The following is a 57,671-nucleotide window of genomic DNA, read 5'->3' as shown; positions in this document are numbered from 1 at the left end:
GACGATTTATCGATATAACTTTGATAGTGAGGGATTTGAGCTTTTTGACAAGACTGCCGGCTACTATATCTCACATCGCGTCGTGGAGCCGAAGGCGGTTGATACATACGGGAATTTGATAGAGAGATTAATCGGCAGAGGTGTGGAATTAAGATTCACAACGAATCTGTATCCGCTTAGAGAAGCAATATTAGCATCCGGTTTCAAAGGATTCGGCATCCATCGATTTAATAATGCGAAGAGGCTGTAACCGCATATGTGTCCAATAAAAAATAAAACCGTCCAGAGCGATTGCTCCGGACGGTTTTTTAGCTATGCAAGGCCGCTATCCCTTAAAGCTGTCCTGCCAGCGCAGCAGGCGCTGCTCCAGCACGCGGACGATCGAGTCGGAAAGCTTGCCGACGATCGCGAAGATCGTAATGCCGACGAAGACGACGTCGGTCTGCACGAATGAGCGCGCATCCTGAATCATGTAGCCGACGCCGCTCTCCGCACCGAGCAGCTCGGCAACGACCAAGCAGAGCCAAGAGGTGCTGAGCGATAGCCGTATGCCAAGCAATACGTTCGGCAGAGAGGCAGGCAGGACGAGGCGGGCCAGCTGGCGCAGCTGGCTGAATTCGAGCACGCGAGCGACCTCGAACAGCTTCCGGTCCACGTTGCGGACGCCAAGGAACGTATTGACGTAGAGCGGGAAGAACGCGCCGAGCGAGATGAGCAGCACTTTGGACAACTCGCCGAAGCCGAACCACATAATGAACAGCGGCGTAATCGCAAGCAACGGGACGGTTCGAAGCATTTGGACCGTCGGATTGACATGCTCCTCGAACCGCTTGGACATGCCGACGAACAAGCCGGTCAGCAGGCCGAGGCTGCCGCCGAGCAGGAAGCCGAACGCTGCACGAACGACGCTGATGCGCAGATGATGCGGCAGCTCGCCCGTACGAGTCAAATCGATATATTCGTTAAATATGTTCCAAGGGGAGGAGTACAGTGTTTCGGAAATCGATCCAGTCGAGCTGAGCGTCTGCCACAAGGCGATGATCAACGCGGGGATGATAATTCCTCTTCGCAGCGGCCGCCAAGACCGGGGGCGCTTGCGTTTATGTACTTGCGGACGAACGGCCTGTTCGCTGTGCGCCGCAATGGTAGTTGTCGTCATGGTGGACCAGTCCTTTCGTATTCCAGCCCTGTGTGAGGGAAGGATTAGATCGTGTAGCTCGGTTCTTCACTTTCGTGGTGCTCCAGGCTCCGCAGCAGATGGGTGCGGATGTCTTGAAAAGCGGTCCCGGTCCGTCTGCGCGGATAAGGTAGATCGACCGGAATTACCGCTTTAATTCTGCCGGGCCTTGCATCCATCACGATGACACGGTTGGACAAGAACACAGCTTCGTCGATATCGTGCGTGACGAGCACCATCGTCGTCCGGTTCGTCTGCCAGATGTCGAGCAGCGCGTCCTGCAGATGGGCACGGGTGAAAGCATCAAGCGCGCCGAAAGGCTCGTCAAGCAGCAGCACCTTCGGATTCCGGAGCAGCGCACGCGCAATGGCGACCCGCTGGGACATGCCGCCGGACAGCTGGCGCGGATAGGCTTTCTCGAAGCCTTCCAGCTTGACGAGCCGGATCAGTTCGTCGACGCGCTTCCGCACTTCCGGCTTGCGAAGCGGCAGATCGGCGGCGATGTTGCCTTCCACGTTCAGCCACGGAAACAAGCGGTGCTCTTGAAAAATAAAGCCTTTATCCTGAGAAGGCCGTTCGACCTTCTTGCCTTCGATATTGACGGCTCCCGTGTAGTCGGTGTCGAGGCCGGCGATAAGTTTGAGGAGCGTGCTTTTGCCGCAGCCGCTCGGTCCGATGACGGTTACGAAGTCGCCCTCGTTCACGGTTAAGTTCAGTCTGCTTAATACATGGGTCGAGCTCGTCTCGTTATGGAACGTCTTACTGACGTCCGTTATGCTCAAGATTGCTGACATAGGCTGCACATCCTTCTCTTTTTTATATTCCCAACAAAAAAGAGACTCGAGGCAGCGGCAATCCGAAGGGAAGACGATCTTCTCCAACAGTTCCGTGCGTCGAATCTCCAGTGGTCTGGTTGATTCTATATAGCCGGGTGCGGTTACGGATGCCCCGGTTGATGTGGTTAATGTTAACACCGCCATTTCGCGGCTGTCAATAACATATTATTCCGACAAGAAAACTTTGTATTAAAAACGTGAACAATACAGCTCATGGGACCCATCTGACGGAATATAGCGGGATTTTTTTATATAACTATTAGATGTAGCGGAGCTTCAAGCACCGTGGCTGGTCCGAAAAATCGGGAAAATAAGGGTTGACAATCCGATTCGCGGATTGCTAAGATTTAGCCACAAGGTTGCCGACACGGTTAAGGCCGCAGGGCAGCAAGCGCAACACCGCAACACCGAAATATCGAAATATCGAAATCTACTGGATCGCCAGAGATTTGCGAAATCACAGTCTAGCTGGAAAGCGGGCTGTCATGGAGCAAATCTTTTTTTTAAACCAAATTCCGATTAAACAGGTATGTTAACTAGATAAATAGTTAATGGCCCACAACTAAAGGGAGTGTATACCATGACGAACCAAACACAAACTCAAACGCAAACACAACCGCAATCGCAGGACTACCTATCCCGGAGTTATTATCCGAAACGTTATAACCGCGGCGGCAAGCGCATCCTTAACCGCCTGCCGGAAGGCGCACAAGAGCAGCCGTACACGCTGTTCACGGTGAAGCCGCTTGGTCCGGTCATCGGCGCGGAAATCGAAGGCGTCGATCTGAGCCAGCCGGTAAGCCCGGAGCTTCAAAAGGAAATCCGCCGCGCGTTCCTCGAGTTCAAAGTATTGTTCTTCCGCAATCAGAACATTACGAGCGAACAGCATCTCGCCTTCGCGAAGCTGTGGGGCGAGCTGGAGAAGCATCCGTTCCTTCCGCAAGGCAATACAGATGAGGTGACGCGCTTCGCGAAGGATGCCAACGTAACGGGCATGGAGAACGTTTGGCACACAGACGTTACGTGGCGTGTGAATCCGGCTTTCGGTTCCGTTCTTCGTCTGTCCGAAGTGCCTCCGCTCGGCGGCGATACGCTGTGGTCGGATCAGGCGGCAGCCTACGACAACCTTCCGGATGAAGTGAAGGAGCGCATCGACGGCTTGAAGGCGATTCACGATTTTACGCCATCGTTCGGACGGGCCTTAACGCCGGAGCGTCTGGCAGAGAAGCAGATCGAATTCCCCGCGGCGGAGCATCCAATCGTACGCATCCATCCGGAGACGGGACGCAAGACGCTGTTCGTCAACGCGGCATTCACGATTCGCATTGTCGGCTTGGAGCCGGAAGAGAGCGAGGAGCTGCTGCAATATTTGTTCGATCAAGCGAAAATTCCGGAATATCAAGTCCGCTTCCATTGGGAGAAAGATTCGATCGCGTTCTGGGACAACCGTGCGACGCAGCATTATGCGGCGTCCGACTACTTCCCGAACCGCCGCGTAGCGGAGCGGGTGTCGATCATCGGCGATATTCCATTCTAAGAGATAGAAGCAGAAACCAAGCATCGCGGAATCATTCTTAGCTCATTCGCAGCACATAAAGAGGGGGCAACATCATGGTGAGATGGAAACGTGCAGGACTTGCAATCGCATTAACGGCAATTTTGACGCTTGTTTTATCCGCTTGCGGAGATAAAGAGAAAGGAAGCGGAGAGACGGCAAAGGCAGACGCTCCGGCAACTGCGCAAACGGAGACGGCGGCAGGCTCGTCCGATCCGGCGCCAAGCGGGGACAAAGTGAAGGTGCAGATCGCGATTAACTCGACGATCAACCCGCTGACGATCGCAAGAGCGAAGGGGCTCTATGAGGAAGCGTTCAGCAAGCTGAATGCGGAAGTCGAATGGAGCAAGTTCCCGAGCGGACCGCCGCTTCTCGAAGCGCTCGTCGCAGGGCGGGTCGACTTGTCCTTCCTCGGAGACGGCGCGGCGATTGCCGGCATATCCAACAAGCTGCCTTTCGAAGTTATCGGTTTAAGTTCCGAAGGCAAGAAAACGTCCAGCATTCTCGTACCCCAAGATTCCAAGATTCAAACGCTCGCCGATCTGAAGGGCAAATCGATCGGCTTGGCCAAGGGAACAGTCGCGAACGTCTATCTGATCAAAGTGCTGCCAGAAGCGGGGCTGACGATCAAAGACGTTAACATCATCAATCTGCAGCCGGATGACGCGCAGGCGGCGTTCGAGAGCGGCAAGCTCGACGCTTGGGTCGCGTGGGATCCTTACGTCACGCAGAACATTACGACCGGCAAAGCGCGCAAAATCGAAGTGAACACACCGGTATTGTCGCCGGGTTCCTTGATTGCAAGCACGGCATTCGCCAAGAAGCATCCGGAACTCGTCGTTGAATATTTGAAAGTGTACAAACAAGCGGTTGATTTCCAGCTGGCGAACGAGGAAGAGGCGGCGAGCATTTTCGCCGAGCAGACGAAGCTGCCTGTCGATACGATTAAGCAGATTCTGGGTAATACGACTCCGATCGTAAAGCCTTATACGCAGACTGCTCTCGATGCGATGCAGGCTTCTAGCGACATCCTGTACGAGAACAAGTACATCAAGAACAAATTCACGTTCAAAGACGCTGTGAACGACACGTTCGTCACGGAAGCTTTGAAATAAATCGCACCCGGTACCGGCACATTCCGCACTTTCCGCACATGCCACATAGCGGCGGTGGGCCTATCCCTGGATCATGCATCCAAAATAAAATTGTGGGAGGAATTGAAGATGAGCGAATTGACGAAGAGCAAACAAGTGGTGGAAATTACGCCGGTGGCAGGCCGTATTGGCGCAGAGGTGAAAGGGATCCGGTTGTCTGGCGATTTAGACGCCGATCAAGTAGAAGTCATCCAGCAGGCGCTTCTCGTACACAAAGTGTTGTTCTTCCGCGGCCAGCAGCATTTGGACGACGAGGAGCAAGAAAATTTCGCTAAGCTGCTCGGCGAACTGTACGCTCATCCGACGGTACCGGTAAAGGAAGGCTCCAGCTCGATTCTCGAGTTGAACTCCTATCACGGCGGCCGCGCGAACTCCTGGCATACGGACGTGACGTTCGTCGACGCTTATCCGAAAGCTTCGATCCTGCGCGGCGTCGTTATTCCGGCGGCAGGCGGCGATACGGTATGGGCGAACACGGCCTCGGCATACGAGGACCTGGCTCCCGAGCTGAGAGAACTGGCCGACAAGCTACGCGCCGTTCACTCGAACGCTTATGACTATGCGACGAACATCCGTAAGGAAGTATCCGAGGATCTGGCGAAGAAGAAGCGCGACCAATTCACATCGACGGTGTATGAGACGGAGCATCCGGTCGTACACGTCCATCCGGAGACAGGCGAGCGCCATCTGCTGCTGGGCCACTTCGTGAAACGGATCGTCGGCTTCCGTTCGCCGGACTCCGAGCGTATCTTCAACGTTCTGCAGGAGCATGTAACGCGTCTGGAAAATACGGTGCGCTGGCGCTGGCAAGAAGGCGACGTTGCGATCTGGGACAACCGCGCGACGCAGCATTATGCGGTTAACGATTACGGGCACCAACACCGCGTTGTCCGCCGCGTGACGCTCGCCGGCAGCGTGCCGGTCGGCATCGACGGCCGCAAGAGCCGCGTGATCAAGCCGGAGCAAGAGCAACAACAGCAGCAGCAGCAGGATCAGCAACAGGCTTAACAACAACAGGATCAACAGCAGCAGTAACAACATAACAGTTATAAGATCAACAGCAGCAATAGACAGAAGGTAAGAACAATGCAGTAACAGTAGCGTCAATGAGATGAGAACAGTAACAGCAGTAATAAAGACAGGAATAATACCCTTAATAGCAATAGAGAACAGAGCCATTTCCCAGACTGGGGAATGGCTCGTTGTTGAGGGAGGGGAGGGCATGGCATGGCATGGCATGGTGTGCAGACGCTATCCGTACGCTCTTCGTTGTATAATGTACAATGGAATCAGCTAGGAAGATACCTTTAGAGTAGTTTCGTTGTATTTCGTACAATGGACAAATCGTCTAAAACGCCGAATAATCTTATTTTAGCCGATAGCTGTGTTTTCTCGTTGTATGAACTGCAATGAGCTGCTGTTTTGGGACATCAACGGTCGTTTTCATTGTACGGAATACAATGAAGCATCCATTTACGAGCTGGAATGGAGCCCAGGCGACACACATCTCCTTATAGAAATGGACAAAAGGCATCCCATTGGGATGCCTTTTGTTTATATTCCAGTCAGTATAGGAGGCAAATCTCTCTCGTTCGAGGGCCGGACGGTCATCGCGAGGGAGTCCGTGGCTATTATGGAGATTCGAAGAAATGAGTGGATCCCAGCCTGTGAAGACGAATCAACTCGGATGCCATATATTTCGGAGAATAGTGCATATCGTTCTCTAGCCAGTACATCAGTACGCCCATGTGGGCCGATGTGACGTATCGAACGATAATGTCCCGCGGCATCGCCACTTGACGGTCATCCGGCTGTGCAATCGTGGAACGGCGGTAGAGAGAGTTGCGGATGATGGCTTCCATGCGAGAGGCGAACCCAGGTAATCCGCTCGGACCCAGCATGACTTTATAGAAGGCTGCATGGGCCGCAATATGCTCGAACTGGCGAATGAACGAGTCCGGAGGCGTGTCGTCTGTGACGAAGTCGGCTGCCGTGAATCCGTCAGGCAATCGAAAGGCGGCCTCGAACTCGCTAAGCATTTCGTTCACAATAGAGTCCAGAAGATCATACTTGTCCCGGTAATGGAGATAGAAAGTTGCCCGGTTAATCTCAGCTCTGCCTGTAATGTCGCGGACGGTTATATGCTCAAAGCCTTTCTCCTCCATTAATGAAATGAGAGCGTCCCTAATCAAATGAAGAGTTCGTTTAATTCGTGGATCCAGTTCCTTTTTATCGGTCGACATCGCATGCCTCCTTTGTCTATATTGTTGGACTTGATCGGCATTGCCGAGTCTTGTGTCGCGAAAGCGGCATTGGCGCTTGTTCTGTCGGTTGACGCTAGGTGCTGCTGATCTTATCATAATCGACACGGTGTTGCATATGCAAACCTGTGTCGATTCGAATAAAGGGTGAAGGGAAGCGTGAACGTATGGGAATGAACGAACAATCCCGTGCAAGATGGATTACGGCGGGACTGCTGCTCGGACTGCTATTGGCATCACTTGATCAGACAATTGTGTCGACGGCTATGCCTACCATCATCGAGGAGCTTGGCGGCATGTCGATGTACAGTTGGGTGTTCGCGATTTATATGCTGGCTTCTACGGCGGCCATGCCGATCTACGGCAAGTTGGCCGACTTGTATGGGAGAAGAAAGACGTACATGATCGGACTTTCTCTATTTCTAGCCGGGTCGTTGTTGTGCGGAATAGCCCAATCGATTGGGCAGTTGGTCGTGTACAGGGGGATACAAGGCTTAGGCGCAGGCGCACTGTTGCCGATTTCGATGACGATCGTGGCAGAGTTGTATCCTCCTGAGAAACGCGGGAAATTTATGGGTTTATTCAGCGCCGTCTTTGCTCTGTCGAGCATCGTTGGACCGGCGCTTGGAGGCGTGATCGTCGATCATGCGGCATGGGGATGGATCTTTTTATTGAACCTTCCGCTTGGCATTCCGGCACTGTTTCTTATTGCGGCGGCGATGAAGGAAAGCAGCTCCCGGGGCCGGGCTGTAATCGATTGGGCCGGGGCGTTCACGTTAACGGCGGCGATTATATCTCTGCTGCTTGCACTCGTTCTAGGCGGCGGGGATTCAGGGGCAAGGGGGCATTACGAGTGGACGTCAGCCCCGATAATTACGCTGTTCGGCACTTTTGTTATATGTACAGTTTTGTTCATATGGGCGGAGAAGAAGGCGAAAGAGCCAATCATTCCTCTGCACCTGTTGGCGCTTCGGCCTATTGCTGCCGGGAACGCGGTCGGTTTCTTTATGAGTGCCGGGATGTTCGGCGCCATCGTCTATATTCCTTTGTTCATTCAAGGCGTGATCGGGGTAAGCGCATCTGTGGCAGGCTATTCGCTAGTGCCTCTTATGTTGTCTGTCATCGTGGCTTCGATCACTGGCGGCAAGCTTATGAGCCGGGTATCGTACCGGACGATTCTCGTTCCAAGCATGATGCTGATGGTTACAGGATTCGTCCTTCTTAGCCAGGTGTCGGTTAATACATCTAAGCTGACTATTGTGCTTGATATGATCGTAACTGGTCTCGGCATGGGGGCGATATATCCGACCGTTGGAACGGCAGCACAGAGCGCGGTGGATCAACGTGACCGGGGAGCGGCTACCTCAGTGTCGCAATTTTTTCGTTCCATTGGCGGAACGATCGGCGTCAGTGTATTCGGCAGTTTGTTATCGAGCGGGATCGTTCAGGGGGCCGGGCAGATGAATCAGATAACGGACGGAAGCAAAAGCATGGAATCGCTGCAGGGGCTAGCCGATCCGCAGCTCTTGCTGGATCCCGGTGCTCGAGCGGCTATGCCTGCCGAACAACTCGCAATGCTGCAGAAGCTGTTCAGCCACTCGTTGCAGCATGTTTTTATCGGAGGATTGATTGCTGTGTCGGTCGGGCTTGCCGCCTGCTTCTTCATGGGAGGTGCCCGATTGGTGCCTAAGCCAAGTCTGCTGAACGAAACCAATGGGACAGAGGTTACAGGATCGAATAGAGGGTAATAAAATGGACAACGGCATCCCAATGGGATGCCGTTTAATAGTTGCTATATTTAACCGGTGCGCTAGACGAGTGCGCTTGATTCCCCGGTTCGCGTGTGCGTTAATCTTGTTGTCGTGATGCCAGTTCTCCGCGTTATACTTGCGAAGCTATAACTAAAACAACGAAAGCCCTACCTCTCTTTCGTCCTTGCGGCTCCGATGACCGCGCCAGTGTGAATCAGCGAATGGTGTTAGGCGAGTGAACAACCAACCTACGCATGTGCGGCGGAAACGGGCATGAACGAGAAGCTATTTGCCAGGAAAAATATCTTCTTAAGAGGAATCCTACAGGGTTAAATATAGACATGCAAGGCCTATTATACATGGACAGTCGCTCATATGCAATAGCTTGTTTGGAATTGACTGTGCAGGGTGCATATTCCAAAATAATAATGAGGCCTCTTCTTGACCTGGACTTCTTGAACTGGAGATGATCGCTCTAATGCTTACATGGAATAAAATCGTGCTCGTCCTCGTATTGCTGAATGTGCTGCTTGCCGGTTGCGCCAATTCTAATTCCGCTCCGGAAAGTTCGCGTGCAAGCAGCGAATTGCCGGCTGCATCGCAATCTCCTGCTATGGCTCCCGAAAGTGAGACAGCAGCCAGCGTAGTGCCATCAGCGCCTATAAGTTTTACATGCCGAATCATAGCTCCATTGAACGAGAAGAGGCGATCGATCTCCCGATCGGCAAGTGCCAGTTGATCACATTGGATGCCGATAACGGACCTGCCGCTTCAGGGTTGACGGGAACGCATAACGTTTATTATGCCATCATCTCGGTCAATGAAGAGGTTATCTATATGTTCAATCTCACGTGGAATGATAAAGCTGAGGAGACGAAGGATTTGTTTATCGGATTGCTGAACAAGCTGAGCTTGAAAGTGGCATCGAAGTGACGGTATGCTTCCAGCGCAAAAAGGACCGCCCCAACGATGGACGGCATCTCGACTGATTAGATAGCTTCAGTCGGAGGTGCTGTTCGTACGAGAGGCGGTCTTTTTAAGAACCGTGTATCGATTAGTTCAGTTTGTGGCTCGGCCGTTAATGCCCGCCGCCCGATGCGCCGAGACCGATCCGGTCGATCAGCGATTGGCTCTCGGTGTTGAGGCCGATGCAGCGGACGGACGCGCCGCGTTCGGCGTATTTGGCCGTTACTTTGCTAATTGCGGCAACAGCCGACTGATCCCATACATGCGACCGGCTGAAGTCGATATGCACATTCGCCGAATCTTGTTCGTAATTGAACAAGTTATTGAACTGAGTCGTCGTAGCGAAAAATAGCGGACCTTGAATAACGTATATGACAGAATCACCAGCAGCGCTTATCTTACGCTCCGCGCGAATTTGGGCTGCCCGCCATGCGAATACGACAGCGCTGATGATGACGCCTGCAAGCACACCTTTGGACAAATCATGCGTCGCAACGACGATCGCGACGGTGACAAGCATGACGAGCGCATCCGAGCGCGGCACCCGGTGCAAGCTGCGGAGTGCCTTCCAGTCGAACGTGCCGAAGCACACCATGAACATGACTCCGACGAGCGCGGCCATTGGAATCTGTTCGACAACGCCGCTGAGTGCCATGATTAGGATGATCAGAAACACGCCCGCGATGAGCGTCGACAGCCGTTTACGTCCACCCGATTTGGTGTTGATGACCGACTGTCCAATCATGGCGCAGCCCGCCATGCCGCCGAACAGGCCGGTGACGATGTTGGCGATGCCTTGGCCGCGGATTTCGCGGTTCTTATCGCTTCCCGTCGCCGTCATTTCATCGAGCAGCGAAGCGGTCAGCAGCGATTCGGTAATGCCGACGATCGCAAGCGACAGCGAGTAAGGGAATATCGTTTTGAGCATGTCCCACGACACTGGAACATCCGGCAGGTGGAAGGAAGGCAGTGTGCTGACGATATGTCCCATATCGCCTACCGTCCGTACGTCGATGCCGAAAGCGAAAGTGATGATCGACACGATGACGATGGCGGCAAGCGCCGAAGGGATCGCTTTGGTCAGCCGGGGCAAGCCGTAGATGATGACCAGCGTAACGCCGACGAGCACGTACATCATCCAACCGGCATCCGTGAAATGAACGAGCTGCGTCATGAAAATCAGAATGGCAAGCGCATTGACGAATCCGGTCATGACAGACTGCGGGATGAAGGTGACGAGCCGTCCGAACTTCAGCAGTCCGAGTATGAATTGCAGAATGCCGGTCAGAATGGTCGCCGCGAACAAATATTCGAGGCCATAGTCCTTCACGAGCGTCACCATGAGCAGCGCCATGGCGCCGGTCGCAGCGGATATCATGCCCGGACGGCCGCCTGCGAATGCGATAACGATAGCGATTGTGAACGATGCGTACAGCCCGACCATCGGATTGACGCCTGCGATGATCGAGAAAGCAATGGCTTCGGGTATAAGGGCAAGCGCGACCGTCATGCCCGACAGCACATCTGCGCGTGTATTGCCGAGCCATGAGGATTTGATTGCATTTAGCATGAAGTGAAAGCTCCTTTAGGCGATAAATGTAATGTAGTCCGTTGGACATTATACCCCATACCGGGCATGGACGGGTACCGCTTTACAAAAATAAGAAGACTGCCGGATCATCGATCTGGCAGTCTTGAGTAATGAAGTCAGCCGAGCTCCCACCACTTGAGGAACAAGAACGGATCGACCGAGGCGTACGGGCTTGTTTTGTAGATGCCGAAGTGAAGATGCGGGTCGAACATGCCTTTCGTCCCTTCCGGACCGTAGCCGGTGCTGCCGACGTAGCCGATCAACTGGCCCTTGCTGACGACGGTCCCTTTCTTCATGTTCGGTGCGTAGCGGGACATATGGGCGTAGTAGAACTCGGTCGTCGAATCGGTTTTGATCGTCAGGCGCCAGCCGCCGAGCTCGCTCCATCCGGATTGGACAATCGTTCCGCCGAGCGCGCTGTAGATTGGCGTGCCTTCGGCCGCCATGATGTCGACGCCTTCATGCGACCGGACGGTCTCGCCGTCCGGCGACCAAGAGCGGGAATCCGCATACGTGTTGCCGTAAGGCGAGTAGGTTCCTGCTTTCAGAGGGAAAATGCCATCGCGAAAGCCGGCCGGACGCTTCGGAATGTTGACCGTAAGACCTTGCCAGACGACATTCGGGTTTGCGAGTTGTTTGTTGGCGGCAATCATTTTGTTCAGTGGAATGCTGTAACGGTTCGCAATAATCCACATCGTGTCGCCTGCTTGCACGTTATAGGAAGTAAAGTAGGACGGAGTCGGCACCTGAAGCGTTTGCCCGTCCAGCAGCATGTCCGATTTCAACCCGTTCAACTGCTTTAATTTATCGGCCGTTGTGCCGTATTGGACAGCGATGGACCAGAGGGAATCCGTCGGTTTCACAGTATAGGAGGCTGCATAAGCCCCGGCAGGTGCGGACAACAAACCGAGCACAGCTGCGCCGAACAAGTATGTACGTAATTTTCTTCTTATCCGCTTGCGGATGAGTCTGAACATAGATGAAACCCCTCGTTTCGCATCAGATAGAGTATTGTAAGCCCTTACACTTAATTAAAAGGGGATTGGCGAGTAATGTGAAGCTGTAAATGATGGTAATTGCGCTGCTCGTATTTTTGACATCGTTTCACGATATGGCCGATAATGGATTCAGGAAGATCGACGGGGAGGCTGTTATTGCAGGATGAAATCGCTCGTATTAGCAGAAAAGCCAAGCGTAGCGCGGGAAATCGCACGCGTGCTAGGCTGTACGAATAAAAACAAAAGCTATATTGAAGGACCCGCATACGTGGTCACATGGGCGCTCGGCCATCTGGTTGGGCTATCCGAGCCGGAGGATTACGATCCGAAGTACAAAACATGGAATCTGGAAGATCTGCCGATCATGCCGGAGACGATGACGCTGAAGCCGCTGAAGGAGACGTCGGGCCAGTTCAAAGCAGTTATTGCGCTGTGCCGCCGCCCAGACATCGGCGAGCTTATTATCGCGACCGACGCCGGACGCGAGGGCGAGCTTGTAGCGCGCTGGATTATGGAGCTGGCGCGTTGGAAGAAGCCGTTCAAACGGCTGTGGATTTCGTCGCAGACGGACAAAGCGATCAAGGACGGCTTCGCGTCGCTGAAGCCGGGCCGCGAATACGACCGGCTGTATGCTTCAGCCGTCTGCCGCGCAGAGGCGGACTGGCTGATCGGACTGAACGTGACGCGCGCGCTCACGAGCAAATACAACGCGCAGCTGTCGGCGGGCCGTGTGCAGACGCCGACGCTCGGTATGTTGATGGACCGCGAGCGGGAGATCAACGGCTTCCAGCCGAAGCCGTATTGGACGGTGGGGGTTGACTTCGGCGGGTTCCAAGCGAATTGGCGCGGCACCGAGGATCATGACGGCCGTATATGGGAGCGCACGGAGGCTGAAGCGGTCGTCGCCCGTTTGGGCGGCAAGCAAGCATCCGTAGAGAAGCTCCGCACGACGGAGCGGAGCGAGCTGCACCCGCTTGCCTATGATTTGACCGAATTGCAGCGGGATGCGAATACGCGTCTAGGCTTCTCGGCGAAGCAGACGTCGAACGTGCTGCAGCGGTTGTATGAACAGCATAAGCTTGTGACGTATCCGCGGACGGATTCGCGTTACTTGTCGTCTGATATGGTGCCCACGCTGAAAGGACGCCTCGAAAGCGTGGCGGTTGGCCCGTATGCGGCGCTGGCGAGGAAGCTGCTGAAGTCGGCGCTCCCCGTGACGAAGCGGATCGTCGACGACAGCAAGGTAAGCGATCACCATGCGATCATTCCGACGGAGCAGTGCGTCAATCTGTCGGCGCTTAGCCCGGAAGAGCGCAAGCTGCATGAGCTGATCGTCCGCCGGTTCCTTGCGCTGTTCAGCCCGCCTTGCCGTTATGACGAGACAAGCGTCGTGATTCGGATCGGAGACGACCGGCTGTATGCGCGCGGCAACGTGCTGAAGGACGCGGGCTGGAAGGAAGCTTACGGCGGTGTTCAAGCAGCCGATCTTGCGGGAGAAGACGACGGCTCGGAGGATGCTGCCGATGAGAAACGCAGCAGCGGCGGTGGCGGACAGCTGCTGCCTCCGCTTTCCTCCGGCGAGAAGCTCTCCGTGAAGCAGACCCGTCTTCGTGAGCTGAAAACGCAGCCGCCAGCCCGTTACACGGAAGCGGGATTGCTGGGTAAGATGGAGAAGTACGGCCTCGGCACGCCTGCCACGCGTGCGGACATCATCGAGAAGCTGCTCGCGTCGCAGACGATTGATCGACAAGGTAACCGACTGGTGCCAACAGGCAAAGGCAAGCAGCTTATCGAGCTGGCTACGCCGGAGCTGCGCAGTCCGGAGCTGACCGCCGACTGGGAGCGGGAACTGGAGCGGATCGCTAAGGGTCAAGGCGACGCGAAGCGGTTCATGGGAGGTATTCGCAGCAAGGCTGCGGCTTGGGTGCAGGAAGTGAAGCAGGAGACGAAGGAATACAAGCCGCACAACTTATCGCATGCGCGCTGTCCGGATTGCGGCAAGCCGATGGTCGAGATTAACGGCAAGCGCGGCAAGACGCTCGTCTGCCAGGACCGCGAGTGCGGTTACCGCCGCGCCGCAGAGCCGGCGCTGTCGAACAAGCGCTGTCCGCAATGCCGCAAGAAGATGGAGATTCATACGGGCAAGGCAGGCAAATATGCGCAGTGCCGCCGATGCAACGTCATCGAGATGCTCGAAGACAAAGCCGGCGGCCGCGCCAACAAACACCAGCAGAAGCGGCTGGTCGAGCAGTTCAGCGACAAGGTGTCGCTGTCCGGCGGCTTGGCGGATGCGCTTAAGGCTGCGCTCGAAGGGCAAGGCGACGGAAAGAAGTAACTTCGCGACGAGGAAACCGGTCTGTTGTGACACAGAAAGTGATGCAGCAGCGCCCATGAGCGGAGTAACTGTGCTGTTGTGACACAGAAAGTGATGCAAGAGCCGTCAGTGAGTACGGTACCGTCCGTTAGGAGCGCCCGCAGCGCAGGCAAGGGTAACTTAAGCCGGAGATTAAGCATTCGGCGGCGGATATTGGAGCAAGCTAGATGTATTGGCACCGAAGGGCCGGACCGGGTGGTTCGGCTTCTTTTTATGTAACGCGAATCGGGCGATCCATAAGCTGGGGGGAACGGGCATGACGACATATTTTGACGGGACGGAAGGCCGGGAATACGGGCATTTGGCGCTTCATACCGACAAGTATCAGATTAATATGATGTATGCGCACTGGAAGAACGGCACGCACAATCGGAAAGCCGTATTCGAGGCTTACTTCCGCAAGCTTCCGTTCGGGAACGGTTACGCCGTGTTCGCCGGATTAGAGCGGATTGTAGACTACATCCGGTCGCTTCGCTTCCACGAGCATGAGATTTCGTTCCTGCAGGAACAGGAAGAGCGGTACGACGAGGCGTTTCTGGCCGAGCTTCGCCAATTCCGGTTCACCGGGAACATCATGGCGGTGCCGGAAGGGACGCTCGTCTTCCCGAACGAGCCGCTCGTTCGCGTAGAAGCGCGTGTATTCGAGGCGCAGCTAGTTGAGACGGCGCTGCTTAATTTTATGAACTATCAGACGCTTATCGCAACGAAGGCGGCGCGCATACGGCGGGCGGCGGAGAAGGACGTGCTGATGGAATTCGGCACCCGGCGGGCGCAAGAGGCGGAGGCAGCGGTATGGGGAGCGAGAGCTTCGTACATTGCCGGATTCGACGCGACGTCGAACATGAGGGCGGCGATGCTGTTCGGCGTCCCGGCCAAAGGAACGCATGCGCACGCGTGGGTGCAGGCGCACGACAGCGAGCAAGAGGCGTTCGACCGTTATGCCGAGGCGCTGCCCGACAGTGTGACGCTGCTCGTCGATACATACGATACGTTGGGCAGCGGCGTTCCGCATGCCATAAATACTGCCCGGATGCTAGCAGCACGAGGGAAGCGAATGAGCGCGATACGGATCGACAGCGGCGATCTGGCGCTGACATCCAAGGAAGCGCGGCGCCAACTGGATGAAGCGGGTTTCACGGACGTAGCCATCGTCGCTTCTAACGATCTGGACGAGTCGATCATTGCAGAACTGAAAGCGCAGGGAGCGAGGATCGATTCATGGGGCGTCGGGACGCAGCTGATTACGGCAGCCGATCAGCCGGCGCTCGGCGGCGTGTATAAGCTGGTCGCGCGGGAAACGGTTCAAGGAGGCGAGCTGCAGCCCGTTATTAAGCTGTCCGGGAATCCGGAGAAAGTGTCGACACCGGGAAGCAAGGATGTGTACCGGATTGTCAATCGGCGCACCGGCAAGGCGGAAGCAGACTATTTGGCTTTTCCGTGGGAGAAGAATGTACGGGAAGGGCAGCGGCTGAGACTGTTCGATCCGACGCAGCCTTACCGGAACAAGTTCGTCTCGGATTACGAAGCGGTCCCGCTTTTGAGGCCCGTTATTGTCGAAGGGAAGCTAGTGGAGAAGCTGCCGACGTTGTCCGTTATTCGGGACTATCACCGCCGGCAGCTGGCTTTGTTCTCTCCGGAAGTGCTGCGCAAAGTGAATCCGCAGACGTACCCGGTTGATCTTAGCGTCGAAGTGTGGGAGCAGAAAATGAAGCTCATCGAGCATTACAGCCCGAAGAACGATTAACCGATTAATTGTTCTGAATAAAGTCATCCGCCCGATTGCGGATAAACGAAGCGATCAAGCTGTAGGTGTAAGGAAGTGCGTAATGCAGTCGCGCTTCCAGCTGCGTAACGGCGAAAGCATAGTCGGGGTTACCCCTAAGAAGCTGCTGGGCTTCTGGCGCTGTGAGCATCGTGCCTTCTTCGAAGTTCAAGGGTTCGATTAATGCCGCAATGTCATCGAGAATTTCGGTCATAGCCGTGTCGCCGAACAACCGGATGCCGCTTTTGATGCCTTGGAGCCGGAGCGGAAACGTGCGGAAGAGCATGCACTGCCAATGGAATTCCTCGGTACCTCTAACCGCGTGCATCATGAAGGTCTGGACAGCGATAAGCGCTTTCTGGCCGTCCGTGAATGAGGCGTAGAGCGCGGGTACGTCTCCGTCTTGTGACGTGACGTCTTTGTAAGCGTGAATGACAGGTGCGAAGCATTCCATGATCAGCGCTTCATCCGACAGCTGATTCGCTGCATGGTGGTCCATTACAGCACGGTAATCGATAATATTAACGATATGAATACCCTCCTTGGGGCCGCCAGCCCGTACTGGTGATTATAGCAACTTTTATATCATTTTACAAAATTGGAAGATCTGCTGCAGCTTGCTGTTCGCGCTCTTGTTGCGCTGGCGGTTTTGCGTCACAATAAGAGGTAGAATAGGCGATAAGATGGAGAATGGAGGTGCTTTACCCGATGAGACTGAGAGTTTCTGCTGTGCAGTATCACCTGCATACGATTGATTCGTTCGAGGCGTTCGCTGCGCAAGTCGAGCATTATATAAGGACCGCCGACGAATTCGGTTCGGAGTACATCCTGTTTCCCGAGTTTATGACGACGCAGCTGATGTCGATTCCGGATGAGAACGGCAAGGCTCGCAGCATCGAAGCGCTGCCTGATTTCACGGACGCTTACATTGAGTTGTTTCAAGGGCTGGCCGCCCGATATAACATGATCATCATCGGAGGAACGCATGTTATCCGGAACGATGAAGGGAAGCTGCTGAACGCGGCGCACTTGTTCATGCCGGACGGTACGGTTGGCGTTCAGCCGAAGCTGCACATCACGCCGACGGAAGTGACGGAATGGAATATGGGTGCCGGCGACGGGCTGGCTGTATTCGATACGCCGAAAGGCCGAATCGCTATGCTGACTTGTTACGACATAGAGTTTCCGGAGATCGTGCGGATGGCGCGGGCGAAGGGCGCGGACATTATTTTCTGCCCGTCGTGCACCGATGACCGTCAAGGCTTCTACCGCGTTCGTTACTGCGCGCATGCACGTACGATTGAGAACCAAATCTATATCGTCACGACGGGCACGGTCGGCTCGCTGCCGACAGTCGATTTCATGCGGCTGAATTATGGGCAGGCGGCTGTATTAACGCCTAACGATATTCCTTTTCCTCCGCGCGGTATTATGGTGGAAGGGGAAATTAACGGCGACATGATCGTGACGGCCGATCTCGATCTATCGCTTCTGCATGAAGTAAGGGAGCGGGGATCGGTGACGACGTGGCGGGACCGCCGGACCGATCTGTATACGGATTGGAAGTGATGCGGTGTGCCTAACCCTAACCTGTACCGCAAATCGCTGTATGTCATGAATGAGGGCCAGCCGGTGCCGGCGACGGTTCGCAGCTATACAGAGGCTGACTTCGATGAATTGATTCAGATTCAAACCGAATGCTTTCCGCCGCCGTATCCGTCTGAGCTATGGTGGAACCGTGAACAGTTGGCGAGCCATATTGAACGGTTCCAAGACGGTGCTCTGTGCATTGAAGTCGACGGCAGAATGGCCGGCTCGATGACGGGGCTGATCGTCCAATTCGATCCCGCGCATCCCGATCACAGCTGGGAACAGATCACCGACAGCGGCTACATCCGCAATCATAATCCGTCCGGCGATACGCTATATGTCGTTGACCTGTGCGTTCGGCCGCAGTTCCGCAAGCTTCGGCTTGGACAGTGGCTTATGTTCTCCATGTACGACGTCGTCGTACATCATCGTCTGACCCGTCTGCTCGGCGGGGGCAGACTGTCGGGCTATCATCATGTGGCGGAACGGCTGACACCGGAGCAATATCTTGAAGCGGTTATCCGCGGCGAGCTGAACGATCCTGTCATTAGCTTTATGCTGCGCGTCGGCCGTACGCCGATCGGTGTGGCGCGCAACTATTTGGACGATGCAGAGTCCGGCAACAACGCGGCGCTGATGGAGTGGCGCAATCCTTTTATTCCTATTTAGCATGATTGACTGCATTGAACAATTGGATCCGAAGGAGCTGACCGTTACGATGGAATTTATCCGGATTACGAATATCGCTGACCCGCTGTTCGCGGCGATGCATAAACTGATGGGCGAAGTGTTTCCTCCTGAGGAAGTGCTCGCTTTCGACTTATGGAAGGAACCGTTGGAGGATCCCGGCATACGTGTGTTCGTCGCCGTACATGAAGGTGAAGTAGTCGGGACGACGGAATACCGCTATTATCCTGATTTTAACGTTGCGATGACTGATTTCACGATTGTCGGCCGCCCAGGGCTTGGCATCGGGCCATTCCTCTGGCGCGAGCGCCAACGCGATCTGGATGCGCTGGCCTATTCGTTCGGCCAGAAGCTGGACGGCATGTTCGCCGAAATTTATGATCCTTACAAGGCAGGCGACCACGACTTCGGCGGCTTAATGACGATGAATCCGTACGTGCGCCGGGAAGTGCTGTCGCATATGGGCTACAAGCGGATCGATATGGCGTACGTCCATCCATCCTGGCAGAATGACGGAGAAGCGGTAGAAGAGCTGGATCTAGGGTTCCTGCCTTATAACGGGCGGGATGAGGTAGATGCTGCGCTCGTTGCGAAGTTTCTGCGCCGTTATTATGCGGTGCTTCCCAATAAGCCTGGTGCTTGGGAGGAAATGGTCGCTTCTCTGGATCAAAAGGACAAGGTCGCGCTGCTTCCTTTGTAGGAAGATGGCCGCCATAGCAATTACGCATAAAGAAATCACAAGAGGAACGGGGTTACCCGTTCTTTTTATTATTGTATAATCATGGTGTCGAAAGGTTCTGGAGCCTTACAAGGTAACCATTTCGATATTTTTTACATAATCACAACGTTTTCATTTTGTGGTATCTTCTTTCGGCTTACGGTTCCATCAACATGATTAATCTTTTCATTAGGGGGCAAACAAGATGACACTGCAGAAGAAATCGTGGAATGAGCCAGCTGTCCGGGTTAACCAGCTTGGCTTTACGGTTGGTCAATCGAAAACGTTTTCCAGTCAACTGGTAAAAGGGGAATTCGAGGTTGTAAATGTCGATACGAACGAAACCGTATATAAAGGACAAACAGGTCCATTAACAGATGACGCTTCCGCCGGCATTGCGGTCAGCCGTGCAAGCTTGGACGCATTAGACCAACCAGGACGTTACCGGATCGTGATGGAGGGCGGAATCGAATCGGAGACGTTCGCCGTTTCGGAGCGTCCTTATCAGGAAATTAAACGGGCGCTGCTCAAAAACTTCTATTATATGCGCTGCGGCATGGAGTTAACCGAGGAATTCGCAGGTCCTTGGAAGCATGGCGCATGCCATCTGGCACACGGCGGAGTGCATGGCGATACGGCAACGAAGCTGCCATCGGCAGGAGGCTGGCACGATGCCGGCGATTACGGCAAGTATATGGTCGCTGCAGCAAAGGCGGTTGCCGATCTGATGCTCGCTTTCGAGCGGTATCCGGCCGCTTTCGCGGAGCCGACCATCATTCCAGAGAGCGGCAACGGCATTCCAGATATTTTGAATGAGACGCGTTATGAACTGGATTGGATGCTGCTGAATCAACGCGAGGACGGAGCCGTCTACCATAAGCTGACAACCTACGGGTTCCCCGGCTTGCATGTCATGCCGGAGGATGATCTGGGAACTCTCGTCTACTCGCCGGTTTCGTTCACGGCAGCTGGCACGTTCGCGGCCTCGATGGCGATGGCATCCCGTATCTATGCGCCATTCGACGCATCGTTCGCACGTATATGCCAAGAAACAGCTGAGCGTTCGTGGCAGTGGCTTGAGCGGGCGGAGGGGCAAGAGCTAGCGGGCTTTAAGAATCCGATGGACGTCACGACGGGCGAGTATGGTGACCGCACGGTCGTTGACGAGCATTATTGGGCGGCGGCAGAGCTGTATCGTTTGACAGGGGATGCGGTCTATCTGACAAGAGCGGAGCAACTGGCGAAGAGCGGCAGCTTCCCGCTATGTTCGCTCGGATGGGCCGATGTCGGCGGCTACGGAACGGTGGCGTTGCTTGCGGCATTGCAACAACGCGGAGAGAATGCAGCACTGCTGGCGGATCTGCAAGAAGCTTGGCTGCTTCGGGCCGATGAACTGCTGGCATCTTCGTTGTCCGACGGATTCGGCGTCGCGCTGCCATCTAACCGTTATGTTTGGGGAAGCAATATGACGGTCATGAATGACGGCATGCATCTGCTCATTGCAGCTGATCTGACGAAAGATGCCGGCAAGCGCGAAGCATACTGCACTGCGGCCCAGTATCAATGGGACTATTTGCTCGGAAACAATGTGCTCGGCATCTGCTACGTTACGGGCTTTGGCTCGTATTCCGTTATGCACCCGCACCATCGTCCGTCCGTTGCCGACGGCGTACCGGACCCGGTGCCGGGCATCGTTGCCGGCGGTCCGAACGCGGGGCGGCAGGATACAGTTGCAGTAGCGATGCTGAAGGAGCTTCCGCCTGCCGCGTGTTATATTGATCACGAGGATAGTTATTCGACGAACGAGAACACGATTTATTGGAACTCGCCAGCCGTTTATGTTGCGGCAGCGCTCGACATCCAGCACCAGGCATAAATCATGTAAGGCAGCGGCATCCTAACTCGAGAGGGAAGGGGTGGCTGCTGTGCCAACATGGTTAGAAGTAGCGCTTCGCACGCTATCGGCTGTTTCGATTTTGTTCCTTATGACTAAATTGTTAGGCAAAAGGCAAATATCTCAGCTGTCGTTATTCGAATATATTACGGGGCTTTCCATTGGCAATATCGCTGCGTATATATCGCTCGATACTGACAGCAAGTGGTATTTGGGATTGTTGGCGTTATCGGTCTGGGTGCTTGTCTCCGTTGGGATGGAATTTGCGACGATGAAGAGCAGGAGGATCCGCAATTTTGTCGACGGCAAGGGGCGCGTTCTCATCGACAAAGGGACGCTGATCGAGAAGAACTTGTTCAAAGAACGGGTTACGCTCGATGAATTTATGGAAAAAATGCGGAGCAAGAGCATTTACCAAGTAGCCGATGTCGAATTCGCAGTCATGGAATCGAACGGAGATATTACGTTTATGCTCAAGAAGGATTTGCAGCCGTTAACGGCACAATCGCTTGGCTGGGCGATGAAGCCGGAGAGGCAGCCGGAAAGTATCGTCATGGACGGGATCGTGATTGAGGAAGCGCTTCGCAAATCGGGGTACAATCAGGCATGGCTGAACCAGCAGCTCTCGGTCAAAGGTGTTAAGCTGGAGGAAGTGTTTCTGGCGCAAGTAGACGATGCAGGCAATGTGACGATACAAACAGGGGAGCGCTCTATTCCGTAGAGCCGCTCCCTTGCTGTGTTGATTCGAATGCCGGGCCTAAGTCCATTTGGCAGCCCAAAGCTTCATTTCTTTAATAATTTTATGGAGATCCTCGCCTTTCGGGGTAAGCGTGTATTCAACCGTAACGGGAACGGTGGCATACACATGTCTCTCCAGTACGCCCTTCTCTTCGAGATGGCGCAGCGTACTCGTAAGCGCGCGCGGACTGACGGCCGGAATGCAGCGCTGCAGCTCGCCGAACCGCTTCGTGCCGTTGAACAGCTCGCGGAGCACCAGAAACGCCCATTTGCCGCCAAGAACGTCGACCGTTTTCTCAATATTGCATTCTATATATACAGGTTCCTTCGGAATGTAATTGCTATTGGTCGTCACAAAAGTGCCTCGCTTTCGGGTAATCAGTTCATAACGCTTCAATACTTATAGTATAGTCTGGATTCAATTATAAATGAAGCGCTGCTTCATGAGAGCAAACAATAAGAAAGAGGCGCATAGGTGCGCCCCTTTCTTATCCGGTTTGCTTCATTAAATTGTCTGACAAAAATCTAGAACGTCTTCCGCCTCTAATTGGTTGTTCTCACATGCATATATAATAGTAGAAAAAATTTTCAGAAATTATTGGGATTAACGGGTATCTCCTTTGTCGGCGCCGCTTTTCGGCTCTCCGTTAGGCCCGTCCTTGTCGCCTGTGTTGCGGTCTATGCCGGTCGTCTTCGGGTTGATGTGCCGAATGCTTGCCGGACGCTTATCGCTGCCGGCGAATTGATGGGCGACGAGCGCATTAAAATCTTCGAGGTAAGGTTCCAGCGACTCGTTCATCCACGATTTCTTCGCGTATTCGAGAAGCCGGTTCACGAATTCCCGGTTCGCCGAAATATGAACTTCCTTCACGCGAGGTGCAAGCTTGCGGACGCGAAGGGCAACGGCTTGCTTCAAGCCGTCGGGAATCTCATTATGATCGTTCACCGTGAAGGCCGAGCCATATGGCGTTGCCAGCTCGCGGCCATCCCAATAAGGACTGCCAGTCGTATGGTTATATACGCCTTCATTAGCGCCGCCGACGTTTTGCTCCTGCTTATCGCGTCCTCCGGATTTCGTTCTTATAGCCGTGCCATGGAAGACGAGCCCCACGTAGGCATTCCGGTCTGTAAGCATGACGTTCGCATACGAGATACCGTCGATCTTGCTTATTTCCTTGGAAATCTGAGAGCTGTATTCGAAATATTGATTATCATGATTGCCCTGTCCCACGGACAAGGTGCCGAATTGGCGCTTGTCCAGCTCTCTTGGCTGGCCAGCGTTGCGCGTACTGTACGTATTCGATTTGTAGCCGTGCGGCTCATATTTGTAGCTGCTGCAACCGCTGGATACGACCGAAATGCCTAGGAGCAGAACAAGCCCGCGGGCCAGCCTTGAATAGTTGGTCCTCATCCAAAAGTACCTCCTTTAGAATAGCTTGCGTTTAGCGTCTGCCGAGCAGTCGGAAATATACGTCTGAAGTTCGATACATAATTGACCATTCATTAGGTGCACAATGTACATAAGAACAGCTTTCGCAAGCAGTGGAAATCGATGTCGAGAGAGGTGTCGGATACGGTCGGAAGAGGCGTTGAACCATCGGTTGAACACGATGTGCAAAATCGCTTAAAAAGCCCGCTGTAATCGCGTTTTTGACGGTTTTGAGAACAATTTGTGAACTCTTTCGGAATCATTGACAAATACAACCTTCAACTTTATATTTAATAAAGTGATTTAATGCAGAAGTTGTAAAACATCTCTAGAACACGCAGTTTGCAGCCTTTCCTCGCCATCAGAAGCAACTGCGAAAACGTAAAAAGTGGGGTTGATGAATGATGAATCGGTGGAACGTAGGAAAGCGCCTTCTGCCGCTCTTTGCCGGAATTATGCTATTGCTGTCGGCGTGCGGGCGAGCAGACCTTTCGACACTGAACCCGCAAGGGCCAGTAGCGGAAGAGCAATACGGACTGATGAAATTGGCGATCAGCATTATGATTTTCGTGGTGATCGTAGTATTCGCGATTTCCTTGTATGTAATTGTTCGTTTCCGCAGACGTCCGGGAGACAACAAAATTCCAGTACAGGTTGAAGGCAACCACAAGCTGGAGATCATTTGGACGGTTATTCCGTTGATCTTGCTTGTTATCCTTGCAGTGCCAACGGTCAATTCCGTATTCGGACTCGCTAAGGATTATTCCAAAGATAAAGACGCTATTAAAGTAGAAGTAACGTCGCACCAGTTCTGGTGGGAGTTCTACTATCCGGAGTACGACATCCGTACGGCTCAGGAACTCGTAATTCCAACGGGTAAGAAAATTGCCATCTCGGCGAAGTCCGGCGACGTCATGCACGCCTTCTGGATTCCGTCCCTTGCCGGCAAGATCGATACGAACCCGGGTGCAGCGGATGCTAACGGTACCGCGAACACGAACAAAATGTACTTCGAAGCGCCGAAGGCTGGCGTATACCTCGGTAAGTGCGCCGAGCTGTGCGGACCTTCCCACGCGCTTATGGACTTTAAGGTAAAAGCAGTGGACGAGGCTTCCTTCGAGAACTGGAAAACTGCGCAGAAAGCGCCTGTCGCACTGCCAAGCGATCCTGCCATTAAAGATGCGATCGTATCGAACTGCTTGTCCTGCCACGCGATTGGCGATCAAGGCGGTCTGTCATTCCCGAACTTGTCCGACATCGGCAGCCGTTCGACGGTTGGCGGCATCCTGGTCAATACAAACGATGCGAAGTATAAGAATGAAGGCACAACCGAAGAGAACTTGAAACGTTGGATCGAAGATCCAAATGCGGTTAAGCCTGGCGCATTGATGCCTGCATTCAAGGATGAATTGTCCGAACAAGAGATTGACGGTATCGCGAAGTACTTGGCTGGACTCAAAATCGACTACGAGAAATAATCATCGGGGACTTAAAGGGGGGCATTAACCTTGGCACATGCGCATGCGCACACGGTCAAACGTAGAACAGGCCTGATGGACTGGCTAACGACCGTTGACCATAAGAAAATCGGTATTCTTTATTTGCTCGCCGGCGGATTGTTCTTCCTCGTCGGCGGCTTGGAAGCGATCATGATTCGTATTCAGCTGTGGAAGCCGCTTAACGACTTCGTTAGCGCGGATACATATAATGAGCTTCTCACGATGCACGGTACGACGATGATCTTCCTTGCGGCAATGCCAATGCTGTTCGCGCTTATGAATGCGGTTATTCCGCTTCAAATCGGCGCGCGCGACGTTGCGTTTCCGTTCCTGAACTCGCTTGGCTTCTGGACGTTCTTCTTCGGCGGCGTTCTGCTGAACGTGAGCTGGTTTACCGGCGGCGCTCCAGACGCAGGTTGGACGTCTTACGTACCGCTGGCAAGCCCGGCTTACAACACGGACTATGGTGTTGACTATTATGTCATTGGTCTTCAGATCGCCGGTATCGGTACGCTGATCGGCGGTATCAACTTCTTGGTTACGATTATTAACATGCGCGCACCAGGCATGACGTTCATGCGGATGCCAATGTTTACGTGGGCAATCTTCGTTACGTCGGCACTGATCCTGTTCGCATTCCCTGCATTGACGGTCGGTCTCGTTGCCCTTATGTTCGACCGGTTGTTCGAAGCTAACTTCTTTAATGTAGCCAATGGCGGTAATACCGTACTCTGGGAGCATATCTTCTGGATATTCGGACACCCTGAGGTTTACATTCTGATTCTGCCGGCATTCGGCGTTATTTCTGAAGTTATCAGTACGTTCTCGCGCAAGCGTCTGTTCGGATACAGCTCGATGGTATTCGCAACCGTATTGATCGGCTTCCTCGGCTTCATGGTATGGGCGCACCACATGTTCACGGCAGGTCTTGGACCAGTTGCGAACGCGTTGTTCTCCATCGCTACGATGCTGATCGCCGTTCCGACAGGTATTAAGATCTTCAACTGGCTGTTCACGATGTGGGGCGGCTCGATTAAGTTCACGTCGGCGAATCTGTTCGCAGTAGGCTTCGTACCGACATTCGTAATGGGCGGCGTAACGGGCGTAATGCTCGCAGCAGCGCCAGCCGACTTCCAGTACCATGACTCGTACTTCGTCGTCGCGCACTTCCACTACGTAATCGTCGGCGGTTTGATTCTCGGTATCTTCTCCGGTCTCCACTACTGGTGGCCGAAGATGTTCGGCAAGATGCTGAACGAATTCCTTGGCAAGCTGACGTTCTGGACGTTCTTCATCGGCTTCCACATGACGTTCTTGATTCAGCACTTCCTCGGTCTGATGGGTATGCCGCGTCGTATTTATACGTACCTGGACGGACTCGGCTTTAACGAAATGAACTTGATCAGTACGATCGGCGCATTCTTGATGGGCCTTGGTACGATCTTCTTCATTATTAATATTATCGTAACGGCAGTAAGCGGCCAGAAAGCTTCGAACGATCCGTGGGAAGATGGCCGTACGCTGGAGTGGACGATTCCGTCCCCTGCACCGGAGTACAACTTTAAACAAACGCCGCTCGTTCGCGGATACGATGCTTTCTGGAAAGAAAAAATGGACGGCAACAAAGAGATGACGCCGGCAGAACCGATCGGTCCGATCCATATGCCATCGCCATCGATCCTGCCGCTGTTCATGGCAATCGGATTGTTTATTGCAGGTCTTGGCTTCATGTATCACAAGTACTATATTGGCGGCGCTGGTCTTGCCATTCTGTTCTTGTGCATGTTGATCCGCTCGCTCAAAGACGATCATGGTTTCCATATCGAGCCTGAAGAGCTGCAAGACAAGGGGGTAAAAGCATAGCATGAGCGCACATACACACGCAGACGGCCATCTGCCGCACGAGCCTGAGAAGGCGACGCTGGAAGGCCGCAATAAAGTGCTTGGCTTCTGGCTGTTCCTTGGCGGGGAAACCGTATTGTTCGGTACGCTGTTCTCCGCGTTTCTCGCCCTTCGCGATAAAGTAGGCGAGGGCAACCCGACAGCGAACGAATTGTTCAACCTGTCGACTGTTGCTATTGCAACGTTTATCCTGCTTACGTCCAGCTTGACGAGCGTATTCGCGATTCAAGCGATGCATGCCGGCAAGAAGGCAGCTATGCTTTGGTGGCTGGCCATTACGGTACTGTTCGGTCTCGGCTTCTTGGGTCTTGAGATTTACGAGTTCTACGAGTATGTTCATGAAGGACACGGCTTCACAACAAGCGCCTTCAGTTCATCGTTCTATACGCTTGTCGGTTTCCACGGCGGTCACGTTGCGTTCGGTGTTATCTGGATCAGCCTCTTGATCGGTCAGGTATTGAAAAAAGGGCTAAACGTCGTCACGGCTCCGAAGATATATGTAGCCGGTATGTATTGGCACTTTATCGACGTCGTGTGGGTATTCATCTTCACGGTCGTTTATCTGATGGGAAAGGTGGGCTAAGTCAATGGCTGCAAACCATTCCGCAACGGAAGAGACGAAGAAACGCCATAAGCACGAAGGTCCGCGCAAGCACATCGTTGCTTACATCTTGTCGATGTTTCTGACGTTGATCGCGTTCGCTTCCGTAATGGGCGGCGAGATCAACACAACGTTCATCATTTTCATTCTTCTTATGATGGCGGGCATTCAAGTATTCGTTCAGATGGGCTTCTGGATGCATATGAAAGACCGCGGTCATGCTTTCCCTTTAATCGGCATTCTGACAGGCGTAGTCGTCGTGTTCACGATGGTTATCATGGCGGAATACTGGGCTTGGTGGTAAATCCGAAGCACGGTCTATAAAGAGAAGGAGGGTCCTTGGGATCCTCCTTTTTTGATTGTCCAGAGGCTGTTCCTATGACAAATTGATGAACTCCCTGTCGGTACCGGGCGACAGGATGGCTGTCTGGGTAGGAGTTGGGAAATGCTTATGCTATACTAGGCTTGACCCGGCATATCGGGATCGAAGTTGTAAGAATGGCTGAACAATTGAGAGGGGTTTATGATGCTCGGCTTGCAGTATTTCACGTTCAGAGAAGTATGGAGTCCGTTGTTTCTGTTCGGAATGGCAGCGGTTGTCATTCTCTATTTGTATGTGGACGGGCCATATCGGCGCAAGCATGCGCCGAATGAACAGGCGACGAACGGCTGGCAGAAGTTCTCGTTCCTGACCGCTGCGCTTATGTTCTACTTGGCGCAAGCAGGGCCGCTTAGCCTGCTTGGACATATGATGTTTTCGTTCCACATGTTTAATATGTCGATATCGTATTTGATCGTACCACCGCTTGTGCTAGCAGGGTCGACAGCCTATATGTGGCGGTTGCTGTTCCAATGGAGCTTCTGGCGCAAACTTAAATTTCTTATGCATCCGATTTTTTGTCTGGTGTTCTTCAATATGGTGTTCTCCATCTACCATATTCCGCTTGTGCATGATTACGTCATGACGCATTTTACGATTCACCGGATGTTCTATGTCATGCTGTGCATAACATCATTCATGATGTGGATACAAGTGTTTACGCCTGTACCCGAATGGAACCGTCTAACCGATCTGCGGAAAATGGCATACGTGTTCGCGAATGGTGCGTTGCTGACGCCAGCTTGTGCGCTCATCATCTTCGCAGAAACGCCAGTGTACAATGCCTATAACGATCCGACTACTTGGATACAGATGATGGGCTATTGCGTCGCCGGGGATCCGTCGTATCTGCTCGATAAACTAGGCGGTCCGGAGTTTTTCAATTTGCTGAGTCCGCTTGAGGACCAGCAGACGGGCGGCATTGTCATGAAGCTGATCCAGGAAGTCATGTACGGCGCGATACTTGCTTATATCTTTTTCCATTGGTACAAGCGTGAACACGCGGATGATGATGCGCCAACGGCGGAACCGAATCCGGCGAGCGGCGTTTAACCATTACCAATGGATCGAAGGGCATGCGGCGGGCGAACAGCCGCTGCCCTCTACATAACCCAGTGAGGTGGAAGCAGCATGGATCTGTATAATATTTTTCCAACGATAAGTACGTCCTTCATCGTGATTAGTGCGATTCTCGTCGCCATCGGATGGCGGCTTGCGATTAAGCGCAATTTGGAGTCGCATAAGAAAGTGATGCTGTGGGCGGCTATAGCTGCAACGGCGTTCTTCATCGTCTATGTCAGCAGAACGATTTTCGTCGGTAATACGGAATGGGGCGGACCGGATAATCTGAAACCGTACTATTTTGTTTTCTTAATCTTCCATATTACTTTGGCGACCGTCGCAGCTGTATTCGGCATCACGACGCTGACGCTCGGTTACAAGGCGAAGTATGCCAAGCATCGCAAGTGGGGACGTGTTACGTCCGTCATCTGGTTCATTACAGCGATTACCGGCGTTGCCGTGTACATTTTGCTGTATGTCATGTACCCAGGCGGTCATACGAAGCCGGTACTGGACGCGATTTTCGGCTAGGACTCATATAGGCAGCAACGAACGAATAGGATCTTTCTTCGGAAAGCGCAAGCAATGGCGCTTTCCCGAGAGAGGTCCTTTTTTGCTTGGCGTGGAAAAAACTTGAATGGGTGCTATTGACAGTGATCGTAGGTGTGATTATACTGTGTATAAAGATATACACACTAAGCACACAATATATACACAGCTTAATCAATATAGACACTCCGCGGTGTCACGGGAGGATTGGACCGATATGACGTTACAAATTAAACATCTTCACAAAGAGTATAAAGATATTACCGCTGTGAACGACATGAATCTGGAATTGCCGAAGGGTCAAGTGTTAGGGATGCTTGGACGCAATGGAGCCGGCAAAACGACGACGCTTAAGATGCTGCTCGGGCTTGTACAGCCGACGAGCGGTGAGATTCGGTGGGACGGCAAGCCGATCGACCGGCGCGAGATCAGCTTTGGCTATTTGCCGGAGGAACGCGGATTGTACCCGAAAATAAAAGTGATGGATCAGCTCCGCTATTTCGGGCAACTGGAGGGGATGAGCAAGAAAGCGATCGAATCAGGCATCAATTACTGGTTCGACCGTCTTGAGATGAACGAGTATCGGGATAAGATGGCTGGTGAACTGTCGAAAGGCAATTCTCAGAAAATGCAATTGATCGGCACGCTGCTGCACGATCCGGATTTTATTATTCTCGATGAGCCGTTCAGCGGTTTAGACCCGGTCAATGCAGAGATGCTGAGCAGCGTTATCGAGCAGTTAATCGCGGATAACAAGACCATTGTTCTGTCGAGCCACCGAATGGAGCAGATCGAGCTGTTCTGCGAGAACGTCGTCATGATGAAGCAAGGCCGAATCGTTCTATCCGGCAAGCTGAACGAGATCAAAGAAAATTATGGCTATAAGAACGTGAGGATCGAGAGCGATCAAGATCTGACTCCTTGGCTGAATCGCCTGCAGGTAGCCTTCGAACAGAAGAACAACGTCTATACGGCTCAGGTGAGGAGTGCAGAACGTGCGCTTGCCGTCATCAGCCATCTGGAACAGCAAAACATTGCTTTAAGAGGCTTCTCCGTTCAGGAACCGTCGCTGCATCAAATTTTTATCGAAAGGGTTGGGTGATCTTACGATGAATCCATTCTTCACCGTATTGCAGTTTCATCTCAAGGAAAGCTACCGCTCCAAAGCGTTTAAAATAATGGCGGTTGTGATGTTCTTGCTCGTTGTCGGCTTCTTCGCGGCGGCGCATTTTATGAAGGACGATTCGAAGCTTGATATCAAAATATTAACGGAATCGAGTGAATATACGCTTGATATAGACCGGATCAATAAACAATCGGAGACGATGGATCTGGTGCCGATCGAACGCACCGAATTGGACGCAAGCAAAGAAGAAGTAAAGAACGGCGATGCGGATGGTGTTGTCGTCATCGGCCAAACGAGCGAAGGCTTGCCGACTCTTGCTTATTCGTACAGCCAGTTTCCGGATCTGGACGCCATCGCAGTCATTCAGAATGAACTGAAATCTCAATATATCGTCCATGTCACCAAGGAGAAAAGCATTGCGCCTGATGCGGCGGAAGCGCTGCTTGCACAGATCGACGTTCACGAGGAAAGCTTGAACCGGACCAATGCGTTAGGGCTCGTCTACTTCTTCGCTTTCCTCATGTATCTGTTTATTACGCTGTATGGCCAGATGGTTGCGCTCAGCATTGCGGGCGAGAAGGTATCCCGCGTCATGGAAATTATGATTACGAAGGTGAAGCCGACGACGATGATGTATGCGAAGGTTATCGCCTCGATGATTGCCGGGTTAACGCAAATCGCAATCGTAGCAGCCGGATATTTGACTGCCCGGGCAATGGGGTGGGTCGGTGAAGACCTGTCGATCATGGGGATGCCGATTGACGTATCGATTGTGACGGTGAAGCTGTTCGCCTTCCTGGTTGTGTACTTCATTCTCGGTTATTCGCTCTATGCGATCCTGTATGCGGCGATGTCATCGATCATAAGCAGGATCGAAGATATGAACTCCGTTACGGCTCCGCTGTCCGTCCTGCTCATCGCAGCATTCATATTGGCGATGCAATGCATGGTTGATCCGAATTCGACTACCGTCGTTATTGCGTCGTACATCCCGTTCTTCTCCCCGATGGTGACGTTCTCGCGGCTCGTCATGGGTGAAGCTAGCACGATGGAACTTATCATTACCACTGCAGAGATCGCTGCGGCGATCGGTCTTCTCAGCCTCGTAACGAATCGTCTGTATACGAGCGGCGTCATGCGCTATTCGGAGAAAACGAAGTTCTCGGACGTAATCAAGTTGACAAGAGAGGCTTAGACCGATTCTAATGGAACAAGAATATATTCGCTCAAGACGAGGAGTCGGTCTTATGAACGGTTGGCGAGGCGCATGGAGTCTTGCAAAATTTGAATGGCGGAGGGACCGAGTCGGCATGCTCATCGTGGTTCCTTTTATCCTCTACATGCTGGTGTTCGTCTATTCCTTTTTCGACGAGCTCCATGATCCGGACAATCTGGCGATGAGCTGGACGGTAGATACGCTTCATCTCGCATTATTGCCGATCCTCGGATTTCCCGCGAATCGGATGATCATGAAAGCATGGCGGGAAGATGCGTTCACGAACAAAATTGTAAGCTGGCGCATTCTGCCCATCTCCGTTCGGCAGATCGCCGCGGGGCGTCTTATCCAATTGATAGGGCTGCTGGCTATCGGGAATTTCGCCTACTTTATCTCGCTTTATACGATATCGGATACGCTACGCGGAGAGCTGGACATCGCTTCGTATGTCGGGTTCGTGTTGTTCTGGTTCGGTTATGCCGCCGGTATTGCCGGGTCTTATGCGTTTCTAGAGCAAGGCTTCTCCGGCAAAACTTATACGATCGGCTCTTTCCTCTACGTCTTCTTGTATGCCGGCGCAGGAATCGTGTTGTATAAAGGAAAGCATTCCATTATGCTAGGCATGATTCGCGAGCTGCAGAACGGGAATTGGTGGTATACGGCAGGCTCGCTTGTGTTCGGGGCCTTGATGCTGCTGCTCGTCTATTATATGACCAGTATGCGGCTGAAGGTTAGAAGCTACATCCGTTAAGCGAATGAGACCGATCTATAGAAGACGACAAAGAAGGTGTAAGTGTGTGGCTGCCGATTAACATCAACGAGAATAGTCCGGAACCGTTATATCATCAGATAGAAGTGCAGCTGCGCGCGCTGATCGTGAGCGGTCAATTAGCGGAAGGGACGCTGCTGCCTTCGATTCGCGAGCTGGCGCAGATGCTGAAGTGCAGCGTCATTACCGTTCGGCGGGTGTATCAGGATCTGGAGTCGGAAGGGCTGCTGCGGACCCGGCAAGGAACGGGAACGTTCGTTGCGAACGTGCAGGAAGAGGACCGGGACCGGCAGCGGACCGCCTCGGTTATCGAAGCGGTCGAGGCAGCAGTCGACGCTGGCATGCGTGTGCAGTTGACGCGCGAGGAGATGATGCAAATCATTGTTCAGATATTGGATAAACGCTGGAAGGAGAACGGATGATGGAATCGAATGCAATAGCAATAAGAGGCGTTGAACAGCACCATCAGCATTTTCGGCTGGGCCCGATTAATCTTGATATTGCAGAAGGTTTCGTGACGGCTATCGTCGGTCCGAACGGCTCGGGCAAGAGTTCCACGTTCCGCATTCTGCTCGATCTGACCAAGCCGGATGCTGGTAGCATGACGGTTCTTGGCTATAAGGTCGGCGAAGGCGACGACCGGGAGTGGAAGAGGCAAATCGGTTATTTGCCGGAGGAATCGAGCAAGGAGGATTCCTACTTGCGCGGTTCGGAGAAGGCTGCGTTCGTGCGTCAGTGGTATGACGGCTGGGACGTTAATCTCTATCAGGATTTGCTGAAACGCTTCGAGGTAGACGATTCGCTTAAGATTGGCAAAATGTCCAAAGGGATGCGGCGCAAATTCGAATTGGCGCTCGTCATGGCGCATAAGCCGAAGCTGCTGCTGCTCGACGAACCATCGTCGGGGCTTGATCCGATCGCATGGAAGTCGATGATTGAACTGCTGCACCGGTACATGGAGCCGGGCGACCGTACGATTCTTATGACTTCGCACATCGTGGAAGAAGTAAGACGGCTCGCCGATTTCATCGTCTTCATGGTGCGGGGGCAAGTACTGGGCAAGTACGAGAAGGATGAGCTGTTCCAGCGCTGGCAAGTGTTGTTCGTCGCTCCTATGAATCCGGCGTCTCCTTCGATTTCGTCGGTCTTGCCGTCGGCATGGCCGGGCGTCGTCGAGGCGGAACCTGCTGGCGGAGGCATGCTGCGGATCGTAACGGAGAATGCGGAACTGACGGAAAATGCACTGATCGATATGAACTATCGGATCAATACGAGGCAGTCATTGACCCTGGATGAGATATTAGATGCATTAATGCGGAGAGGAGCTTATGTATGATTTCCCTATCCATTGATCAGATTCATAAAACTTATGGTGACAAGAAGGCGGTAAACGGGCTATCCTTCGGCGTGGAGCAAGGGGAGATATACGGACTTCTTGGTGCGAACGGCGCCGGCAAAACGACGACGATGCGGATGGTGCTGGGCTTGATCTATCCCGATGAAGGCAGCATTCGTTATAACGGCCAGCCGTACAACAAGGAGCAGCTTCATAATATCGGATACTTGCCGGAAGAGCGTGGATTATACCCGAAGGTTAAAGTAAACGAGCAGCTGATTTACCTGGCGCAGTTGAAGGGTATGGCAAAAAACGCTGCGGAGCAAAGCTTGAGAAGATGGCTGGAGCAATTCGAAGTGCCGGAATACTACGATAAGCGGGTTGAGGAGCTGTCGAAGGGCAATCAGCAGAAGATTCAGTTCATTGCGGCGGTTATTCATGATCCGCAAATTCTCATTCTCGATGAAGCGTTCAGCGGCTTGGACCCGGTAAACGTAGAGCTGCTGAAGGCGGCAGTGAAAGGGCTGCGCGATGCCGGCAAGACGATTCTGTTCTCGACGCACCGGATGGAGCATGTCGAGGAACTCTGCCGCAACATTACTATTATGCACCGGTCGAATCCCGTGGTGCAGGGTGATATTAAGACGATTAAGAGCCGGTACCCGCGCGAACGGGTTATGCTTGCGGCAAGCCGGGAAATAACCGGATTAGAGCAGCTGGAGGGCGTGCGCTATGTAGCGAAGCACGAGAATGTGACCGAAATCGGCATCGCTTCGGAGCAGACAGCGAAGCTGATTTTGAACCATGCGATAGGGCAGGCGGACATTGAACGGTTCGAGCTGATGCAGCCGACTCTGAACGAAATATTCATTAAATCGGTAGGTGATCGTCATGAATAAATTTTGGACTGTCGTTGGATTCACATTCCGAAACAAGGTCAAGGCGAAATCGTACGTTATTACGACAATCATTATGGCCATAATATTCAGCGTTCTTATCAATTTGCCTTATATCATCAGTCAATTCAGCTCGGATGCGCCGGATCGGATCGGTTATGCGGGAGCGCCAGCCGATCTGTCCCGGTCGGACGTATCGCCGAGTTACATCGGTAGCGGCCTGGGAGCGTATTTCAAGAAGCAGGAGAAACCGGATTACGAATTCGTCCCGATTGCGGACGCGGATTCGGCGGATGCGACGGCGAAGGCGTTGAATCAGGCGCTGGAGAACGGCGACATTGATGCGTACATCGTATTCGCGGACGCAGGTTCGCCGGGGTTGTTCCCGAAGATGGAGATCCGTGCGAAGAAGAAATATAGCGATGAAGCGGTAGCGGAGCTGCAGGCCGCATTACAATCAGTTAAGCTCGATCATGAGCTGCAAAATCTGGGGCTCTCGGATGTGCAGAAGCAAGCGTTGTTCTCGCAGGCCGAAGTAAGCAGCGTCCAAATTAACGTAAGCAACGGGACCGCGACACAAGAGGAAGTGAAGGAGAAGACAGGCGCACAGTATTCGATGGTCTACGCAATAATGTTCCTGCTGCTCATGACGATTATGTCGACCGGTATGCTTATTGCCACGGAAATAACGGCGGAGAAAAGCTCGCGCGTCATGGAAGTGCTCGTCACTAGCGTTTCCCCTCTGACGCAGATGTTCGGCAAAATCTTCGGCATGTTCATCGTCGGTTTGATGCAGATTGCCTTGTATGTCATCGTATTCGCCATCAATCTGTCGATGCCGAATAACGACAGCGCATTGAAGGACATCGGCATCAACATGGCGGATATTCCGGTGTCGCTGTACATTTATGCGCTGTTGTTCTATCTGATCGGCTACTTCTTATTTGCGACGCTGTATGCGGGCGTCGGCTCGCTCGTCAGCCGGACGGAGGAGCTCGGCCAAGCGGTCATGCCGCTGACGTTCCTCTCGATCGGCGGCTTCTATATCGGCATCTTCGGCTTGAACGCACCGGGGAGTACGTTCGTGACCGTGGCGTCGTTCATTCCGTTCTTCACGCCGTATATTATGTTCCTCCGGATCGGCATGGTCGAGCCGCCGTTCTGGCAGATCGCCATTTCTCTTGCTGCGCTGCTGGTGACGACGCTCGCTTCAGGCTGGCTGTCGGCGAAGATCTACCGCACCGGCGTGCTTATGTACGGTAAGCGTCCATCGCTGAAGGAGCTTCGCAAGGCGATGAAGGCTTATAAGTTGTAGGTTGCAAGCTTGTGGGGTGTTGTAGAGTAGTAGTATAGAAGAAATTACGCGGCTCTTGATTCCTCGGTTAGGGTAGATGAATCAAGGGCCTTTCTTTTTGAAGATAAGCAGGAATAAGAAGAACGGAGGACTTGGTGATGCAGGGAATAAAGCTTATGTATAAACTATTTTTGAGGGAGCCTATGTGGTTCAAGATTCTTGTGATTTCCATGCTGCTCATTGCTATTATCTTTAGCGGTTCATCGTTTAATGGGTATTATCAGAGCGTTGCCAAACTTGCCGCAGCTATATTCTTCTTCACATTCGGCATTAAATTTAGGAGAAGCACTCGAATCGCAGCTCTCTTCTTTGCAGTAGCACTTATCTCACTGTATCTATCGTGGGACAGATTAAGTGAAGCATACTAGTGAGTAGCTGTTAACGTGTTCGGCATATTCAAAATAAATGGACGAAGCGCTTGATTATTTACTAGTAATCGAGGCAGACTGCTTTAAACACGAAAACACCTTCAAGTTCTCCCCGCTCGATAGGAGGTCTTGAAGGTGTTTTGTATTTTTTATCGACGATTTCGAAGGTATCTACTTCATGCCATTGCAATTTACTTTCCCTGCATTGACAAGGGAAAGTGCTTCGTCGAAGGAGACTTCGGTTCCTTTAGATTGCTCGATGGCCGCGAGCTGAGCTTCATATTGTTGTTTACGAACCCTCTCCTTCTCCTCGTCATTCTCGGAATCCCATACTTTTTCGAATTCTAGACCTTTTGACTTAATTACGAGGTCCCGGAATTCATCGTTGACATATATGTGGGCCTTGTTCTCTGGAATATTAAAAATGGGATTGTTAATTACTTTGACAAGGTGAAAACTAACTTTTTTTATACCGGATATTCGACCACTTGTAAAGTATGTAAGCTCGCTATGGTCATAATCTAATGCGTCGATAACATTGGTTACATTGGCAAGATTAATTTCAATGCCTTGAATCTCGCTATGATCAACATCGAGAAATTCAACGTAAGGACCAATAAGAGGTTCCATGATAGCGCGCGTTTTTTTAGGGAGAATAAGTACGCCGGGTAGCATGTCGGGAAAGTCATGTTTTTTCCTCTTTTTTTGAACCGTTAGCTTTATTGGTTTGTACCATGAAGCCATAGGTTCGCCATTAAAATGATTAAGAAATAAGTCACTGAATGCTGTATCGTCTTCATTAGAAGCACGGGAGAACATCATTGTTTGTTCTGCGGCCCAAAGTCTCCAAATCTTCTATAACCAATAGAGGGAATGGTTCGAGGGAAGGCACTCTTAATGAGAATTATTTTCAGGAATGGATTGACAGGGGAAGCGGCTACCTGTTATCCTCATATCGTAATGATTACGATTAACGAAACGATTATTAAGAGCAACCATTTAGTAGTGGTATGCATCAATATCGTAATGATTACGATTAAACGAGAGGGAATGGTGAGATGAAGCAGGAAATCGATTTTGTGAAAGTAAACCCCACACAAAATATGACTATTCTTGTAAAGACCAATCATCCAGCGGAAGAATACATACCGATTGCTTCAAGATTAATGTCTTATGACAGCGTGTACGCCGAACAAGTTGGTTTTATCAGGAGGCCGAGCAAACAAGGTGCTGACGCAAGCCTTTATATGGCGGGAGGTGAATTTTGCGGAAATGCGTGCATGGCCATGGCCGCGTATTTGGCCGTCGAGAACCGACTTCAACCAAATGTTGAGATGGAGCTCTCGCTGGAATGCTCGGGAGAGGAGCGGTTGATAGAATGCCGTGTGAAAAAAGTAAATGAAAAGTACTCCTGTCAGGTGACAATGCCTCTCCCCATCAAGGTAGATCAAAAGTCTATTCCATATGAGGGGATGGATTTGAGCATTGGAATCGTAAGTTACGATAGCTTTTTCCATATTGTGATGGAAGTAGACACCTTCAGTCCGGTGTGGAGAATGAGAGCTGAAGGACTGGCAAGACTGCTCGGTATACTATCAGGGACCAATTTAATCGGGATATTAATGTTCGAACCGTCTTCCAATACGATGGCCCCGCTTATTTATCTTCCCGAGTTAGACAGCATGATCTGGGAGAAAGGATGCGGATCCGGAACGGCCTCGATAGGTGCCTATTTATGCTGGAAGAACAAGAGGACCATTACTTCTCCAATCGCGCAGCCCGGAGGTACGATTCTCGTTACGGCCGTTAGCAGCAAACAAGAGATAACCAGCCTTGTTATCGAGGGCGTTGTCGGCATTGTGGCACAAGGCAAAGCATTTATCGAATTGGAAGGGAGTGGGCAAAGTGCAGACAGCCACGAGACTTCAGCAATGCTTGGTTGACTTTCATAAGAGGTTCTCGGCGTTAGTGACGTCAGAAGAGGGGACTCTTCCCAATAGCACGGAACTTGAAAAGACAGTTAACGAGTATGCCGCCTTCATAATCGATGAGAACAACCGGATGGAATGGGAACTACTCGAGCAGCAATTCAACGCCGAATTTACAACTCTTGCGAATGAGTTAAGAGAAACCTCCGCTCGGTGCGTGGCCATGCTGGAGAAATATCGAGCGCTTAGACTATTGAAAGGCGAGGCAGACGGAACTGATTATTTCCGAAATATCGAGTCCGGCATCATAGAGGAGTTCGGAGGGTTCAACATTCATTCGAATTCCAAGATTTTATTAGTGGGTTCAGGCTCATTTCCGATGACTCCGCTCTATATAGCGCAACAAACCGGAGCCGAAGTAATCGGCATCGATATTGATGCGGAGGCAATCGAATTGGGCAGAAAGGTGATCGATAGGCTGGGAGACGGATTGAAGATCCGGCTGGAGAACAAATTGTTGGAGCAGCTTGGAGAAATAAAGGAGTTGACCCACATCATCTTCAGTTCAACGGTGGCCCTTAAATATGATTTGCTTGACCAGCTGTATGCCTTGACTGACGAGCAGGTGGTCGTAGCGATGAGATACGGCAATCAATTAAAATCGTTGTTCAATTATCCGAAGCAAGAAACGGATCCCCGGAAATGGGAGCTTACCGATACCATCATTCATCCTAAGCATGTATTTGATGTTGCATTATACAAGAAGGCAGCGTCGAGCACACCATTAGGAGGGCTGTATGAGTAACTTCAACCGTTTTTTGATTCTGGGGACAGGGCCCGTCAGCGTTCAAATTGCCGTATTGCTTAAGGCTTATTTAAAGAGCGAGGTCGGAATCGCAGGCAGGGAATCGGTTCGTTCCGCTTCTTTTTTCTCCGCCTTAAACGACAACGATCGATGGGTTCATGCTGTTGTTCAAAATGCTAAGCATGACCGGCTGGAAGGGAGTTGTCAGCTCGATCAAGTTTTTCATGGATATGCGGCTGTAACGGGCGTGTGGGATATCGTTGTATTGGCGGTTACTACAGATGCTTACATAGAGGCTCTCCAACAAATCGACGACCAGGTTCTAAGGCAGGCAAAGTGCGTGGTATTAATCTCCCCTACCCTCGGATCGAATAGTTTGGTGAGACATTATTTGAGAGACTTGCAGCCAGATATCGAAGTGATCAGCAACTCCACGTACCTGGGCGATACGCGCTGGATGGATGAAATGCCGTCCAATCAAGTGAAGACAACCGGAGTTAAGAAAAAGGTTTATGCGGGCTCTTCACGGTCCCTGTCAGCTACTCTTGGAAGATTTCGCGAATTATATGCCCAATTAGGGATTGCTCTGCATGTCATGGAATCTCCTATCGAGGCGGAATCGAGAAACATTTCCTTATATGTGCATCCGCCTCTGTTCATGAATGATTTCTCGTTAAGCGTTGTTTTTAAGGAAGAAGAGGCGAAGAAATACGTATACAAGCTTTATCCCGAAGGCCCAATCACCATGCAGCTCATACGGGATATGCGTTCCTATTGGAAAGAGATTTCATCCATGCTGGATAAAATGGGCCTAAGCGCGGTTAATCTGCTCAAATTTATGACGGATGATAATTATCCGGTTCGTCCCGAGAGCTTATCCCGTCATGACATCGATCATTTCACCAGCCTTTCTTCCATTCACCAAGAATATTTGTTGTATGTCCGGTACGCTTCCTTATTAATAGATCCGTTCTCTCGACCGGACGAAGAGGGGAAATATTTCGATTTCTCCGCCGTTCCTATTCGGCAAATCTATGTGAATAAGGAAGGGGAATGGGATATCCCTCGCATGCCCCAAGAGGATTATTATCGGGTGAAGATGATTCAGGGCATGGCAAGAATGATGGGAGCCGACACGCCGACGCTCGACAAATTCATTTCAACCTATGAAGGTAAACTGTTAGATCATTTGCCGAGCTCGAAAGGCGAGCGGCTGTCCGATGCGTTTAAGATCCGTAGCTTTAAAGAAGACTGGCGCCGAATCGGCGAACAAATTCGTGAACAAGTAGACCTGGAGGACACAACATGTTTAAGAAAAGAAACCTTCGATTAACCCTAGTGCTTGTGCTAGCAGCGATAGCAACGTTAGCCGGGTGCAGCTCCAACAGCGGAAACGGAAACAGCAGCACGAGCAATGCGAATGAGAAGAAAACTGCCTCTCTGGCTCAGGAACTGATATATGCTACGGCCAAAGACATCAATGATATGAACCCTCATCTTTATCCAGGATCAATGCCGGCTCAAGGCATCGTATATGAATCCTTGGTTGAGAATACGGCAAACGGGATCAAACCTTTGCTGGCGGAATCGTGGGAGATCTCGGAGGATGGCACAACCTACACGTTCCATCTGCGAAAGAACGTAACCTTCCATGACGGGGCGCCGTTTAACGCGGAAGCCGTAAAGAAAAACATCGATGCCGTGCAGAATAACGCAGCCATGCATGCTTGGATCAAGCTGTCTTCCAAGCTCGTGGAAACGAAGGTTATCGATGAGTATACCGTGCAGCTGGTATTATCGGAGCCTTATTATCCGACCTTGCTTGAGCTATCCATGACGAGGCCATACGTTTTCCTTTCGCCAAATGATTTTATTAACGGCCAGACAAAGGATGGCGTTAACGGTTATAACGGAACAGGTCCTTATCGATTAACGGAGCACAAGACTGACCAATATGCCACTTTTGAAGCGAATGAGCATTATTGGAATGGCGTGCCGCGCATACCAAAGATAAAGGCAAAAGTGCTGCCGGCGGGGGAGACTACCTTCCTCGCTTTGAAGAAGGGGGAGGTCAATTTCGTATTTACCGATGACCGGGGAACCGACAGCATTGATGTCGAAGCGATGAAGACACTGGCCGAAAGCGGTAAATTCCAGATTGTCCGAAGCGCTCCCATGAATACGAAAATGATCGTTGCCAATAGCAGCAGAAAGGATAGTCCCGCAGCCGAAAAAGCTGTTCGCGAAGCAATCTGGCATTCCATTGACAGAGAGGCGATCAGCAAGGAGCTCTTCAACGGTACGGAATCCCCTGCCGAAGCCTTGTTCTCATCCAACGTCAATTACGCCAATATCGATTTGAAAAAGAGAGCATATGACTTGGAGACGGCCAAGAAGCTGCTGGACGAAGCTGACTGGACCTTGCAGCCAGGAGACGAGATCAGAAAGAAAAATGGCCACGCATTAATCATGGGGCTCTATTACGATGTCAATTCTTCTTCCCAGAAATCGGAGGCGGAGCTGCTTCAGAACACGTTAAAGAAGATTGGCGTCCAATTGGAGTTAATCGGAGAGGAATCCACCTCCATCGCGAATCGAAGATCAACCGGCGATTACGATTTGCTGTTTAATCAAACGTGGGGGCTAGCCTACGATCCCCAGAGCACGATAGCTTCCTTCACTTCAGAAGCAGCCTACTACCATACGACGAGCGGAATTGCCAAATCCGATGAGCTTTACAAAAAAATCGATGAAGTCATGGCATCCACCGATGAAGCGACTCGCAAGTCGCTCTATAAGGACATTTTGACGATCGTACATGACGAGGCCGTCTTTATTCCGATTACCAATGGCCGCGTAACCATCGTCGCCCCGACAGCCTTGAAGGAGATCTCGTTTAAGCAAACGCAGTTCGAGCTGCCGTTCGAGCAAATGTATTTTGAATAAATAAAACAAACGAATAGAGAGGGGCCACCCTTTCTATTTCTACCGAAGGAGAATGTCATGAGTGGGTATATCTTCCGAAGATCCTTGCTCGCGATACCGCTGCTGCTCGTCATCTCTTTTCTAACGTTCGTTCTAAACGCGCTATCCCCGATGGACCCTGCCGAACTCGTGCTGCATGCGCAAGGCGTTCCCCGGATAACGGATGAGCTGATAACGGCAACAAGAACGGCACTTGGTATGGATCAACCGTTCCTTATCCGCTATTTAGATTGGTTATTCTCGTGTCTTCAGCTAGACTTCGGCAACTCCTATGTCACCGGCAAACCGGTATGGTCCATGCTTGGGCCGGCCTTCTTGAATACGCTTGAGCTCACGATCCTTTCGGTAGTGGCCGTTATCGCTGCTTCGATTGGATTAGGCATTGTTTGCGCGTTAACGGAGGGGAGATGGCTGGACAAATCGATCAGAGGAGCAGCGTTTGTCTTGACTTCCATGCCTTCCTACTTGCTGGCAGCCTTGCTGGTCTGGTACTTCTCCGTAAAACTCGATTGGCTTCCGACAACCGGCAAGGAAACGGTCCAAAGTTATATTTTACCTGTTAGCGTCATCACGATTAGCTATGCCGGGCACTATTTTCGTATTGTCAGAAGCGCAATGCTTATGAACCTGAATGAAGATTATGTGCTATTCGGAAGAGCATGCGGGCTGCCTGAAAGCCGAATTACGATCCGCCTGCTGAGAAATTCCTTGCAGGTAGCCGTCTCTGTTTTCTGCATGGCTATTCCAATCATTCTGGGGAGCACGGTCGTTATCGAGAATTTATTCGCTTGGCCCGGACTCGGCATGCTGAGCGTCAAATCGATTCTAAGCCGAGACTTTCCAATTATTCAAGCGTACGTGCTGGTACTGGCGGCTGCATTTGTTGTGGTCAATACGTTCTCCGATATCATCAATGCGCTGATAAATCCTAAATTAAGGGAAAATGATCTATGAAACGGATAGGCTCTCTTCTTCAAGATAGGCTTGCTTTATTGTCTCTCTTCATCATTACTAGCACATTGCTGGCAGGGATATTCGCGCCATGGATTGCGCCTAACGATCCGGAAGAGGTTCATATGGAGCTGAGATTTGCTTCTGCCTCTTGGGAATATCTGCTGGGCAACGATCATTTGGGCCGGTGCGTTCTGTCCCGATTAATATACGGAATCCGTCCCAGTGTATTAGGGGTGCTGGCCGTGCTAGCCATTTCAGTAGGGATAGGAACAGCGATCGGGTTTATAGCGGGATATTTCAAAGGGAAACTTGATGCCTTACTCATGAGGATTTGCGATATTATGCTTTCATTCCCCGGCTATGTCATGACTCTGGGGATTATTGGGATTCTGGGCGTGGGACTCCAACATATTCTTCTCGCCTTCGTACTCATGAAGTGGTCATGGTTCGCCCGCATCATCCGTACTTCTGTTATGCAATATGCCGATGCGGAATACGTGAAGTTCTCCAAAACGCTGGGAATCGGAAGCTTACGGATTATATGGAAACATATCGTACCTGTCACGGTTCCGGTCATTGCTGTTACGTCCAGCAGCGCATTCAGCTCCATGGTCCTGCAATTGTCGGGCTACTCTTTTCTTGGTTTAGGCGTTCAGGCTCCACACGCGGAGTGGGGGATGATGTTGAATGAGGCAAGGGAAGTCATGTTCTCGAGACCGGAATTACTGCTGGCACCAGGGATAACCACTATCCTATTCGTATCGGCCGTCCATTTTTTTACCGATGCGCTTCAAGTTGCCTTGGATCCTAAATTAGGGTCTTCCGGAAGGAAGAAGCAAAGAAAAGGACGATTCCAAACGGCTAATTTGCAGGGAAGTGAGGTGGCTTGATATGAGTCTTTTGCAAGTATCGGATCTGCGAATTTGGGATGGCATTACGGGAAACGTATTCGTCCCGAATAGCTCGTTTGAGCTGAAGCCGGGAAGCTGTTTGGCGATCGTCGGCGAAAGCGGAAGCGGAAAGTCTCTTACATGCAGAGCCATTATGAAGTTGAACAAAAGGACGATCCGCCAATCCGGGGACATTTTATTGAAAGGAATCCGTTTAGATCAGCTTTCCGAGAAAGAAATAGGGAGAAGAAGGGGAAAGCAGCTATACCTGATTCTGCAAAATGGAATGAGGGCCTTCGATCCGACAAGCGCAATCGGTATTCACTTGCGGGAAACGCTGGTTCACCATTATGGCTGGAGCCGCAGCGAAATCGTCGATAAGATGAAGCAGGCTATGCTGATGGTAAGATTGAAAGATCCGGTTGAGATCATGAACAAGTATCCTCATCAGCTATCAGGAGGAATGCTTCAACGAATCATGATTGCATTGGCTATAGTATTGGAGCCCGATATTATTATTGCGGATGAACCTACCTCGGCGCTGGATACGGTCTCCAAATACGAGGTAATGGAACAGTTTGTCCGATTGCGGGAGAATATGGGGTGCTCTATGATTTTTGTTTCTCATGATTTAGGAATCGTCAGAAAGCTGGCCGATGAGGTGCTTGTGATGAGAAACGGCAGCATTGTAGAGCGCGGGGATGCGTCGGTCTTGTTCTCGGAAGCCGAGCATGAGTATACGCGGTTTCTGGTCTCCTCGCATACAGCGCTTAACGAGCATTTCAAGAGGGTTACAGGAGGGCCTGTCTATGTTAATCGTTGACCGTGTCGATAAGTCCTATAGAAAAGGAGGTTTCTTCTCGCGGGAGAGACAGCAGGTCCTAAAAAACATCAGCTTTCACTACGAACAAGGAGAATGCTTGGGCATCATTGGGGAGAGCGGGTGCGGTAAATCGACGCTGGGAAGATTACTATTGGGAATTGAGAAGCCCGAGAGTGGATCGATCTTGTTAAAGGGAAAGAAGGCAGGAGGGAACCGCGCTGGAAGTGGGTCGATCAGCGCCGTATTCCAGGACTATACCTCTTCGATTAATCCTTATTTTACCGTTGAACAGGCTATTATGGAATCCCTCGGCATTGGTAGGGATAGAAGCAGCCGAAGAGATAATCATGCCAAAGTCGACCGCCTATTGAAACATGTGGGGTTGGATCCGCATTGCCGCACGAAGTATCCGCACGAGTTGTCTGGTGGTCAAATCCAGAGAGTGTGTATTGCGAGGGCTGTCGCAACGGAAGCGCCATGTATTTTATTGGATGAAGCCATAAGCTCTCTGGATAGCTCCGTTCAAATGCAAGTACTGGAATTGCTGAAGAGGCTGAAGGAAATCGATAAACTAGGCTACATTTTTATTACGCATGATATCCAAGCAGCCGCATTCATTTGCGATAGAATCATGATCATGAGAAACGGCCAAATCGAAGAAATCGTCAGCACTACTCAATTAATGGACGTTCAATCCCCATATGCAAAGAAGATGCTGCAGATGGTTATTAGCTAACGGAAGCAGGGAAGGAGCAGTTGCCTTGAAAGGTGCTTTGTCATGGCCATTTCTGCGTTTATATGGATTAACGATTTTATACTTTAGCGCGAATTCGATTTTAAACGTTCTTATTCCGTTAAAGGGAGATTCCATTGGAGCAACCAATACCGAAATTGGGTTCATAATGGGTGCGTATCTATTTACTACGATGTTTTTCCGGCCGTGGGCGGGTCATATTATTAGGCAAAAGGGGCCAGTCCAGGTGCTGCGGGCTATTATTGTGATTAACGGATTAGCGCTTCTCCTCTATACGTTTACGGGTCTAGAGGGTTATCTCGTAGCTCGTGTGCTGCAGGGGGCTTGTACGGCCTTCTTCTCTATGGCACTTCAGCTTGGCATAATCGATGCATTGCCCGAAGAGGTGCGGTCGCAAGGCGTATCTATGTATTCTCTGTGTGCTTCCATTCCGAATGTTATCGGTCCCTTACTGGCGGTCGGAATATGGCAGTCCGGAGCAATGGCCCCTTTTACGTGGACTATTGCATTCATTGTCATTCTAACAGGGGTTGCCGGTTTCAGCATTCGAATCAGCGACTCCGGGGCATCTGACCCCAAATCGGCGGGACAGAGAGGAGCCATCTACCAATCCTTCAGCAACCTGTACCGCAACCCTTATCTATTCAGATGCAGCATCATCATGTTCATCGCATCTATCGTATTTGGAGCGGTTACCACCTTCATTCCTTTGTATGCGCCTACTATTCCTAACGGCAGTGCGGCTGCCTTCCTCACGATACAAGCCGGTACCATTGTCGCTGCCCGATTCTTCCTGCGGAAAAAGATTCCTTCCGACGGCAAATGGCATTCCGGGTTTGTTATGACCATCATGCTCCTGACAGCCGCCTCGGCGCTTGGTGTATGCTTAAGCAGCTCTTTCCGTGGCGGTGCAATCCTGTTTTATCCTAGCGCTGGATTAATGGGAATCTCTCAAGCGCTGCTCTATCCCACGTTAACCACTTATTTGTCCTTCGTACTTCCGCAGACAAGCCGCAATGTGCTTTTGGGTTTATTTATCGCGACGGCGGATTTGGGAGTTTCCCTGGGCAGCGCCGCAATGGGACCGTTGGCGGATTTGACTTCGTATTCCGTTATGTATTTGATGTGTGCAATTCTTGGTTCCTTCGTGACAGCTTTCTCCTATGACCGTCGGGGCAAATGGTCGAGTGCGGCAGCTTTGGATAATTAACAAGTATTAATAGAGTTACTGCTTGCAAAACATTAGAAGCAGCATAAATGCCTTTGCAATAGCAGCGCAAATGCAAACAGAAGAACATAACATTGAAAGCCGCATATAATGCGGTTTTTTGTTTTATGCTATCAAGTTCCTGACAATATGAAATGACAATAGCTTTATAACATTCCCGTTTAATTATTTCGTATAGCGTGAAGCTGTTACTCGACATCTACAGGATGCTGTATGCTGTCATCACGGTAATCGAAATATAATTGACCATTGCTTCCACGCACAGAGTAAAATACATCTTCGGCCCTCTTATTGCGCAATTTAAGCTCATGCTGCAACCAACTGTGAGAGAGTTGATTGGCATCCAAATTTCCGTACAGAATATGTCCGTCCATAATAAGTTCTATCGGGAATTGTGGGGGGGCGCTTCCCTTCAGCTTTAAATCCTGCAAGGTTGTATTTCGGTATTGTTCTTTCTTCATGACTGACAACTTACCATTAATTTCTAGAATGGCGTATTCCACTTCATTAATATCAAAAATATCTTTCTGCCGAAGCAATTGGTTCAGCGTATCTAAGGTCATATTATTTTTCTTCATGTTGCCCTCTAGAATTTTACCGCCTTCCATCAGGACGGAGGGGGTGCCCTCCGTCCACATGCGCATTTTACGATATCGCACGAGCAGCTTGGACAGAAACAATGAGGTCAACGTAAATACGGACAATGAAATCATCAAGTGTGTGACTTGGATTTTCTCGTTGAAAGCGAAGTTCGCACCAATGGCTCCCAGGATGACAGCCGTAATAAATTCAAGGAAATTCATGTTGGACAACGTTTGTTTGCCTAAGAGTCTGGTAATACACAAGAGAATAAGAAACGCGGAGATGCTTCGAATTAGGATGATACAATGTTCAATCATTTGCATCGGCACTCCAATCGTTCGGATGCTATTGTCGGGAGACGGTTTTAGGTTTATAGGCTCCGCTTGATAATTTATTTAGGTCCTCGATGTTGAATCTATGGATTATTTCATACCCTTGATTCATCCCTTTAGGTTTAAGAATGACAGCCCCGAGGTTTGGAATTTCACCAAGAGCAACATTTGGTGGAAACGTGTGGGCGACAATGACGGAATTTGTACCGAGAGCGGGAGGCGTTTCGAAAATTTTAGTTAACTCCCTTACGATCTGTTGCTTCTTATCAGCCGGATAATCTTCGATTTTCAATTTTTCGATAGAAGCTAGAACTGGATTCACGACAATGTTTTGATTGCCGAATATGATTCCGGCCGTTTCCCTTGCCCGACAATAAGGGCTAGAGATAATCGGGTATTGAATTGGAATCTGCTTCTTTGAAAATAGGGCTTCAACTGCTCTTGCTTGTTCTCGGCCATTGTCGCTTAAGTTTCTCTGCGTGCTGCAATTGTTGAAGTTAAGATCAGGCAGATCTTGTCCGACCGTGGCCTCTCCATGCCTCAAATAGATTATATACCCGCCTTTTTTAAGTTCGTCGAATGGGGACAAGCCGTTTCCTGACTGAAGTTGACTTGCATCGCTTTCAGTTGTGGCAAATAGGAAGACGACGACATGAATAAGAAACGCAACCATTAACTTAGGGTACAAGGCTACCACTTTCCTTTCGTTAATATCTTTCGCCCTACCCATTATTTCGCAGTAAGGTAAAAAGTATTCCGAAAGTACTGGATGTGCGTCCGCAGTAGAATCCATTTTGGACTCGGTTGCTCTTCCTTGAAATCTCGCTTCGGCAGGTTCTCAGCGACACGGAAACGAAAAGGAGCAAGCCAATGGCTTTGCTCCTTTTCTGCTAGATCGTAAATTTACAATTTAAATACCCATTACCACAACCGGCTACACTTTTTTTACAAACTCGGACTTCAATTTCATCGCTCCGAAACCATCGATTTTGCAATCAATATCATGATCGCCCTCGACGAGGCGGATGTTTTTTACCTTTGTACCCATTTTTAGAACGGAGGAGCTCCCTTTGACCTTAAGATCTTTGATTACGGTCACCGTGTCGCCATCATTTAACACATTCCCATTGGAATCTTTGATAATCTTATGATCTTCGCCATTCGCAGCTTCCGATTCTGTAGACCATTCATGACTGCACTCCGGGCAAATAAACATTCTTCCATCTTCGTACGTATACTCCGAGTTACACTGAGGACAATTCGGGAAATCCGACATTATTCATTCTCTCCTTCATTCAATTCAAGTTGCGCAGGTGCTTGAGTTACTCAGCAGGTATTCGCGCAGTTCTTGTTGGAAATGATGAAACGGACTCGATAGAACTTTAATATTTCTTTCGATTCGGCTTCGCTTTCTAGGATCATTCTTGCAATGATTCAATTGGTCAATGTTTTTATCTATCTTATCCCGCAGCGTTATAATGAATCCTATCGCTATGCGTTGTGCTGCTAGCTCCTGCAGATCGTTCGCTAAAGCTTCGCTAAGACGCCGAATATTAGGTATGCGCAACGGTTTCTTCACATTAAAAAGCTCGGGCGTGCGATCTTCACGAAAACCTTGCCCTGGAACCTGTCTCCAGAAGCCTTCCCATTCCTGCAGGTGGCCTGATGCATAAAATAGATATTTCAGAAACCCGCATAGCCATGCCGTACAGCTTGTATTGCGGTTGGTACATCCCACTCGATCCACAAGAAAGGAACACCCGCTGCAACAGGAGCCCCCATTCTTAATACAGATGCTGCAGATCAAATCGGATCCAGCCTCATTCAAAGCATCAACGCCAATCTGGATAACGGCCTGTCTGCTCATATACTCTACGCTAGAGGTCGATTCGTCAATGGACTGCGAATGGCGCTGTGATTGGTCAATAGAAGTAGTGCCTGGCATTCGCTACCCATCCTTCAGTTAAAAATCAAATATTCAAAAGTTTGAATGTAATAAACATTATAATGCGGATACGTCCAAATAACAATTGATGCGCCGGGCTTTTTCCTCCAAGAAGTATGATTTGAAATATGCTATTATATTCATACATTCAAAAGTTCAGGAGTTAAGGAGCATGTGCGATGAATCAGCATCACAATATTCATCAGTTTAAAGCTGAATTTTTTAAAGCATTAGCTCATCCCATGAGAATTCGAATACTTGAGGTTCTAAGCGAAGGCGATAGGAATGTTAACGAATTACAAAGCATCTTAGGCTCGGAAGGCTCTGCCGTTTCTCAGCAGCTGGCTGTACTGCGTAATAAAAATGTAGTGAGCGGCATCAAAGATGGCACATCCGTGATCTATTCACTGCGAGATCCGCTGATTAAGGAATTGCTGGCTGTCGCCAAGCAGATCTTCGACAATCATCTCGTCGACGCTATTTCACTGCTTGAGGTCATTCGAAATGAGTAATGATCCATAAAACAAGGGGATCCATGAGCAATATTAAGGATCACCTTGTTTTATTTCTTTTACCCTGCCATTTCGGGGAAACCGCTTGAATTTTAACGTTTGACTTTGTTTCCATGCAGAGGTACATTTTCTATATATTCAAATAATCAAATATATAAGAATAGAAGGTACTTAGATGAAATGGACGGGAAGATATAAAGAATATCATGCGGCCGCCTTTCGCAAGGATCTCATCTCGGGACTAATCGTTGGCATTATCGCCATTCCGTTAGGGATGGCGTTTGCTATTGCGTCTGGAGTCAAGCCCGAGTACGGCATCTATACAACCATCATTGCCGGTATCCTCATTTCTTTGTTCGGGGGCTCCCGATATCAAATTGGCGGGCCGACTGGTGCCTTTATCCCTATTCTTTTCGCAATCGTCTTGCAGTATGGCTACGAAAATTTATTAATTGCCGGTTTCCTGGCAGGGATTATTCTTGTTCTCATGGGCTTATTCAAGTTAGGCGCATGGATTAAGTTTATTCCTCGTCCTGTAACCGTCGGCTTTACGGCCGGGATCGCTGTCATTATATTCAGCGGTCAAATCGCTAATTTTTTAGGACTAAGCCATATTCAGAAGCATGAAAACTTTATTCCTAACATGATTGAAATTATGGTGCATCTGGCTACCATCAATTTCTACAGTGTCATTACTGCGGGAATTTGTTTGGCGGTTATCCTGCTTTCCCCACGATTGCTGCCTAAGATCCCTAGCTCATTATTGGGCCTCCTCGCGTCAAGTGTTGCAGCAGCCTTGTTCTTCCAAGGACATGTAGCGACGATTGGTTCTTCATTCGGAGCGATCCCGAGCTCGTTGCCGCATTTTCATTTCCTCTCTATATCCTGGGATCGAATCATTACCTTGATTCAACCGGCATTTATTATTGCTATGTTAGGCGGTATAGAATCCTTGTTATCGGCTGTTGTGGCCGATGGTATGACCGGTACTCGCCATAACAGCAATCGCGAACTAATTGGGCAAGGCATCGCGAACATCGTGACGCCTCTCTTCGGAGGAATCCCGGCGACTGGGGCCATTGCACGAACAGCAACGAACATTAAGAATAGGGCGGTGTCGCCGCTCTCCGGCATCATACATGGTGTTGTCGTGCTTCTCGTACTCATTTTGTTTGCTCCATACGCTTCTAATATCCCGCTTGCCAGTATGGCTCCCATTCTTATGATGGTTGCGTGGAACATGAGCGAGCGCAAACAATTTGCACATATTCTGAGAACGGGAACAAGCGATTCTATCGTGCTGTTGGTCACCTTCTTGCTAACCGTACTTACGAATTTAACAACGGCTGTTGAAGTCGGATTAATCGTGTCCCTCCTTCTGTTTGTAAGGGGGATGAGCGGTTTATTGAGGGTAGCTAAGGTTCTGCCCGACTTGACCGACAAACATGAGAAAGAAAAAGCGCACGCGGTAAGTGACGGTCATGATTGTCCTCCAATCAGCATTGTTACCCTTGAAGGACCGTTGTTCTTTGGCACTGCCAATATTTTAGAAGAGTTCATGATGGACACGGTCCGTCTCAAACCCCAAATATTGCTTTTGCGTATGTCGAAAGTACTCTACGTAGATACGACGGGCGAGTCTAAGCTAGCCCGCTTGGTCAAAGAATTTGCGAAAGCAGGCGGTAGCGTCCTTATATCGGAAATTCCGCCACAGTCTTTGGAAGTATTCAAGAAAACCGGGTTGTATCTGCTGATCGGCAAGGAGCATTTTTTCGAACATGCAGATGAGGCAGTGGATTACGCCATGACTCGCATCGAGCATGATAAATGAAGGGGATAACGCGGGGTCGGGATAAAGTCATTTCTAAAGATCAATCGCAGCTATAAAGTAGAAGAAGCTGTCCTATATGGAAAGTCATTCAACACATTAAACATATACATTCAAACATAACAAATGCTGCAGGCAATGCTGTTCGGGCTGTTCCGAAGTCTATGACTTGGGACAGCCCTGTTTTTTTTGACTATCAGAGCCATGCTAGCTCAATCGGAGAACGCTATTGCGTTGAAGCTTTCGATTCCAATCCGTATGGAATCGATGGTGCTGAATAGGAACAAGGTGTATACGAGTTCGTTGGATGGAGGGTAAGGGACGTTGTAATCAGAGGCATTGATCGTGACCACTTGCACGGGTGAGACGGTGTTGCCAGTACCGTAAAGGGCAAGAGCAACCTCATGATCGGACGTGCTTGTCCCTCTGACAATGGCTAGCCCAATGACCGTATCGCTCGCTAGCGGCATGGGAAGCAGTAGCTCGGCAATTCCCGTAAATTGCACGCGAATCGTTCCGCTTGCTCCGGTTGCGTTCAATCCCACAACCCCGATAGACGTCGGTGTATTCGCTAGTAATGTAATCGTTGACCCGAGGTTGGCGAAACTTATATTTTGGGATGTTCTAGCATCCAGTAATCGTGTCATAAGCAAATTCCTCCTTTGACATGACATGTCTCATTGTATGAGGACAAGCAGGGATGGCTTGTGCTTATGCTGATTTCGCAGCGGAAATTGTAAAATGTACTCGATGTTGCTTGACTAACTTTGCTGTTCTGTATATTATCTCCCTAATGTTGAAGCGTTGGAGGAGAGCTTTATGGTACGCATGCGCTTGAAACAACTTCATCATCACAAGCGGCGTTAGCACATTCCTTGATCGATAGAGGGATGGGTTAACGCTATTCGCGCTTCCCATCCTGCGATATACAGCGCGCAGGACCGAGGGTCCGGCGCGTTTTTTAATTTGCGAAGCAAAGATTTAAATAAGGGAGGAATAAGGGCAATGGCGATTGTAACGGATTCAAAAGGCAATATTCTATTAGACTTCATACGTCTTGAAGAGAAGCGGGTGGACGCGGCTGCTCTTGATGCACCGCTCACCCACTCGCTAATCGTGGTGGAGTACGAGGGGAAGCATCTTCTTCTGTTCAACAAATGGCGGAACAATTGGGAGCTGCCCGGCGGGGTGATCGAGCAAGGTGAAACGGCTAGAGAGTGTGCTATTCGCGAGCTGTTGGAGGAAACCAATCAGATTGCGCATGAAGTCGAATTCAAAGGGCTAATGAAATTCAGGCTTCAGCCGAGCTTCCACGGACCAGAAAGAACGGAGTACGGGGCGCTATTCTCATGCCGGCTGAAGGAGTTGCACGATTTTATCGAGAATGAAGAGGCAAGGTCGATTGTTCTATGGGACGGCGCTTCCGATATTGGCCCTATTGCGGAGATCGATAGGAAGTTAATCGAGTTCGGATAAATGGAAATTTGCGCACAGTTGAATTCCCTCCACAATGTGTATACAAATAGATACGAGAACAGCTCGTGTTGACAAGTATCGACTAAAAAAAGGAGTTGGCACGCTATGACGCAGAAGCAGCAACCTCAAGTACAAGCCGACCACGGCATTCCGCTATTAGACACTAGCCATATTCACCGGAAAACCATCGACATCACCTATGGTTCGCAATCGGAAGCTCAGAAGCTGGACATTTACTTGCCGGAAAGCGGAGAAGGTCCCTTCCCGGTCATCCTTGCGATTCATGGCGGTGCGTTCAAATTGGGCGACAAGGCGGATGTCCAGCTGAGGCCGATGCTCGAAGGGTTGAAGCGGGGGTATGCGGTTGTCTCCGTCAATTACCGTTTAAGCGGCGAAGCGACGTTTCCCGCCCAGATTCATGATGTGAAGGCGGCGATCCGGTGGGTCAAAGCGAATGCCGGACACTATCAATTGAACAACGAGCGGATTGCACTATGGGGCGGTTCGGCGGGAGGACATTTATCTTCGCTAGCGGGTACTTCGGCGTATGCTAAGGAGCTTGAAGATTTAAGTATGGGCAATGCCGAATATGCGAGCAATGTTCAAGCGGTCGTGGATTGGTATGGCCCGACGAACTTCCTGACGATGGACGAATTGTTCGAGCAGAGCGAAGTCGCCGGATTGGAACGACACCATGCTGATGATTCCCCGGAATCGCTTCTTATGGGGCGTCCTATTGCAGAAGTGCCGGACCAGGTCCACGCCGCCAATCCGGAGACGTACATTTCGCAGCAATCTCCGCCTTTCTTTATTCAGCATGGGACGAAGGACCCGCTCATTCCGGTTCAGCAATCGGTTATTATGTATCACAAGCTAGCGGCTGCGATTGGACCTGAGCGCGTACGATTGGAATTGCTCGATGGAGCGGGCCACGGAGGCCTGGAGTTTGAAACAGAAGCGAATGTCGGCCGAGTGCTGGACTTTTTGGATTTGTACCTGAAGTGAAATACTGCGATGCCAGCGGCATCGCATATCAGGAACTATGACGAAGGAACTGTCTCAAAAGTATGCAAGCTCGCTAGAGGAATAGCTCATATGCATGAAAATGAGTCCCAAATGTTGAAAATGGTTGAGCAGAGGTGTTACTTCTGCTCAACCATTTTATTTTTTAAGCAAGTTATGCGCAAGCGAAGCCAGCCGACCTCAAGGCTCACTTTCCTTTGATCCTCTTCAAGTTCTGCCGCATCATTGGCTGCGAACAGCGTCTGAGCTTGCTCTTGCAGCTGGGCTTTATTCGTACTTTCATTTTACCGAAGGGCAGTTTCTGTCTTGTTTATATTTTGAAAAATTACTGTCCAGCAACGGAGCAGACGAATGATTCTGAAGAAGCGTCAGCGTTCGCCTTGCTCGTCGGATTCCAACGTTAGCCTGTTTGTTCAGGGAATCCGTAAGAGCACAGCGATCGTAAGAACATTCGCCTGCGCAGTTGCCTTTCACAGTTTCATTTGAAACAAATGAAAGCTAGCCTCAGGAGCGGCGTATCAGGAAACGAAGTTCCTTCGCATGAGCCGCTGTTTGTGCTGAAGCCAATGATCATAACATCGCCTACACCTTGCGTAGGATTACCTCTTATTGGAGAGGGCGGTCCGTCACTATAATGAGTGTATTCGAAAGGAAAGGAGGCTCGCTGCTTACATCCATGATGAAGGAGGAGGATTTTATTTAGAGCACTTTAGAAAACGCTTACATTTTACATGGTGACCTGCACTCATTTGCAGCGGGAGTCCGCTTGAGCGGTGACTGAAGCAAGGGTTGTCATCCCGGCGGGTGATGTGCACGATGGTTGACAGGTCGTTTTCTATCGTTTCTAACTTGTCTATGCTTCTCCATCGAGAGAGGCTTTCACTTATATGAGGAGGTTAATAATGCGTAATAGAGCTATAGTATGGCTGCTTGCCTGTGCGCTCGTCATCCCGAGCTTCTTCTTCGGTGTCCAGTCGTCACCGTCGGCGGAAGCGGCAGGGGGAACCAATCTGGCAGCGGGCAAAACGGTTACGGCGAGCGGACAGTCGCAAACCTATGCACCAGGCAACGTAACCGACGGCAATCAGGCGACGTATTGGGAAAGCACGAACAACGCCTTCCCGCAGTGGGTTCAAGTCGATCTGGGATCATCCGCAAGCATCGATCAGCTCGTGCTGAAGCTGCCGACAGGCTGGGGGTCGCGCACGCAGACATTGGCTGTACAAGGCAGCACAGACGGTCAGTTGTTCTCGAACGTTGTCGGCTCTGCCAGTTATGTATTCAATCCATCGGTCGCGAATAATTCCGTCACGATCAATTTCTCAGCAGTCAACACGCGCTATGTTCGTTTGAATGTAACGGCTAACACCGGTTGGGCGGCAGCTCAATTCTCCGAGATCGAAATCTACGGCACGGGCAGTACGACGCCTTCGCAGACGCCGGCGGGCACGTATGAAGGCGAGTCCGCTGCGCTGTCTGGCGGGGCGAAGGTAAACAACGACCATACCGGATATTCCGGCACGGGCTTCGTCGACGGTTATTGGACGCAAGGAGCCTCGACGACGTTCACGGTCAACGTATCGGCAGCAGGCAATTACGATGCGACGCTGAAATATGCGAATGCCTCCGGCGGCGCGAAGACATTAAGCTTGTACGTTAATGGAGCGAAGGTTCGCCAGACGACGCTGCCGAGCTTGGCGAATTGGGATACATGGGGCACGAAGGCTGAAGTTATCGGCCTGAATGCGGGCAACAACACGATCGCCTACAAATACGAAATCACCGATTCCGGCAATATTAACATTGACAACGTGGCCATAGCGCCTTCGACCACTACACCTCCAGTCGATCCTCCGGTCGATCCGCCAGTCGATCCGCCGACAGGCACCAATATCGCCATCGGCAAATCGATCAGCGCAACCTCTTCTACTTTCACTTATGTCGCAACTAACGCTAACGACAACGACACGAGCACGTATTGGGAAGGCAGCGGTAATCCAAGCAGCCTGACTCTCGATCTTGGTTCGAACAATAACGTAACGTCGATCGTACTGAAGCTGAATCCGGCTTCGGCATGGAGCACGCGTACGCAGACGATCCAAGTGCTCGGCCATGATCAGAGCACGACGAACTTCAGCAGCCTCGTTGCGGCACAATCGTATACATTCAATCCGTCCTCCGGCAACTCGGTGACGATTCCGGTTACGGCAACGGTGAAGCGTCTGCAGCTTAACATCACGGCGAACTCCGGCGCGCCAGCCGGTCAGATCGCCGAATTCCAAGTGTATGGCACTCCGGGGGCCAACCCGGATTTGACGGTAACGGGCTTGTCCTGGACACCGGCCTCCCCAGTTGAAACAAGCGCCATTACCTTGAATGCAACGGTCAAAAATAACGGTACGCTCGTTTCCCCGGCTACGACGGTAAACTTCTACCTGAACAACGAGCTGGCGGGATCCGCGCCAGTCGGCGCACTGGCAGCAGGTGCTTCGACAGCTGTATCGCTGAATGCGGGAGCGAAGAACGCCGCGACCTATACGGTTACCGCTAAGGTTGACGAGACGAACGCGATCATCGAGCAGAACGAGAGCAACAATACGTTCAGCAGCACTTCTTCGCTGACGGTTACGCCGGTGCCGAGCTCCGACCTGATGGTTTCGGTCGTATCGAACCCAAGCAATCCGAGCGGCGGAACGTCGACTGCATTCACAGTCAATCTGACAAACCAAGGCAATATCGCTTCCGCGAGCGGAGCTCATCCGATTACGGTTGTGCTTAGAAATGCGGCCGGCGCTACGGTTCAGACGCTGTCCGGCACGTACAACGGCGCACTTGCGGCGGGCGATTCCGTCAATGTAGGCGTCGGATCGTGGACTGCAGCTAACGGCAGTTACTCGGTGACAACGAGCGTCGCTGTGGACGCCAACGAAATCGCAGCGAAGCAAGCGAACAATACGAGCACGACGAGCTTCTATGTCGGCCGCGGCGCGAACATGCCGTTCACGATTTTGGAAGCGGAGTCGGCTTCGAACGCAACGAACGGCACGAAGCTGGCGCCGAACTTCACG

At 51.1% G+C, this 57,671-nt stretch carries 54 protein-coding genes (1 of these 54 running past the window's edge); 40 read left to right on the top strand and 14 right to left on the bottom strand.

From position 1 onward, the window contains the following. Positions 1–250: the 3' end of a DUF6886 family protein gene (locus PKO01S_RS17400; protein ID WP_127532705.1), read on the top strand. Its footprint begins 263 nt before the window's first position; 250 of the gene's 513 nt are visible here — the last part of the coding sequence; the start codon falls outside the window, past its left edge; it ends in the stop codon at positions 248–250. Between the two features lie 75 nt (positions 251–325). Here the strand turns inward: PKO01S_RS17400 and PKO01S_RS17395 are convergent, their stop codons facing one another. Both PKO01S_RS17395 and PKO01S_RS17390 read right to left on the bottom strand, forming a co-directional pair. Beyond that, positions 326–1,159 (bottom strand): ABC transporter permease, encoded by an 834-nt coding sequence (locus PKO01S_RS17395; protein ID WP_127532704.1) that lies wholly within the window; start codon positions 1,157–1,159, stop codon positions 326–328. Between the two features lie 44 nt (positions 1,160–1,203). Further along, the gene (locus tag PKO01S_RS17390) at positions 1,204–1,971 is read right to left on the bottom strand and encodes an ABC transporter ATP-binding protein (RefSeq protein WP_127532703.1); all 768 of its coding nucleotides are present in this window, start codon (positions 1,969–1,971) and stop codon (positions 1,204–1,206) included. A 622-nt stretch (positions 1,972–2,593) separates the two neighbouring features. On the opposite strand from PKO01S_RS17390, the gene PKO01S_RS17385 reads away from it, so the two are divergent. From PKO01S_RS17385 to PKO01S_RS17375, 3 genes are all read left to right on the top strand, one after another. Next, a complete protein-coding gene (locus PKO01S_RS17385; protein WP_127532702.1) occupies positions 2,594–3,550 on the top strand; it encodes a TauD/TfdA dioxygenase family protein in 957 nt (318 codons plus the stop codon). Between the two features lie 74 nt (positions 3,551–3,624). Next, entirely contained in the window at positions 3,625–4,683 is a 1,059-nt protein-coding gene (locus PKO01S_RS17380; RefSeq protein WP_127532701.1) for an aliphatic sulfonate ABC transporter substrate-binding protein, read from the top strand. A 108-nt stretch (positions 4,684–4,791) separates the two neighbouring features. Beyond that, positions 4,792–5,730, top strand: a complete 939-nt coding sequence (locus PKO01S_RS17375) for a TauD/TfdA dioxygenase family protein (protein ID WP_127532700.1) — start codon at positions 4,792–4,794, stop codon at positions 5,728–5,730. Positions 5,731–6,353: 623 nt separating this feature from the next. Here the strand turns inward: PKO01S_RS17375 and PKO01S_RS17370 are convergent. Then, complete coding sequence (locus PKO01S_RS17370; RefSeq protein ID WP_164779648.1) at positions 6,354–6,965, bottom strand: TetR/AcrR family transcriptional regulator; 612 nt, start codon at positions 6,963–6,965, stop codon at positions 6,354–6,356. A gap of 185 nt (positions 6,966–7,150) precedes the next feature. Here PKO01S_RS17370 and PKO01S_RS17365 point away from each other — a divergent pair, with 185 nt between their 5' ends. Both PKO01S_RS17365 and PKO01S_RS17360 read left to right on the top strand, forming a co-directional pair. Next, on the top strand, positions 7,151–8,731 hold the full coding sequence (locus PKO01S_RS17365) for an MDR family MFS transporter (RefSeq protein ID WP_246070612.1): 1,581 nt from the start codon (positions 7,151–7,153) through the stop codon (positions 8,729–8,731). Between the two features lie 675 nt (positions 8,732–9,406). Beyond that, positions 9,407–9,667, top strand: a complete 261-nt coding sequence (locus PKO01S_RS17360; protein WP_127532698.1) for a hypothetical protein — start codon at positions 9,407–9,409, stop codon at positions 9,665–9,667. A gap of 145 nt (positions 9,668–9,812) precedes the next feature. On the opposite strand, the gene PKO01S_RS17355 is transcribed toward PKO01S_RS17360, so the two are convergent. Both PKO01S_RS17355 and PKO01S_RS17350 read right to left on the bottom strand, forming a co-directional pair. Beyond that, positions 9,813–11,270, bottom strand: coding sequence for a SulP family inorganic anion transporter (locus PKO01S_RS17355; RefSeq protein WP_127532697.1), 1,458 nt, complete (start codon positions 11,268–11,270; stop codon positions 9,813–9,815). A 137-nt stretch (positions 11,271–11,407) separates the two neighbouring features. Continuing rightward, a complete protein-coding gene (locus PKO01S_RS17350; RefSeq protein ID WP_127532696.1) occupies positions 11,408–12,268 on the bottom strand; it encodes a M23 family metallopeptidase in 861 nt (286 codons plus the stop codon). Positions 12,269–12,452: 184 nt separating this feature from the next. Between PKO01S_RS17350 and PKO01S_RS17345 the strand changes: the two genes are divergently transcribed. Both PKO01S_RS17345 and PKO01S_RS17340 read left to right on the top strand, forming a co-directional pair. Continuing rightward, positions 12,453–14,624: a DNA topoisomerase III gene (locus tag PKO01S_RS17345; RefSeq protein WP_127532695.1), complete on the top strand. Its 2,172-nt coding sequence runs from the start codon at positions 12,453–12,455 to the stop codon at positions 14,622–14,624. A gap of 295 nt (positions 14,625–14,919) precedes the next feature. Then, positions 14,920–16,407 (top strand): nicotinate phosphoribosyltransferase, encoded by a 1,488-nt coding sequence (locus tag PKO01S_RS17340; RefSeq protein WP_127532694.1) that lies wholly within the window; start codon positions 14,920–14,922, stop codon positions 16,405–16,407. A 4-nt stretch (positions 16,408–16,411) separates the two neighbouring features. On the opposite strand, the gene PKO01S_RS17335 is transcribed toward PKO01S_RS17340, so the two are convergent. After that, entirely contained in the window at positions 16,412–16,924 is a 513-nt protein-coding gene (locus PKO01S_RS17335) for a hypothetical protein (protein ID WP_127532693.1), read from the bottom strand. Positions 16,925–17,133: 209 nt separating this feature from the next. Here PKO01S_RS17335 and PKO01S_RS17330 point away from each other — a divergent pair, with 209 nt between their 5' ends. From PKO01S_RS17330 to PKO01S_RS17310, 5 genes are all read left to right on the top strand, one after another. Then, positions 17,134–17,994 (top strand): carbon-nitrogen hydrolase family protein, encoded by an 861-nt coding sequence (locus PKO01S_RS17330; RefSeq protein ID WP_127532692.1) that lies wholly within the window; start codon positions 17,134–17,136, stop codon positions 17,992–17,994. A 21-nt stretch (positions 17,995–18,015) separates the two neighbouring features. Beyond that, positions 18,016–18,684 (top strand): GNAT family N-acetyltransferase, encoded by a 669-nt coding sequence (locus tag PKO01S_RS17325; protein ID WP_127532719.1) that lies wholly within the window; start codon positions 18,016–18,018, stop codon positions 18,682–18,684. Positions 18,685–18,733: 49 nt separating this feature from the next. After that, positions 18,734–19,402, top strand: a complete 669-nt coding sequence (locus PKO01S_RS17320) for a GNAT family N-acetyltransferase (RefSeq protein ID WP_127532691.1) — start codon at positions 18,734–18,736, stop codon at positions 19,400–19,402. A gap of 223 nt (positions 19,403–19,625) precedes the next feature. After that, the gene (locus PKO01S_RS17315) at positions 19,626–21,296 is read left to right on the top strand and encodes a glycoside hydrolase family 9 protein (protein WP_127532690.1); all 1,671 of its coding nucleotides are present in this window, start codon (positions 19,626–19,628) and stop codon (positions 21,294–21,296) included. A gap of 49 nt (positions 21,297–21,345) precedes the next feature. Beyond that, positions 21,346–22,035: a DUF421 domain-containing protein gene (locus PKO01S_RS17310; protein ID WP_127532689.1), complete on the top strand. Its 690-nt coding sequence runs from the start codon at positions 21,346–21,348 to the stop codon at positions 22,033–22,035. Between the two features lie 36 nt (positions 22,036–22,071). Here the strand turns inward: PKO01S_RS17310 and PKO01S_RS17305 are convergent, their stop codons facing one another. Together PKO01S_RS17305 and PKO01S_RS17300 are read right to left on the bottom strand one after the other, a co-directional pair. After that, positions 22,072–22,407: a winged helix-turn-helix transcriptional regulator gene (locus PKO01S_RS17305; protein ID WP_127532688.1), complete on the bottom strand. Its 336-nt coding sequence runs from the start codon at positions 22,405–22,407 to the stop codon at positions 22,072–22,074. Between the two features lie 249 nt (positions 22,408–22,656). Next, positions 22,657–23,463 (bottom strand): hypothetical protein, encoded by an 807-nt coding sequence (locus PKO01S_RS17300; protein WP_127532687.1) that lies wholly within the window; start codon positions 23,461–23,463, stop codon positions 22,657–22,659. Between the two features lie 419 nt (positions 23,464–23,882). On the opposite strand from PKO01S_RS17300, the gene coxB reads away from it, so the two are divergent. From coxB to PKO01S_RS17235, 13 genes are all read left to right on the top strand, one after another. Further along, positions 23,883–24,959 carry a cytochrome c oxidase subunit II gene (gene coxB, locus PKO01S_RS17295; protein ID WP_127532686.1) on the top strand — a complete coding sequence of 359 codons (1,077 nt, stop codon included), beginning with the start codon at positions 23,883–23,885 and terminating at the stop codon, positions 24,957–24,959. A gap of 75 nt (positions 24,960–25,034) precedes the next feature. Then, entirely contained in the window at positions 25,035–26,843 is a 1,809-nt protein-coding gene (gene ctaD, locus PKO01S_RS17290) for a cytochrome c oxidase subunit I (RefSeq protein WP_127532718.1), read from the top strand. Position 26,844: 1 nt separating this feature from the next. Beyond that, on the top strand, positions 26,845–27,465 hold the full coding sequence (locus PKO01S_RS17285; RefSeq protein WP_127532685.1) for a cytochrome (ubi)quinol oxidase subunit III: 621 nt from the start codon (positions 26,845–26,847) through the stop codon (positions 27,463–27,465). 4 nt (positions 27,466–27,469) lie between these two features. Further along, entirely contained in the window at positions 27,470–27,787 is a 318-nt protein-coding gene (locus PKO01S_RS17280; protein WP_127532684.1) for a cytochrome C oxidase subunit IV family protein, read from the top strand. Positions 27,788–28,006: 219 nt separating this feature from the next. Beyond that, positions 28,007–28,915: a cytochrome c oxidase assembly factor CtaG gene (ctaG, locus tag PKO01S_RS17275; protein WP_307719838.1), complete on the top strand. Its 909-nt coding sequence runs from the start codon at positions 28,007–28,009 to the stop codon at positions 28,913–28,915. 78 nt (positions 28,916–28,993) lie between these two features. Next, positions 28,994–29,455: a DUF420 domain-containing protein gene (locus tag PKO01S_RS17270; RefSeq protein ID WP_127532683.1), complete on the top strand. Its 462-nt coding sequence runs from the start codon at positions 28,994–28,996 to the stop codon at positions 29,453–29,455. Positions 29,456–29,690: 235 nt separating this feature from the next. Further along, on the top strand, positions 29,691–30,575 hold the full coding sequence (locus tag PKO01S_RS17265; protein WP_127532682.1) for an ABC transporter ATP-binding protein: 885 nt from the start codon (positions 29,691–29,693) through the stop codon (positions 30,573–30,575). A gap of 7 nt (positions 30,576–30,582) precedes the next feature. Then, entirely contained in the window at positions 30,583–31,794 is a 1,212-nt protein-coding gene (locus tag PKO01S_RS17260) for an ABC transporter permease (protein WP_127532681.1), read from the top strand. 52 nt (positions 31,795–31,846) lie between these two features. Beyond that, the gene (locus tag PKO01S_RS17255; RefSeq protein WP_127532680.1) at positions 31,847–32,566 is read left to right on the top strand and encodes a hypothetical protein; all 720 of its coding nucleotides are present in this window, start codon (positions 31,847–31,849) and stop codon (positions 32,564–32,566) included. A 44-nt stretch (positions 32,567–32,610) separates the two neighbouring features. Beyond that, positions 32,611–33,006, top strand: coding sequence for a GntR family transcriptional regulator (locus PKO01S_RS17250; RefSeq protein ID WP_127532679.1), 396 nt, complete (start codon positions 32,611–32,613; stop codon positions 33,004–33,006). Then, positions 33,006–33,920, top strand: coding sequence for an ABC transporter ATP-binding protein (locus tag PKO01S_RS17245; RefSeq protein ID WP_127532716.1), 915 nt, complete (start codon positions 33,006–33,008; stop codon positions 33,918–33,920). The genes PKO01S_RS17250 and PKO01S_RS17245 overlap by 1 nt, the downstream gene beginning before the upstream one ends. Beyond that, the gene (locus tag PKO01S_RS17240; protein WP_127532678.1) at positions 33,917–34,819 is read left to right on the top strand and encodes an ABC transporter ATP-binding protein; all 903 of its coding nucleotides are present in this window, start codon (positions 33,917–33,919) and stop codon (positions 34,817–34,819) included. The genes PKO01S_RS17245 and PKO01S_RS17240 overlap by 4 nt, the downstream gene beginning before the upstream one ends. Further along, positions 34,812–36,131: an ABC transporter permease gene (locus PKO01S_RS17235; RefSeq protein ID WP_127532677.1), complete on the top strand. Its 1,320-nt coding sequence runs from the start codon at positions 34,812–34,814 to the stop codon at positions 36,129–36,131. Before PKO01S_RS17240 ends, PKO01S_RS17235 begins: the two co-directional genes overlap by 8 nt. Before the next feature lie 578 nt (positions 36,132–36,709). On the opposite strand, the gene PKO01S_RS17230 is transcribed toward PKO01S_RS17235, so the two are convergent. Further along, on the bottom strand, positions 36,710–37,360 hold the full coding sequence (locus PKO01S_RS17230) for an imm11 family protein (RefSeq protein WP_127532676.1): 651 nt from the start codon (positions 37,358–37,360) through the stop codon (positions 36,710–36,712). A 236-nt stretch (positions 37,361–37,596) separates the two neighbouring features. On the opposite strand from PKO01S_RS17230, the gene PKO01S_RS17225 reads away from it, so the two are divergent. The 9 genes from PKO01S_RS17225 (at position 37,597) to cntE (ending at position 46,887) form a co-directional block, all read left to right on the top strand. Beyond that, complete coding sequence (locus tag PKO01S_RS17225; protein WP_127532675.1) at positions 37,597–38,481, top strand: diaminopimelate epimerase; 885 nt, start codon at positions 37,597–37,599, stop codon at positions 38,479–38,481. Between the two features lie 118 nt (positions 38,482–38,599). Beyond that, positions 38,600–39,271: an SAM-dependent methyltransferase gene (locus tag PKO01S_RS17220; RefSeq protein ID WP_307719837.1), complete on the top strand. Its 672-nt coding sequence runs from the start codon at positions 38,600–38,602 to the stop codon at positions 39,269–39,271. Further along, the gene (locus tag PKO01S_RS17215) at positions 39,264–40,604 is read left to right on the top strand and encodes an opine metallophore biosynthesis dehydrogenase (protein ID WP_127532673.1); all 1,341 of its coding nucleotides are present in this window, start codon (positions 39,264–39,266) and stop codon (positions 40,602–40,604) included. The genes PKO01S_RS17220 and PKO01S_RS17215 overlap by 8 nt, the downstream gene beginning before the upstream one ends. Then, positions 40,577–42,217: a staphylopine-dependent metal ABC transporter substrate-binding lipoprotein gene (gene cntA, locus PKO01S_RS17210; RefSeq protein ID WP_127532672.1), complete on the top strand. Its 1,641-nt coding sequence runs from the start codon at positions 40,577–40,579 to the stop codon at positions 42,215–42,217. The genes PKO01S_RS17215 and cntA overlap by 28 nt, the downstream gene beginning before the upstream one ends. Positions 42,218–42,274: 57 nt before the next feature. After that, a complete protein-coding gene (gene opp1B / locus PKO01S_RS17205) occupies positions 42,275–43,210 on the top strand; it encodes a nickel/cobalt ABC transporter permease (RefSeq protein WP_127532671.1) in 936 nt (311 codons plus the stop codon). After that, the gene (cntC, locus tag PKO01S_RS17200) at positions 43,207–44,100 is read left to right on the top strand and encodes a staphylopine uptake ABC transporter permease subunit CntC (RefSeq protein ID WP_127532670.1); all 894 of its coding nucleotides are present in this window, start codon (positions 43,207–43,209) and stop codon (positions 44,098–44,100) included. Before opp1B ends, cntC begins: the two co-directional genes overlap by 4 nt. 10 nt (positions 44,101–44,110) lie before the next feature. Continuing rightward, positions 44,111–44,923 carry a staphylopine uptake ABC transporter ATP-binding protein CntD gene (gene cntD, locus PKO01S_RS17195; protein WP_407669664.1) on the top strand — a complete coding sequence of 271 codons (813 nt, stop codon included), beginning with the start codon at positions 44,111–44,113 and terminating at the stop codon, positions 44,921–44,923. Continuing rightward, a complete protein-coding gene (locus tag PKO01S_RS17190; RefSeq protein WP_127532668.1) occupies positions 44,910–45,659 on the top strand; it encodes an ABC transporter ATP-binding protein in 750 nt (249 codons plus the stop codon). Before cntD ends, PKO01S_RS17190 begins: the two co-directional genes overlap by 14 nt. A gap of 25 nt (positions 45,660–45,684) precedes the next feature. After that, positions 45,685–46,887, top strand: coding sequence for a staphylopine family metallophore export MFS transporter CntE (gene cntE, locus PKO01S_RS17185; RefSeq protein WP_127532667.1), 1,203 nt, complete (start codon positions 45,685–45,687; stop codon positions 46,885–46,887). A 206-nt stretch (positions 46,888–47,093) separates the two neighbouring features. Here cntE and PKO01S_RS17180 read toward each other — a convergent pair whose 3' ends face one another. From PKO01S_RS17180 to PKO01S_RS17165, 4 genes are all read right to left on the bottom strand, one after another. Continuing rightward, on the bottom strand, positions 47,094–47,804 hold the full coding sequence (locus tag PKO01S_RS17180; protein WP_127532715.1) for a DUF421 domain-containing protein: 711 nt from the start codon (positions 47,802–47,804) through the stop codon (positions 47,094–47,096). Between the two features lie 28 nt (positions 47,805–47,832). Further along, positions 47,833–48,612 (bottom strand): histidine phosphatase family protein, encoded by a 780-nt coding sequence (locus tag PKO01S_RS17175; RefSeq protein ID WP_246070611.1) that lies wholly within the window; start codon positions 48,610–48,612, stop codon positions 47,833–47,835. A 141-nt stretch (positions 48,613–48,753) separates the two neighbouring features. Beyond that, on the bottom strand, positions 48,754–49,095 hold the full coding sequence (locus PKO01S_RS17170) for a zinc ribbon domain-containing protein YjdM (protein ID WP_127532666.1): 342 nt from the start codon (positions 49,093–49,095) through the stop codon (positions 48,754–48,756). 24 nt (positions 49,096–49,119) lie between these two features. Then, positions 49,120–49,764 (bottom strand): hypothetical protein, encoded by a 645-nt coding sequence (locus PKO01S_RS17165; protein WP_127532665.1) that lies wholly within the window; start codon positions 49,762–49,764, stop codon positions 49,120–49,122. Between the two features lie 179 nt (positions 49,765–49,943). On the opposite strand from PKO01S_RS17165, the gene PKO01S_RS17160 reads away from it, so the two are divergent. Together PKO01S_RS17160 and PKO01S_RS17155 are read left to right on the top strand one after the other, a co-directional pair. Further along, entirely contained in the window at positions 49,944–50,276 is a 333-nt protein-coding gene (locus PKO01S_RS17160) for an ArsR/SmtB family transcription factor (RefSeq protein WP_127532664.1), read from the top strand. Positions 50,277–50,451: 175 nt separating this feature from the next. Beyond that, the gene (locus tag PKO01S_RS17155; protein WP_127532663.1) at positions 50,452–52,107 is read left to right on the top strand and encodes a SulP family inorganic anion transporter; all 1,656 of its coding nucleotides are present in this window, start codon (positions 50,452–50,454) and stop codon (positions 52,105–52,107) included. A 209-nt stretch (positions 52,108–52,316) separates the two neighbouring features. Here PKO01S_RS17155 and PKO01S_RS17150 read toward each other — a convergent pair whose 3' ends face one another. Continuing rightward, on the bottom strand, positions 52,317–52,751 hold the full coding sequence (locus PKO01S_RS17150; protein WP_127532662.1) for a type 2 periplasmic-binding domain-containing protein: 435 nt from the start codon (positions 52,749–52,751) through the stop codon (positions 52,317–52,319). 358 nt (positions 52,752–53,109) lie between these two features. On the opposite strand from PKO01S_RS17150, the gene PKO01S_RS17145 reads away from it, so the two are divergent. From PKO01S_RS17145 to PKO01S_RS17135, 3 genes are all read left to right on the top strand, one after another. Further along, complete coding sequence (locus PKO01S_RS17145; RefSeq protein WP_127532661.1) at positions 53,110–53,580, top strand: NUDIX domain-containing protein; 471 nt, start codon at positions 53,110–53,112, stop codon at positions 53,578–53,580. Between the two features lie 105 nt (positions 53,581–53,685). After that, positions 53,686–54,585, top strand: coding sequence for an alpha/beta hydrolase (locus PKO01S_RS17140; protein ID WP_127532660.1), 900 nt, complete (start codon positions 53,686–53,688; stop codon positions 54,583–54,585). Positions 54,586–55,505: 920 nt separating this feature from the next. Then, on the top strand, positions 55,506–57,671 hold a 2,166-nt coding region (locus PKO01S_RS17135), incomplete at its 3' end, for a discoidin domain-containing protein (RefSeq protein WP_174818586.1).

Source organism: Paenibacillus kobensis NBRC 15729, from assembly GCF_004000825.1.
In the GTDB taxonomy this organism is placed as follows: Bacteria; Bacillota; Bacilli; order Paenibacillales; family Paenibacillaceae; genus Paenibacillus_T; species Paenibacillus_T kobensis.
This window is presented reverse-complemented; position numbering and strand designations above follow the sequence as displayed.

Bases quoted from the DNA above. Each gene is read 5' to 3' on its own strand.
- PKO01S_RS17335 (WP_127532693.1), bottom strand. From the start codon at position 16,924: ATGGACCACCATGCAGCGAATCAGCTGTCGGATGAAGCGCTGATCATG.
- PKO01S_RS17345 (WP_127532695.1), top strand. From the start codon at position 12,453: ATGAAATCGCTCGTATTAGCAGAAAAGCCAAGCGTAGCGCGGGAAATC.
- PKO01S_RS17265 (WP_127532682.1), top strand. From the start codon at position 29,691: ATGACGTTACAAATTAAACATCTTCACAAAGAGTATAAAGATATTACC.
- PKO01S_RS17360 (WP_127532698.1), top strand. From the start codon at position 9,407: ATGCCGAATCATAGCTCCATTGAACGAGAAGAGGCGATCGATCTCCCG.
- PKO01S_RS17355 (WP_127532697.1), bottom strand. From the start codon at position 11,270: ATGCTAAATGCAATCAAATCCTCATGGCTCGGCAATACACGCGCAGAT.
- PKO01S_RS17245 (WP_127532716.1), top strand. From the start codon at position 33,006: ATGGAATCGAATGCAATAGCAATAAGAGGCGTTGAACAGCACCATCAG.
- PKO01S_RS17170 (WP_127532666.1), bottom strand. From the start codon at position 49,095: ATGTCGGATTTCCCGAATTGTCCTCAGTGTAACTCGGAGTATACGTAC.
- PKO01S_RS17350 (WP_127532696.1), bottom strand. From the start codon at position 12,268: ATGTTCAGACTCATCCGCAAGCGGATAAGAAGAAAATTACGTACATAC.
- PKO01S_RS17300 (WP_127532687.1), bottom strand. From the start codon at position 23,463: ATGAGGACCAACTATTCAAGGCTGGCCCGCGGGCTTGTTCTGCTCCTA.
- PKO01S_RS17155 (WP_127532663.1), top strand. From the start codon at position 50,452: ATGAAATGGACGGGAAGATATAAAGAATATCATGCGGCCGCCTTTCGC.
- PKO01S_RS17230 (WP_127532676.1), bottom strand. From the start codon at position 37,360: ATGATGTTCTCCCGTGCTTCTAATGAAGACGATACAGCATTCAGTGAC.
- PKO01S_RS17320 (WP_127532691.1), top strand. From the start codon at position 18,734: ATGGAATTTATCCGGATTACGAATATCGCTGACCCGCTGTTCGCGGCG.
- PKO01S_RS17270 (WP_127532683.1), top strand. From the start codon at position 28,994: ATGGATCTGTATAATATTTTTCCAACGATAAGTACGTCCTTCATCGTG.
- PKO01S_RS17235 (WP_127532677.1), top strand. From the start codon at position 34,812: ATGAATAAATTTTGGACTGTCGTTGGATTCACATTCCGAAACAAGGTC.
- PKO01S_RS17255 (WP_127532680.1), top strand. From the start codon at position 31,847: ATGAACGGTTGGCGAGGCGCATGGAGTCTTGCAAAATTTGAATGGCGG.
- PKO01S_RS17365 (WP_246070612.1), top strand. From the start codon at position 7,151: ATGGGAATGAACGAACAATCCCGTGCAAGATGGATTACGGCGGGACTG.
- PKO01S_RS17220 (WP_307719837.1), top strand. From the start codon at position 38,600: ATGGAATGGGAACTACTCGAGCAGCAATTCAACGCCGAATTTACAACT.
- PKO01S_RS17190 (WP_127532668.1), top strand. From the start codon at position 44,910: ATGTTAATCGTTGACCGTGTCGATAAGTCCTATAGAAAAGGAGGTTTC.
- PKO01S_RS17140 (WP_127532660.1), top strand. From the start codon at position 53,686: ATGACGCAGAAGCAGCAACCTCAAGTACAAGCCGACCACGGCATTCCG.
- cntA (WP_127532672.1), top strand. From the start codon at position 40,577: ATGTTTAAGAAAAGAAACCTTCGATTAACCCTAGTGCTTGTGCTAGCA.
- PKO01S_RS17385 (WP_127532702.1), top strand. From the start codon at position 2,594: ATGACGAACCAAACACAAACTCAAACGCAAACACAACCGCAATCGCAG.
- PKO01S_RS17180 (WP_127532715.1), bottom strand. From the start codon at position 47,804: ATGATTGAACATTGTATCATCCTAATTCGAAGCATCTCCGCGTTTCTT.
- PKO01S_RS17395 (WP_127532704.1), bottom strand. From the start codon at position 1,159: ATGACGACAACTACCATTGCGGCGCACAGCGAACAGGCCGTTCGTCCG.
- PKO01S_RS17340 (WP_127532694.1), top strand. From the start codon at position 14,920: ATGACGACATATTTTGACGGGACGGAAGGCCGGGAATACGGGCATTTG.
- PKO01S_RS17165 (WP_127532665.1), bottom strand. From the start codon at position 49,764: ATGCCAGGCACTACTTCTATTGACCAATCACAGCGCCATTCGCAGTCC.
- PKO01S_RS17215 (WP_127532673.1), top strand. From the start codon at position 39,264: ATGAGTAACTTCAACCGTTTTTTGATTCTGGGGACAGGGCCCGTCAGC.
- PKO01S_RS17330 (WP_127532692.1), top strand. From the start codon at position 17,134: ATGAGACTGAGAGTTTCTGCTGTGCAGTATCACCTGCATACGATTGAT.
- PKO01S_RS17390 (WP_127532703.1), bottom strand. From the start codon at position 1,971: ATGTCAGCAATCTTGAGCATAACGGACGTCAGTAAGACGTTCCATAAC.
- cntC (WP_127532670.1), top strand. From the start codon at position 43,207: ATGAAACGGATAGGCTCTCTTCTTCAAGATAGGCTTGCTTTATTGTCT.
- PKO01S_RS17375 (WP_127532700.1), top strand. From the start codon at position 4,792: ATGAGCGAATTGACGAAGAGCAAACAAGTGGTGGAAATTACGCCGGTG.
- PKO01S_RS17260 (WP_127532681.1), top strand. From the start codon at position 30,583: ATGAATCCATTCTTCACCGTATTGCAGTTTCATCTCAAGGAAAGCTAC.
- ctaG (WP_307719838.1), top strand. From the start codon at position 28,007: ATGATGCTCGGCTTGCAGTATTTCACGTTCAGAGAAGTATGGAGTCCG.
- PKO01S_RS17175 (WP_246070611.1), bottom strand. From the start codon at position 48,612: ATGGATTCTACTGCGGACGCACATCCAGTACTTTCGGAATACTTTTTA.
- coxB (WP_127532686.1), top strand. From the start codon at position 23,883: ATGATGAATCGGTGGAACGTAGGAAAGCGCCTTCTGCCGCTCTTTGCC.
- PKO01S_RS17150 (WP_127532662.1), bottom strand. From the start codon at position 52,751: ATGACACGATTACTGGATGCTAGAACATCCCAAAATATAAGTTTCGCC.
- ctaD (WP_127532718.1), top strand. From the start codon at position 25,035: ATGGACTGGCTAACGACCGTTGACCATAAGAAAATCGGTATTCTTTAT.
- PKO01S_RS17225 (WP_127532675.1), top strand. From the start codon at position 37,597: ATGAAGCAGGAAATCGATTTTGTGAAAGTAAACCCCACACAAAATATG.
- PKO01S_RS17315 (WP_127532690.1), top strand. From the start codon at position 19,626: ATGACACTGCAGAAGAAATCGTGGAATGAGCCAGCTGTCCGGGTTAAC.
- PKO01S_RS17145 (WP_127532661.1), top strand. From the start codon at position 53,110: ATGGCGATTGTAACGGATTCAAAAGGCAATATTCTATTAGACTTCATA.
- opp1B (WP_127532671.1), top strand. From the start codon at position 42,275: ATGAGTGGGTATATCTTCCGAAGATCCTTGCTCGCGATACCGCTGCTG.
- PKO01S_RS17240 (WP_127532678.1), top strand. From the start codon at position 33,917: ATGATTTCCCTATCCATTGATCAGATTCATAAAACTTATGGTGACAAG.
- PKO01S_RS17370 (WP_164779648.1), bottom strand. From the start codon at position 6,965: ATGTCGACCGATAAAAAGGAACTGGATCCACGAATTAAACGAACTCTT.
- PKO01S_RS17380 (WP_127532701.1), top strand. From the start codon at position 3,625: ATGGTGAGATGGAAACGTGCAGGACTTGCAATCGCATTAACGGCAATT.
- PKO01S_RS17285 (WP_127532685.1), top strand. From the start codon at position 26,845: ATGAGCGCACATACACACGCAGACGGCCATCTGCCGCACGAGCCTGAG.
- PKO01S_RS17280 (WP_127532684.1), top strand. From the start codon at position 27,470: ATGGCTGCAAACCATTCCGCAACGGAAGAGACGAAGAAACGCCATAAG.
- PKO01S_RS17160 (WP_127532664.1), top strand. From the start codon at position 49,944: ATGAATCAGCATCACAATATTCATCAGTTTAAAGCTGAATTTTTTAAA.